At 67.8% G+C, this 56,116-nt stretch carries 55 protein-coding genes and 1 other RNA gene (2 of these 56 running past the window's edge); 7 read left to right on the forward strand and 49 right to left on the reverse strand.

Going from position 1 to position 56,116, the window contains the following annotated elements; all coding sequences use genetic code 11:
* The 15 genes from ACYJP6_RS13260 to ACYJP6_RS13330 form a co-directional block, all read right to left on the reverse strand.
* On the reverse strand, positions 1-77 hold the beginning of the coding sequence (locus tag ACYJP6_RS13260) for an acyl-CoA dehydrogenase family protein (protein ID WP_459475475.1). 1,105 nt of this gene lie to the left of the window's left edge; 77 of the gene's 1,182 nt are visible here — the first part of the coding sequence; it begins with the start codon at positions 75-77; its stop codon lies beyond the left edge, outside the window.
* Complete coding sequence (locus ACYJP6_RS13265) at positions 78-1,403, reverse strand: LLM class flavin-dependent oxidoreductase (protein WP_459475476.1); 1,326 nt, start codon at positions 1,401-1,403, stop codon at positions 78-80.
* Positions 1,400-2,347, reverse strand: a complete 948-nt coding sequence (locus tag ACYJP6_RS13270) for an ABC transporter substrate-binding protein (RefSeq protein ID WP_459475477.1) — start codon at positions 2,345-2,347, stop codon at positions 1,400-1,402. The genes ACYJP6_RS13265 and ACYJP6_RS13270 overlap by 4 nt, the downstream gene beginning before the upstream one ends.
* 70 nt (positions 2,348-2,417) lie before the next feature.
* Positions 2,418-3,506, reverse strand: a complete 1,089-nt coding sequence (locus ACYJP6_RS13275; RefSeq protein ID WP_459475478.1) for an LLM class flavin-dependent oxidoreductase — start codon at positions 3,504-3,506, stop codon at positions 2,418-2,420.
* 354 nt (positions 3,507-3,860) lie between these two features.
* The gene (locus tag ACYJP6_RS13280) at positions 3,861-4,217 is read right to left on the reverse strand and encodes a hypothetical protein (RefSeq protein WP_459475479.1); all 357 of its coding nucleotides are present in this window, start codon (positions 4,215-4,217) and stop codon (positions 3,861-3,863) included.
* 427 nt (positions 4,218-4,644) lie between these two features.
* Positions 4,645-5,511: an ABC transporter permease gene (locus ACYJP6_RS13285; RefSeq protein WP_459475480.1), complete on the reverse strand. Its 867-nt coding sequence runs from the start codon at positions 5,509-5,511 to the stop codon at positions 4,645-4,647.
* A 15-nt stretch (positions 5,512-5,526) separates the two neighbouring features.
* Complete coding sequence (locus ACYJP6_RS13290; RefSeq protein WP_459475481.1) at positions 5,527-6,408, reverse strand: ABC transporter ATP-binding protein; 882 nt, start codon at positions 6,406-6,408, stop codon at positions 5,527-5,529.
* Positions 6,409-6,422: 14 nt separating this feature from the next.
* On the reverse strand, positions 6,423-7,304 hold the full coding sequence (locus ACYJP6_RS13295; protein WP_459475482.1) for a TauD/TfdA dioxygenase family protein: 882 nt from the start codon (positions 7,302-7,304) through the stop codon (positions 6,423-6,425).
* A 26-nt stretch (positions 7,305-7,330) separates the two neighbouring features.
* Positions 7,331-8,344 carry an ABC transporter substrate-binding protein gene (locus ACYJP6_RS13300; protein ID WP_459475483.1) on the reverse strand — a complete coding sequence of 338 codons (1,014 nt, stop codon included), beginning with the start codon at positions 8,342-8,344 and terminating at the stop codon, positions 7,331-7,333.
* 167 nt (positions 8,345-8,511) lie between these two features.
* Positions 8,512-9,195 (reverse strand): TerC family protein, encoded by a 684-nt coding sequence (locus tag ACYJP6_RS13305; protein ID WP_459475484.1) that lies wholly within the window; start codon positions 9,193-9,195, stop codon positions 8,512-8,514.
* A gap of 154 nt (positions 9,196-9,349) precedes the next feature.
* Complete coding sequence (locus ACYJP6_RS13310) at positions 9,350-10,087, reverse strand: transporter substrate-binding domain-containing protein (protein ID WP_459475485.1); 738 nt, start codon at positions 10,085-10,087, stop codon at positions 9,350-9,352.
* Between the two features lie 119 nt (positions 10,088-10,206).
* Positions 10,207-10,923 carry an ABC transporter ATP-binding protein gene (locus ACYJP6_RS13315; RefSeq protein WP_459475486.1) on the reverse strand — a complete coding sequence of 239 codons (717 nt, stop codon included), beginning with the start codon at positions 10,921-10,923 and terminating at the stop codon, positions 10,207-10,209.
* Entirely contained in the window at positions 10,923-11,729 is an 807-nt protein-coding gene (locus ACYJP6_RS13320) for an ABC transporter permease (RefSeq protein WP_459475821.1), read from the reverse strand. Before ACYJP6_RS13320 ends, ACYJP6_RS13315 begins: the two co-directional genes overlap by 1 nt.
* An 8-nt stretch (positions 11,730-11,737) precedes the next feature.
* Positions 11,738-12,736 (reverse strand): aliphatic sulfonate ABC transporter substrate-binding protein, encoded by a 999-nt coding sequence (locus tag ACYJP6_RS13325; protein WP_459475487.1) that lies wholly within the window; start codon positions 12,734-12,736, stop codon positions 11,738-11,740.
* A 17-nt stretch (positions 12,737-12,753) separates the two neighbouring features.
* Positions 12,754-13,737: an aliphatic sulfonate ABC transporter substrate-binding protein gene (locus tag ACYJP6_RS13330; RefSeq protein ID WP_459475488.1), complete on the reverse strand. Its 984-nt coding sequence runs from the start codon at positions 13,735-13,737 to the stop codon at positions 12,754-12,756.
* 257 nt (positions 13,738-13,994) lie between these two features.
* Here ACYJP6_RS13330 and ACYJP6_RS13335 point away from each other — a divergent pair, with 257 nt between their 5' ends.
* Positions 13,995-15,362: an LLM class flavin-dependent oxidoreductase gene (locus tag ACYJP6_RS13335; protein ID WP_459475489.1), complete on the forward strand. Its 1,368-nt coding sequence runs from the start codon at positions 13,995-13,997 to the stop codon at positions 15,360-15,362.
* A gap of 17 nt (positions 15,363-15,379) precedes the next feature.
* Complete coding sequence (locus ACYJP6_RS13340; RefSeq protein WP_459475490.1) at positions 15,380-16,165, forward strand: MetQ/NlpA family ABC transporter substrate-binding protein; 786 nt, start codon at positions 15,380-15,382, stop codon at positions 16,163-16,165.
* Between the two features lie 24 nt (positions 16,166-16,189).
* Here the strand turns inward: ACYJP6_RS13340 and ACYJP6_RS13345 are convergent, their stop codons facing one another.
* The 16 genes from ACYJP6_RS13345 to ACYJP6_RS13420 all read right to left on the reverse strand — a co-directional run bounded on the left by ACYJP6_RS13345 (position 16,190) and on the right by ACYJP6_RS13420 (position 32,588).
* The gene (locus ACYJP6_RS13345) at positions 16,190-16,792 is read right to left on the reverse strand and encodes a class I SAM-dependent methyltransferase (protein ID WP_459475491.1); all 603 of its coding nucleotides are present in this window, start codon (positions 16,790-16,792) and stop codon (positions 16,190-16,192) included.
* A 91-nt stretch (positions 16,793-16,883) separates the two neighbouring features.
* Complete coding sequence (locus tag ACYJP6_RS13350; protein ID WP_459475492.1) at positions 16,884-18,506, reverse strand: methyl-accepting chemotaxis protein; 1,623 nt, start codon at positions 18,504-18,506, stop codon at positions 16,884-16,886.
* A 158-nt stretch (positions 18,507-18,664) separates the two neighbouring features.
* Positions 18,665-19,411, reverse strand: a complete 747-nt coding sequence (locus ACYJP6_RS13355; protein ID WP_459475493.1) for an ABC transporter ATP-binding protein — start codon at positions 19,409-19,411, stop codon at positions 18,665-18,667.
* Positions 19,412-19,413: 2 nt separating this feature from the next.
* The gene (locus ACYJP6_RS13360) at positions 19,414-20,736 is read right to left on the reverse strand and encodes an ABC transporter substrate-binding protein (protein ID WP_459475494.1); all 1,323 of its coding nucleotides are present in this window, start codon (positions 20,734-20,736) and stop codon (positions 19,414-19,416) included.
* A gap of 59 nt (positions 20,737-20,795) precedes the next feature.
* Complete coding sequence (locus tag ACYJP6_RS13365; RefSeq protein WP_459475495.1) at positions 20,796-21,842, reverse strand: branched-chain amino acid ABC transporter permease; 1,047 nt, start codon at positions 21,840-21,842, stop codon at positions 20,796-20,798.
* A gap of 10 nt (positions 21,843-21,852) precedes the next feature.
* Positions 21,853-22,734: a branched-chain amino acid ABC transporter permease gene (locus ACYJP6_RS13370; RefSeq protein WP_459475496.1), complete on the reverse strand. Its 882-nt coding sequence runs from the start codon at positions 22,732-22,734 to the stop codon at positions 21,853-21,855.
* A gap of 28 nt (positions 22,735-22,762) precedes the next feature.
* The gene (locus ACYJP6_RS13375) at positions 22,763-23,545 is read right to left on the reverse strand and encodes an ABC transporter ATP-binding protein (RefSeq protein WP_459475497.1); all 783 of its coding nucleotides are present in this window, start codon (positions 23,543-23,545) and stop codon (positions 22,763-22,765) included.
* 21 nt (positions 23,546-23,566) lie between these two features.
* Entirely contained in the window at positions 23,567-24,658 is a 1,092-nt protein-coding gene (gene sfnG / locus ACYJP6_RS13380; protein ID WP_058793960.1) for a dimethylsulfone monooxygenase SfnG, read from the reverse strand.
* 224 nt (positions 24,659-24,882) lie between these two features.
* Complete coding sequence (locus ACYJP6_RS13385; protein WP_459475498.1) at positions 24,883-26,067, reverse strand: ABC transporter substrate-binding protein; 1,185 nt, start codon at positions 26,065-26,067, stop codon at positions 24,883-24,885.
* Positions 26,064-27,053, reverse strand: a complete 990-nt coding sequence (locus ACYJP6_RS13390; protein ID WP_459475499.1) for a CobW family GTP-binding protein — start codon at positions 27,051-27,053, stop codon at positions 26,064-26,066. Before ACYJP6_RS13390 ends, ACYJP6_RS13385 begins: the two co-directional genes overlap by 4 nt.
* Positions 27,050-27,349: a hypothetical protein gene (locus tag ACYJP6_RS13395; RefSeq protein WP_459475500.1), complete on the reverse strand. Its 300-nt coding sequence runs from the start codon at positions 27,347-27,349 to the stop codon at positions 27,050-27,052. The genes ACYJP6_RS13390 and ACYJP6_RS13395 overlap by 4 nt, the downstream gene beginning before the upstream one ends.
* Before the next feature lie 9 nt (positions 27,350-27,358).
* Positions 27,359-28,108, reverse strand: coding sequence for an SDR family NAD(P)-dependent oxidoreductase (locus ACYJP6_RS13400; RefSeq protein WP_459475501.1), 750 nt, complete (start codon positions 28,106-28,108; stop codon positions 27,359-27,361).
* A 10-nt stretch (positions 28,109-28,118) separates the two neighbouring features.
* Positions 28,119-28,889 carry an SDR family NAD(P)-dependent oxidoreductase gene (locus ACYJP6_RS13405; RefSeq protein ID WP_459475502.1) on the reverse strand — a complete coding sequence of 257 codons (771 nt, stop codon included), beginning with the start codon at positions 28,887-28,889 and terminating at the stop codon, positions 28,119-28,121.
* Positions 28,890-28,900: 11 nt separating this feature from the next.
* Entirely contained in the window at positions 28,901-30,256 is a 1,356-nt protein-coding gene (locus ACYJP6_RS13410; protein WP_459475503.1) for an MFS transporter, read from the reverse strand.
* A gap of 25 nt (positions 30,257-30,281) precedes the next feature.
* Positions 30,282-31,163: a polysaccharide deacetylase family protein gene (locus tag ACYJP6_RS13415; protein WP_459475504.1), complete on the reverse strand. Its 882-nt coding sequence runs from the start codon at positions 31,161-31,163 to the stop codon at positions 30,282-30,284.
* A 69-nt stretch (positions 31,164-31,232) separates the two neighbouring features.
* Positions 31,233-32,588, reverse strand: a complete 1,356-nt coding sequence (locus tag ACYJP6_RS13420; RefSeq protein ID WP_459475505.1) for an amidase family protein — start codon at positions 32,586-32,588, stop codon at positions 31,233-31,235.
* 284 nt (positions 32,589-32,872) lie between these two features.
* On the opposite strand from ACYJP6_RS13420, the gene ACYJP6_RS13425 reads away from it, so the two are divergent.
* Positions 32,873-33,886, forward strand: a complete 1,014-nt coding sequence (locus tag ACYJP6_RS13425; RefSeq protein ID WP_459475507.1) for a GntR family transcriptional regulator — start codon at positions 32,873-32,875, stop codon at positions 33,884-33,886.
* On the opposite strand, the gene ACYJP6_RS13430 is transcribed toward ACYJP6_RS13425, so the two are convergent.
* From ACYJP6_RS13430 to ACYJP6_RS13460, 7 genes are all read right to left on the reverse strand, one after another.
* Positions 33,883-34,536, reverse strand: coding sequence for a methionine ABC transporter permease (locus tag ACYJP6_RS13430; RefSeq protein ID WP_145011181.1), 654 nt, complete (start codon positions 34,534-34,536; stop codon positions 33,883-33,885). The genes ACYJP6_RS13425 and ACYJP6_RS13430 overlap by 4 nt on opposite strands.
* Positions 34,529-35,623: a methionine ABC transporter ATP-binding protein gene (locus ACYJP6_RS13435; RefSeq protein ID WP_459475509.1), complete on the reverse strand. Its 1,095-nt coding sequence runs from the start codon at positions 35,621-35,623 to the stop codon at positions 34,529-34,531. Before ACYJP6_RS13435 ends, ACYJP6_RS13430 begins: the two co-directional genes overlap by 8 nt.
* Entirely contained in the window at positions 35,620-36,462 is an 843-nt protein-coding gene (locus ACYJP6_RS13440) for a MetQ/NlpA family ABC transporter substrate-binding protein (protein WP_459475510.1), read from the reverse strand. The genes ACYJP6_RS13435 and ACYJP6_RS13440 overlap by 4 nt, the downstream gene beginning before the upstream one ends.
* A 62-nt stretch (positions 36,463-36,524) precedes the next feature.
* Positions 36,525-37,553, reverse strand: a complete 1,029-nt coding sequence (locus ACYJP6_RS13445; protein WP_459475511.1) for an ABC transporter substrate-binding protein — start codon at positions 37,551-37,553, stop codon at positions 36,525-36,527.
* Between the two features lie 241 nt (positions 37,554-37,794).
* Complete coding sequence (locus ACYJP6_RS13450; RefSeq protein WP_459475822.1) at positions 37,795-38,760, reverse strand: ABC transporter substrate-binding protein; 966 nt, start codon at positions 38,758-38,760, stop codon at positions 37,795-37,797.
* Positions 38,761-38,765: 5 nt separating this feature from the next.
* Positions 38,766-39,719, reverse strand: coding sequence for an ABC transporter substrate-binding protein (locus ACYJP6_RS13455; RefSeq protein ID WP_459475512.1), 954 nt, complete (start codon positions 39,717-39,719; stop codon positions 38,766-38,768).
* Entirely contained in the window at positions 39,716-40,495 is a 780-nt protein-coding gene (locus tag ACYJP6_RS13460) for a class II aldolase/adducin family protein (protein WP_459475513.1), read from the reverse strand. The genes ACYJP6_RS13455 and ACYJP6_RS13460 overlap by 4 nt, the downstream gene beginning before the upstream one ends.
* Positions 40,496-40,748: 253 nt before the next feature.
* Between ACYJP6_RS13460 and ACYJP6_RS13465 the strand changes: the two genes are divergently transcribed.
* Positions 40,749-41,351 carry a cysteine dioxygenase family protein gene (locus tag ACYJP6_RS13465; RefSeq protein ID WP_459475514.1) on the forward strand — a complete coding sequence of 201 codons (603 nt, stop codon included), beginning with the start codon at positions 40,749-40,751 and terminating at the stop codon, positions 41,349-41,351.
* Positions 41,348-42,916, forward strand: coding sequence for a rhodanese-related sulfurtransferase (locus ACYJP6_RS13470; RefSeq protein ID WP_459475515.1), 1,569 nt, complete (start codon positions 41,348-41,350; stop codon positions 42,914-42,916). Before ACYJP6_RS13465 ends, ACYJP6_RS13470 begins: the two co-directional genes overlap by 4 nt.
* Here the strand turns inward: ACYJP6_RS13470 and ACYJP6_RS13475 are convergent.
* A complete protein-coding gene (locus ACYJP6_RS13475; protein ID WP_459475517.1) occupies positions 42,913-43,560 on the reverse strand; it encodes an alpha/beta family hydrolase in 648 nt (215 codons plus the stop codon). The two genes, ACYJP6_RS13470 and ACYJP6_RS13475, sit on opposite strands and share 4 nt — an antisense overlap.
* 112 nt (positions 43,561-43,672) lie before the next feature.
* Between ACYJP6_RS13475 and hemN the strand changes: the two genes are divergently transcribed.
* Positions 43,673-45,055 (forward strand): oxygen-independent coproporphyrinogen III oxidase, encoded by a 1,383-nt coding sequence (gene hemN / locus ACYJP6_RS13480; RefSeq protein ID WP_459475518.1) that lies wholly within the window; start codon positions 43,673-43,675, stop codon positions 45,053-45,055.
* A gap of 63 nt (positions 45,056-45,118) precedes the next feature.
* On the forward strand, positions 45,119-45,850 hold the full coding sequence (gene fnr / locus ACYJP6_RS13485) for a fumarate/nitrate reduction transcriptional regulator Fnr (RefSeq protein WP_459475519.1): 732 nt from the start codon (positions 45,119-45,121) through the stop codon (positions 45,848-45,850).
* 38 nt (positions 45,851-45,888) lie between these two features.
* Here the strand turns inward: fnr and ACYJP6_RS13490 are convergent, their stop codons facing one another.
* The 10 genes from ACYJP6_RS13490 to ACYJP6_RS13535 all read right to left on the reverse strand — a co-directional run.
* Complete coding sequence (locus tag ACYJP6_RS13490; RefSeq protein ID WP_459475520.1) at positions 45,889-48,306, reverse strand: TonB-dependent siderophore receptor; 2,418 nt, start codon at positions 48,304-48,306, stop codon at positions 45,889-45,891.
* An 80-nt stretch (positions 48,307-48,386) separates the two neighbouring features.
* Entirely contained in the window at positions 48,387-49,319 is a 933-nt protein-coding gene (locus ACYJP6_RS13495) for a DUF4880 domain-containing protein (protein WP_459475521.1), read from the reverse strand.
* On the reverse strand, positions 49,316-49,825 hold the full coding sequence (locus ACYJP6_RS13500) for a sigma-70 family RNA polymerase sigma factor (protein ID WP_459475522.1): 510 nt from the start codon (positions 49,823-49,825) through the stop codon (positions 49,316-49,318). The genes ACYJP6_RS13495 and ACYJP6_RS13500 overlap by 4 nt, the downstream gene beginning before the upstream one ends.
* Before the next feature lie 104 nt (positions 49,826-49,929).
* Complete coding sequence (gene recR / locus ACYJP6_RS13505) at positions 49,930-50,529, reverse strand: recombination mediator RecR (protein ID WP_459475523.1); 600 nt, start codon at positions 50,527-50,529, stop codon at positions 49,930-49,932.
* A 62-nt stretch (positions 50,530-50,591) separates the two neighbouring features.
* On the reverse strand, positions 50,592-50,918 hold the full coding sequence (locus tag ACYJP6_RS13510; RefSeq protein WP_007162246.1) for a YbaB/EbfC family nucleoid-associated protein: 327 nt from the start codon (positions 50,916-50,918) through the stop codon (positions 50,592-50,594).
* 33 nt (positions 50,919-50,951) lie between these two features.
* On the reverse strand, positions 50,952-52,943 hold the full coding sequence (gene dnaX / locus ACYJP6_RS13515; RefSeq protein ID WP_459475524.1) for a DNA polymerase III subunit gamma/tau: 1,992 nt from the start codon (positions 52,941-52,943) through the stop codon (positions 50,952-50,954).
* Positions 52,944-53,119: 176 nt separating this feature from the next.
* A complete protein-coding gene (locus tag ACYJP6_RS13520; protein ID WP_459475525.1) occupies positions 53,120-53,401 on the reverse strand; it encodes a hypothetical protein in 282 nt (93 codons plus the stop codon).
* Between the two features lie 181 nt (positions 53,402-53,582).
* Positions 53,583-53,679: signal recognition particle sRNA small type (gene ffs / locus ACYJP6_RS13525), an RNA gene on the reverse strand.
* A 100-nt stretch (positions 53,680-53,779) separates the two neighbouring features.
* The gene (locus ACYJP6_RS13530; RefSeq protein WP_459475526.1) at positions 53,780-55,546 is read right to left on the reverse strand and encodes an ABC transporter ATP-binding protein; all 1,767 of its coding nucleotides are present in this window, start codon (positions 55,544-55,546) and stop codon (positions 53,780-53,782) included.
* Positions 55,543-56,116 carry the 3' portion of a glycoside hydrolase family 1 protein gene (locus ACYJP6_RS13535; protein WP_459475527.1) on the reverse strand. It continues 548 nt past the right edge of the window, so the window shows 574 of its 1,122 coding nt (coding positions 549-1,122); its start codon lies beyond the right edge, outside the window; its stop codon occupies positions 55,543-55,545. Before ACYJP6_RS13535 ends, ACYJP6_RS13530 begins: the two co-directional genes overlap by 4 nt.

Below are 56,116 nucleotides of genomic sequence, written 5' to 3' on the forward strand. Positions count from 1 at the left end.
ACCACCCGAGCGGCGAATTCCGCGCCGATCTCACGGGCCAGCGCCAGCCAGCCCTCGGCATCCTTGGATGTGCTCATCTAGTCCTCCAGCGGGCCCAGGCCCAGGTGGTCTCTCAGGGTCTCGCCCTGGTACTGGCGTCGGAACAGGCCGCGGCGCTGCAGGTGCGGCACCACGCTCTCGCTGAATTCGACGAAGGAACCCGGCAGGTAGCCGGGGGAAATGACGAAGCCATCGCAACCACCGGCTTCGAACAACTCGGCCAGCTGCTCGGCGATCTGGGCGCCGGTGCCGACCAGTTGCGGCACCCGCACACTGGCGGCATAGCTGCGGCCCAGTTCCGCCAAGGTGGTCTGGCGGCCAAAGGCCAAGAGTTTCTCGGCGGCAGCCGGTGGCAGCTCGCCGACCTCGGTCACCACGCCCAAGGGGGTATCCAGGGTGAAGCGCGACAGGTCGATATTGAGCTGGGAGCAGAGGGTGATCAGCCCCACCTCGGGCTGCGCCAGGGCGTTGTGCCTTTCCTGCTTGGCACGGGCCTCGGCTTCGCTGCCGCCGATGAAGGGCATCACCGAGGTGAGGATCTTGCAGCCGTCCGGCGAGCGCCCCTGTTCCAGTACCTGGCGGCGTACGTCGTCGCGAAAGGCGCGCATGGCGCCCAGGTTCGGCTGGATGGTGAAGATGGCCTCGGCCCAGCGTGCGCCGAAGCGGCGGCCACGGCCACTGGAGCCGGCCTGGATCAGCACCGGCCGCCCCTGGGGGCTGCGCGGGATATTGAGCGGACCCTCCACCCGGAACCAGTCGCCACGGTGATCCAGGGCGCACACCTGGGCCGGATCGGCCAGCACGCCTGCCTCGCGATCCAGGCGCAGGGCCTGCGGTCCCCAGCTGCGCCAGAGCTTGACCGCCACCTCGACGAATTCGTCGGCACGGTCGTAGCGCAGGTCGTGCTCCAGGTGACGCTCCTTGCCGAACAGCCGACCTTCGCTGTCGTTCATCGAGGTGACGATGTTCCAGGCCGCCCGCCCGCGGGACAGGTGGTCAAGAGTAGCGAAGGCCCGCGCCACATGGGCCGGCTCGTAGTAGGTGGTGGAGCGGGTGCAGCCCAGGCCCAGGTGGCGGGTATGGGCCACCAGGTAGGAGAGCAGCGGCAAGGGGTCGAGCCGGGTGGCATCCTGGGCACCCAGACGCAGCGCGGTCTCTCGCGAGCCGCCGAGCTGGTCGCCCACCGCCAGGCGGTCGGCGAAGAACAGGAAGTCGAACAGCCCCTCCTCCAACGCCTTAGCCGCGCGCACATAGTAGTCGGGGTCGAGGAAGTCGCCCTGGGTCTCGGGGTGGCGCCAGACGGCGTGGCTATGGACCACCGGGCCGGCCAGCAGGAAGCCGGCGAGGTGCAGTTGACGGCTCATCGGCTGGCCTCCCGGGGCGTCTGCAGATAGCGGTTGAAGCTTTGGTCATAGAGCGGCTTGACGTCGTAGGGCTGCTGCAACACCCCGGCCTTGACCAGGAAATCGGCGGTCTTCTGGCCGTCGGCGAGGGTCTGGGCGCTGATCGGCTCGACCCAGGTGGCGTCGCGGCGGAACCAGCTTTCGGCGATGGCCGGATCGGAGTTGTTGCGCTTGGCCCAGGCCTGGGCATAGACGTCGACGTGATCGCGCGCCCAGCTGCGGGCCCGTTGCAGGCGGGCGACGAAATCACCGATGGCGGCGCGGTTTTCGTCCAGGTGGCCGGTGTTGGCCACCACGTAGACCGGGGCCGGCATCAAGTGCTTGGCAGTGACCAGCACCCGTCCGCCCTGGCGCTCCACCATGCTGACGTAGGGTTCCCAGGTGGCGGTGGCGTCCAGGGTGCCCTGGCTCACGGCGGCGACCGCCTCGGTGGGCATCAGGTAGCTGTAGTGCGGGGCATCGCTGGGCAGGCCGGCCTGTTCCAGCGCCGAATAGACCAGTTGTTGGCTCCAGGAGCCCTTCCAGATGGCCACCCGCTTGCCGGCGAGGTCGGCCACCGTCTTGATCGGCGAATCCCTGCCGACCACGATGGCGGTGCCGTCCGGACGATTGCGGGTCACCGCCACCACCTTGACCGGTCCGCCGCGGGCCGCCAGGGCGATCACCGGGGTGTCGCCGACGATGCCCAGGTCGATGGAGCCGACGTTGAGCGCCTCCACCACCGGCCCGCCGGCGTTGAATCTCTTCCACTCGATCTGGTACGGCAGGTCTTTCAGCTCACCGGCCTGCTCCAGCAGGGTGCTGCTGTAGTAGAACTGGTCACCGATGGTGAGGGTGACCGCCTGGGCCAGGCTGGTGAGGGTGCCGGCCAAGAGGCCGGCGGCGACTAGCAATCCCTTGTTCACGAAGGCGTCTCCTCGAGGGTATCGGGAGCGCTCCGTGGGTACGGTCGCGCGGTGGGTTGGTCAGAAAGTGTCAGCCGGTGCGACGAGCGCCGGCCAGGCGCGCGGCGACCTTCTCTCGGGTCAGGGGAATCAGCTCGCGGCCGTATTCGACGGCGTCGTTGAGCGGATCGAAGCCGCGGATCAGGAAGCTGTCGACGCCCAGGTCGTAGTAGTCCAGCAGGGCATCGGCCACCTGTTCGGCGGTGCCCACCAGGGCAGTGGAGTTGTGCCCGCCGCCGACCAGGGCGGCGATGCCGGTCCAAAGGCGTCGGTCCACGCGATCACCGAGGGCCACGGTGTCGCGCAGCCGCTGGGCGCCCACTGCTTCTGGCTTGGCCGGATGCACCGCGCCCTGGGCGTCGAGGCGCGCCTTGGCCTGCTGGCGGATGGCCTCGGCCTTGTCCCAGGCCTCGCCCTCGGTGTCGCCGAGGATCACCCGGAAGGAGACATTGAATTTCGGTGAGCGACCGTGGCGTGCGGCTTCGGCGCGGACCGCTGCTATGGTCTCGCGGGTCTGGGCCAGGGATTCGCCCCACAGCGCGAAGACATCGGCGTGCTTGCCCGCCACCCGCAGCGCCGCCGGCGAAGAGCCGCCGAAATAGACCGGCAGGCTCGGCTGCTGCAGCGGCTTGATGGCGGAAAAACCGCCTGCTACCCGGTAATGCTCACCCTGATGATCGAAGGGCTGGGCGCTGGTCCACTCCTGGCGCACCACATCGAGGAATTCCTCGGTGCGAGCGTAGCGCTGGTCGTGGTCGAGCCAGTCGCCGTCCTTGCGCTGCTCCAGGTCGCTGCCACCGCTGATGATGTGCACCGCCAGGCGGCCGTCGAGCAGATGGTCGAGGGTCGCCAGCTTGCGCGCCGCCAGCGTCGGGGCGACGAAACCAGGCCGGTGGGCCAGCAGGAATTTGAGCTTCTGCGTCGCCTGCCCCGCCAGCGCGGTAACCAGGAAGCCATCGGGCTGATCGGACCAGTAGCCGACCAGAATACGGTCGAAACCGGCCTGCTCGTGGGCTTGGGCGAAGCGGGAGACGTAGCCCTTGTCGAAGATGGGACCGGAGGGGGCGATGATCTCCGAAGTGAGGCGATGGCCGATCATGCCGAGGAATTGAACGCTCATGGATGGATCCCGTGCCGAGGTGAAGGGATGCCTTCAGGGAAGGCGTTGGCTGGGGTTCACCTTAGGCAGGCAGGGTATTAGAGGGAAATTCTTTATGCGCATATCCTAATTCGAGTTTTATTTACTACGCGCATTTAAAACTGGATTTTCAAATTCGGACGATGGCGTAGAAGCGGCCGCCTCGGCGGACCACCATGGCCGCGATGAGGATGGCGCCTGGGCATGCCTCTATCGCGGCCATGGGCCGCTCCTACAGATACTAGGCAAGCCTGGAGCGGCGGTCGCGTTGGCGGACCACCATGGCCTCCATCCACCGGGGCCCCTGGCTGAGCGGTCGGCTCGAGCCTGGAGTTTTCAAAGCCAGATCGTAGCGGCCAAGCCCAAGGCACCCAGGATGAAACCGATAAAGGCCCCGCGACCCGGCAGCTCTCGGAACAGTAGCCAAATCAGAGCCGGCTCGCAGATCAACAGGACCAGAACGGATACCACTGCGACCAGCCAGATGTTACCGGTAGCCAGGTATCCCAGGGCATAGGCCAGCAACAGGCAGAGCCCCGAAAAGCAGGCGAAGAGCGCCAGTAGCAAAACATCGCGCCAGTCGAAGCTGGCAGTGGACGCCAGGCGCGCCGCAGCCAGCTCACCGTAGATGATGCAAGCCTCGCCAACGATCATCAGCGCTATGGCGGAAATTCCCAGGAGTTCTTTGGACATGGACGACCTTCCTATCGAACCGAGCAGACCGGCGCTGTGCCAGAGCATGCACAGCGTCCAACATGGATGCTGAGGGCATCGCGGTCAGCGGAGTCAAAGGCTCGGTGCGGAAGGCGTACATGAGCGGAACCTCTTCAAGGAAGGTGCCTTGTCGATGCTAGGACAAGGCGCCACCAAGGGATAGCGGTTTGAGCCCTGGCTAGCACGGGGTATCGGGCTTCGATGCCATCACCTCCTCGCTTTTGCAGCGAAATTGATGTCTTCCCGTATTACCGCAATCAGGCGATCCGTCGGGATGGATGTCTCCGTAGGAGCGGCCCATGGCCGCGATAGAACTATGCCCATTTCTCATCATCATCGCGGCCATGGCGGTCCGCAGATGCGGCCGCTACTACGAAATCAGAGGCAGCCCAACAGAACCAAGCCCCTACCGCTGCATCCCCCACTTCTTCACCGTCAGCCGTTCCAGGGTGGCGAACACTAGGCCTTCCACCAGCAGGCCGATGATGATCACCGCGGCGAGGCCGGCGAAGACGCGGTCGGTGTAGAGTTCGTTGCGGTTCTGGAAGATGTACCAGCCGAGGCCGCCCTTGCCGCTGGAGGCGCCGAACACCAGCTCGGCGGCGATCAGGGTGCGCCAGGCGAAGGCCCAGCCGATCTTCAGGCCCGAGACGATGGCCGGCAGCGCCGCCGGGATGAGGATCAGGCCGACGTATCTGAGCCCCCTGAGGCCATAGTTGCGCCCACCCATGCGCAGGGTGTCGGAGACACCGAGAAAGCCCGAATAGGTGTTCAGCGCCATGGGCCAGAGCACCGAGTGCACCAGCACGAAGACCAGGCTGTTCTCGCCCAGGCCGAACCAGAGCAGTGCCAGCGGCAGCAGGGCGATGGCCGGCAGCGGGTTGAACATGGAGGTCAGGGTATCGAGCAGGTCGCGGCCGAACTGGGTGGAGACGGCCAGGGCGCTCAGCGCCAGGGCCAGGACCACGCCCAGCAGGTAGCCCTTGAGCAGGGTGCCGAGGGAGATGGCCACCTTGGTCGGCAATTCGCCAGTGACCAGGCCATCCCAGAAGGCGGCGGCGGTCTGCAGGAAGCTGGGCAGCAGCAGGTCGTTGCCCTGCCAGCGGGCGGCCACTTCCCAGGCCAGCATGAGGATCGCCAGGATCACCAGCTTCCGCACCCAGGCCTGGCTCCACAGGCGGGTGGCCAGGGGCAGTTCGACCGCCAGCGGCAGGTCGTTCAGGGGCGCGAGCTCGCGCTGGTATTCGGCCCGCACCGGGGGCTGTCGTGTCATGGGTCTACCTCAGGACTAATAGGAAATGCGGCCCTGGACGATGGCCTGCTGCAGGCGCAGGCGTTCGTCGGCCACCTCGGGCGGCAGGGTTTGGACGTCATCCGGGAATAGCAGGTTGTGGATGCGCAGCGCGGTGCTCTGGAAGTCGGCGCCGCCGAAATCCTCGAGGCCGAACTGATGGCAATTGAGTTCGGCACGCACCCGCCCCGGATGCGGCGACAGCAGCAGGATGCGATTGCCCACCACCAGCGCCTCCTCGATGGAGTGGGTCACGAACAGCAGGGTGAAGCGCACCTCGTCCCAGAGCGTGAGCAGTTCTTCCTGCATCTTGCGCCGGGTCAGGGCGTCCAGGGCGGCGAAGGGCTCGTCCATAAGCAGTACCTTGGGCTGCATGGCCAGGGCGCGGGCGATGGCCACCCGTTGCTTCATGCCGCCGGAGAGGTGGTGCGGATAGGCATCGACGAAGCGCGCCAGGCCGACCTTGTCCAGATAGTGCAGCGCCCGCTCGCGGGCTTCGCCGCGACTGGCCTGGCGGCTGGCGAGCAGCGGGAACATGGTGTTTTCCAGCACCGTCTTCCACGGCGGCAGCTGATCGAACTCCTGGAACACCACGATGCGATCCGGTCCGGGCCCCTTGACTGGCTTGCCCTCCAGGCGGATCTCGCCCTGCAGCGGCGGCAGGAAGCCCGCCACCGACTTGAGCAGACTTGACTTGCCACAACCGGAGGGGCCGAGCAGGACGAAACGGTCGGCGCCGTAGACCTCGAAGGACACCTGGTGGGTAGCCCGCACCCGGCGGTCGCGGGTGCGGTATTCGAGGTCGAGGTCCTGCACCTGCAGCAGCGGCTGGGTCTGCGCCAGGGTCAGGTGCGGACGGGAAGCGAGAGAAGCGTTCATGGTCGTCTCCTCCCTCAAAAGGGCGCATCGCCCTGGATGGTGGTGCGATACAGCTTGCGTCTCAGGTGGTTCGGGCAGCCGGCGGCCAGGTGCAGCAGCGAGCGGTTGTCCCAGAACACCAGGTCGTGGGGCTGCCACTGGTGACGGTAGAGGTGCTCGGGCTTGACACTGTGGGCATGCAGCTCGGCCAGCAGGTCGCGGGACTCGTCCTCCGGCAGGCCGACGATATGGGTGGTGAAGCCCTCGCTGACGAACAGCGCCTTGCGGCCATTCTCCGGATGGGTGCGCACCACCGGATGCACCACCGCCTTGACCTCGGCCAGCTGCGCGGCAGTCAGGGTCGGCCGCCAGTTGCCCTCGAACTTGGGCTTGGCATAGGTGGCGGTGTAGGAGTGCTCGGCCTGCAGGCCTTCGAGCTGGCGCTTGAGCGCCTCCGGCAGGGTGTCGTAGGCCAGGTGCATGTTGGCGAAGATCGTATCGCCGCCCTCCTCCGGCAACTCCTGGGCATGCAGCATGGACCCCAGGCTCGGCAATTCCTTGTAGGAGAGATCCGAGTGCCAGAACTTGCCGGCATCGCCCAGGCCGATCGGCTGACCGTCCTCGACGATGTTGGAGACGATGAGGATCTCCGGGTGGCCGGCCAGGTGGAATTGCTTGAGGACATGGATCTGCAACTCGCCGAAGCGGCGACTGAAGGCGATCTGCTCCTCGGGGGTAATGCGCTGGTCGCGAAACACCACCACATGGTGGTCCAGGTGGGCGCGATGGACGCGGGCGAAGTCGTCGGCATTGAGCGGCCGGGCCAGATCGATGCCGAGGATCTCGGCACCCAGGTTGCCGAAGGGACGGATCTCGAAAGTCTGGCCGGCGGCCGGACGGGGGGATGCGAGAGTCATTGGAGTTTTCTCCTTGGTGGTCCAGCTCAGCTGCCGGAATGCTCGTGGGCTTCGGGGAAGAAGTAGTCCTGCCAGGAGGCAGCCTGGTGTTTCAGCACGCCCAGCTCATGCAGCTTCTGGGCGTAGACGAAGGTGCGCTGGGGCTCGACGGTGAAGTCGATCTCCGGGTCCTCGACGATGCGCTGCACCAGGGCCAGCGGCAGCTTGGAATGCTCGACGCGGATATAGGCCTCCGCGGCTGCGGCCTTGTTGGCGCGGATGAAGGCGGCGGCTTCCACCAGGGCGTCATAGAAGGCGCGGTAGGTCTTGGGATTCTCGTCGTGGAATTTCTCGGTGGTATAGAGCACGTTGAAGGTGCCCGGCCCACCGAGGACGTCGTAGCTGCTGAGGATGCGATGCACCCGGGGATTCTCCAGCGCCTGGTACTGGAACGGCGGACTGGAGAAGTGAGTGGTGATTTCCGAACCGCCGGCCATCAGAGCGGCACTGGCATCGGGATGCGGCAGGCTCACGCTGATGGCATCGAATTTCTTGAACTGGGCAGCGCCGAACACCTTGGCCGTCTCGATCTGCAGGGTGCGCGACTGAAAGCCCACGCCCGCCGCCGGTACGGCGATGCGATCCTGGTCGGTCAGATCCTTGATCGACTTGACCTCGGCGCGATTGCTCAGCAGGTAGTTGGGCATGGCGCCCAGGGCGGCGATGGCCTTGACGTTCTGCCGGCCACGGGTACGGTCCCAGACGGTCAGCATCGGCGGCACGCCGGCCGAAACCACGTCCAGCGAACCGGCCAGCAGCGCCTCGTTCATGGCAGTGGCGCCGGAGATGCTGTTCCAGTCCACCTGGATATCCAGCCCGGCGGCCTTGCCGTGCTTCTCGATCAGTTGCTGATCGCGCACCACGTCGAGGATCAGGTAGCCGATGCCGAATTGCTGGGCGATGCCGATCCTGCCTTCGGCGGCAGCACTACCCGCGAGGCCCAAACCCAGCGCCCCGATCAGTGCGGCGATCCCGCTCAATCCCTTCCCTACCCTGCTCATCCACCACGCTCCGTGCCGATCGGCTATCCGAAAGCGTTATAGGCTAATGAGTTGTTATAACCTTTGGTAAAGACGGAATTTGTCTAACCATATGCAGCGCCGGCAGGTAGAGAGCGTCGCCCCGCTTGGCGCTGCTCGCACCCTGCTGCCGCTCGGGCTCAGCAACTTCAGGCAGTAGCCGTCCGCCGCGCCAGCACCTGGCCCACCGCCAGGACGAACAGGACACCGAATACGCCCGCGACATAGGGCGCCCAGGGCCAGTCGGCGGTGCCGAGCCAGCCTTGCAGCAGTTCGTCGCTGGCGATGAGCTTGCCGGCGATCCAGCCCAGCAGCCCCGCGCCGGCCACGACCAGCCAGCGAAACCTTTCCATGAGCTTCAGGATGAGTTGGCTGCCAAAGATGATGATGGGAATGCTGATGAGCACCCCGGTGATGGCCAGGCCCAGATGCCCCTGGGCCGCACCCGCCACGGCGATGACGTTGTCGAGGCTCATCACCACATCGGCCACCATGATGATCCAGATCGCCTGGCCCAGGGTGGTACCGGCCTTGACGTCCGCCTCGTCTTCCTCGGGCATCAGCAGCTTGATGCCGATCCACAGCAGTAATACGCCACCGACCACCTTGAGCAGCGGCCAGCCCAGTACGTAGCTGGCGACGAACAGCAGCAGGATGCGCAGGATCACGGCGCCGGCGACACCGCCGAGGATGGCCTTGCGCCGTTGCGCCTCGGGCAGGCGCCGGCAGGCCAGGGCAATGACCACGGCGTTATCGCCGCCGAGCAGGATATCGATGATGACGATCTGCAGGAGACCGGCGAGAAAGGCGGGATCGGACAGGGTGGCGAGCAAGGGAAACCTCGAAGCGAAAACGATGGACTGCCCTTTGGCAGCAGGACGCGCCGATGATTTCATCCCGCGCTCGCCAAAGGGCGGATAGCGGCGACCTCGTCCTGGCAGTGCGCGACAAAGGCACGTCGGACCGCCCTGCCGGTGCCCTCTCGCCTCAGGAGGGAATCGCGGGCGTGCCGAGACGGACGTCGCCCTGGACGCTGGCGGCCAGCTCCCGGGCGACGAAGCCGTTGCGCAGCTGCTCGTCGAGAAAGGCTTGCACGAAGGCCGCCGCTGCATCTTTGCCCTTGGGCACGGCCATGGCCTGGCGGATCTCGGTGAAGCTGTCCTCCAGCACCCGATAGCCAGGATGGGCCGCGGCGTAGGTCTCCAGTGGCTGACGCACGCCGGCTACGGCGTCCAGCCCCTGCTCGACGAACCAGTAGATGGCGGTCGCAGAGGTACTCGCCCGCACCAGTTCCGCCTGGGTCAGGGTGCGGCTCAGGTAGAGGTCGTAGGCGGCGCCCTGCCCGACGGCGATCCGCCGTCCGGCGTGATCCAGTTCGGCGACCTGGCGCGCCGGATCCTCCTCGCGCAGCAGATAGGTACCCTCGATGATGACATAGGGTTCGCTGAAGGCGATCTGCGCCGCCCGTACCGGTTCGATGGCGAGGAACGCCAGGTCCCAGGCGCACTGCTCCAGGGCGGCGAAGACCTTGCCGGCGGCATCGTAGGTAATCAGCTGCAGGGGTACGCCCAGGCGCTCGGCCAGCGCGCGGGCCAGGGCCACGGAGACGCCCGCCGGCTCGCCATCCGCACCACGCTGGGCGAGGACCGGATTGCCATAGTTGATGGCCGCGCGCAGGTTGCCCTGCGGAGCCAGTTCGGCCATTACCGCTGCGGATGGGGTCATAGGAGCTCCTCGAGGTCGTCGACGGGATGGGGCGGTGCTGACGCACCGCCACCTCCCGATACTGCCCGCTCCGGCCGGATTCCGCACGCCTCCTTTCGGCCTTATTGGCGCCGTTGGGCTCAGGCGCGCAGCCGCTGCAGCTCTTCGTAGGCCTCGGCCGCCTGGGCCAGCAAGGCGGGCGCCCGCCGCTCGCGGGGATGGGCTGCGGCGACGGTGAAACGCCGTTGGACCCGCGAGGGTTCGCCGCCCAGCACCAGCACCCGGTCGCCCAGGTAGAAGGCCTCGTCCAGATCGTGGGTCACCAGCAGCACGCCGATGTGATACCGGGCCACCAGGCGCAGCACCAGGTCCTGCAATTGCCAGCGGGTGAAGGCGTCCACCGCGCTGAAGGGCTCGTCGAGCAACAGCAGCCGTGGGCGACCATAGAGGCCGCGGGCGATGGCGACGCGCTGGGCCATGCCGCCGGAGAGTTGCTTGGGCAGCAAGGCGCCCTGCCCCTCCAGCCCGACGTCGCGCAGCAATTGCGCGATCCAGGCGCGATCGGCCCGAGCACCATCAGCGAAGCCGACGTTGGCGGCTACGTCCAGCCAGGGCATCAGCCGCGGTTCTTGGAACACCACGCCGACGCCATGGCTGGCCGCATCCAGGGTCATGCGGCCACTGAAGTCGTCGTCCAGTCCGGCGGCGATGCGCAGCAGGGTGCTCTTGCCGCAGCCACTGGCGCCGAGCAGGCTGACCACCTCGCCGGCCCCCAGTGCCAGGTCGACCCCCTCCAGCACCCGGCGCCCGCCGAACGCCTTGGCGATACCTTGCAGGGATAACAGCGCCTCGCTCATCACTGGCCTCCCGCATAGGTATCGCGCCACGCCAGCGCGCGGCGCTCCAGGCGCAGCAGCAGCTCGTCACTGAGCTTGCCGAGCACCGCCAGCACCAGGATGGCAGCGATGACGATGTCCGGTCGCGAGGTCTCGCGGCCATCGCTGAGCAGATAGCCAAGGCCGGCGGTGGCGGCGATCAATTCGGCGGCCACCAGGAACATCCAGCTCATGCTCAAGGCACCGCGTAGTCCGGTGAATAGACTGGGCAAGGCCGCGGGCAGCAGGATGCGGCGGATCAGCGCCGGTCGCGACAGCCGATAGAGTCGCCCCACCTCCACCAGGCGACGATCCACGTCGCGGATGCCGCTGACCAGCGCCAGATACAGCGGAAAGAAAGCGCCCAGGGCGATCAGCACGACCTTGGGTGTTTCGTCGATGCCCAACCAGAGCAACAGCAAGGGCACCCAGGCCAGGCTGGGAATGGCGCGTAGCGCCTGGAACAGCGGATCGAGATAGGCCTCGGCGCGGCGCGACAGCCCGACCCAGGCGCCGATCAGGAGCGCCAGACCCGCGCCCAGGGCGAAGCCACTGGCGACTCGCGCCAGGCTGGCCGCCAGGTGGCGCCACAACTCGCCTTCCCCCAGCAGCCAGAGGGCCCGTAGCACCTCGCTGGGCGGCGGCATCTGGTAGGCCGGCAACCAGCCCAGGCGCACCACGGCTTCGAGCACCACGACCAGCCCGAGCGGCAGCACGGCGCCACGCCAGCGGCCACCGCCGCTACGCGCGGGCCGACGGGTCTGGCCGAGCGGCGCGGCCTGGGTCAGTTCCTCACTCACGGCGCGGCCACCTGGGCCACGGCTGGCTCAGCCTTGATCACCGCCTGGGCCAAGGCCGGCTGCACCAGGGCATCGACCGCCGCGACGGCGTCCACGCCGGGACGGACCAACCCCTCCTCACCCAGCAGCGGCGCGGCGCCCTTGAGCGCGGCGACGAACTGCGGCCCCGGCAGCGGCTGGCTGAAATCGGTCCGCTCGAGCTGACGCTGAGCCACTTCCAACGGCAGGCCGGAGGCCTTGGCCAGCAATGCGGCGGTCTCCTGCGGATGGGCCAGGGTCCAGTGCCGGGCGTCCTCATAGGCGCTCAAGACTGCCTTGACCAGTTCCGGCTGGGCCTTGGCGAAGGCCTCGGTAGTGCTCAGCACGCCATAGCTGTTGAAGTCGAGATTGCGATAGAGCAGCCGGGAGCCCGCCTGCAATTCGCTGGCGGCCATGTGCGGATCGAGCCCGGCCCAGGCGTCCACCTGACCACGCTCCAGGGCGACGCGACCCTCTGGGTGCTGCAGGTGGACGATCTCCACGTCACCCTTCTTCAGGCCCGCCTCGCGCAGGCTACGCAAGAGGAACAGATAGGGATCGGTGCCCTTGGTGGCGGCGATCTTCTTGCCCCTGAGGTCGGCCAGCGACTTGAGCGGCGAGTCCTTGGGCACCACCAGCGCCGTCCACTCCGGGCGACTGGCGAGATACAGCGTCTCGATGGGTGCGCCATTGGCACGACTGAGCAAGGCGGCGAGCCCAGCGGTGGAAGCGAAGTCGGTACTGCCGCTGTTGAGGTACTCCAGGGAACGGTTGCTGCCCTGGCTGAACACCCAGCGCACGGCGATGCCCTGGTCGGCCAGGCGTTTTTCCAGCAGCCCCTGCTCCTTGAGCACCAGGCTGGTGGGCGCGTAATAGGCGTAGTCCAGGCGGACTTCCTTGGGCGGCGCGGCCTGGGCCAGCAGGGCGCTACCCAGCAGGGCGAGGCTCGCGGCCCAGCGCAGGGTGGTCTTGTGCATGGTGAACTCCTTGTCGTCTAGCGTGCGGTCACGGGGGTGGCGGGGGTCCAGAGGTCCACGGCGCCGGTGTCCACGGCCGTGGGCAGCAGCTTGGCGCGGTAGAAGGCGTCGGCGATGCGCTGCTGCTCGCCGAGGGCGGCGCGACTCACCGGCTGGACGTCGTAGCTGCGGCGGCTGTTGGCCAGCTCGACGGTGGCCTGGTCCAGGCGGCCCCACTGGGGACCGAGGAGGCGCGCCGCCTCGGCCGGGTGCTGCTTCACCCATTGGCCGGTCCGTTGCAATTCGGCGAATACCAGGGCCAGCACCTCGGGATGGGCCTGGGCGTAGGGGGTGGCGGCCAGGTAGTAGCGTTGGTAACTGGCCAGGCCCTCGCCCGAGGCGAGGATGCGTACCTGCTGCTGGCGCTGGGCACTGGCGACGAAGGGCTCCCAGGTCACCCAGGCGTCCACCTTGCCGTTCTCCAGGGCGGCGCGGCCGTCGGCGGGGGTGAGATAGGCTGGCTGGATATCGGCGAAGGTCAGCCCGGCTTTCTGCAACGCGGCGATCAGCAGGTAGTGGCTGCCCGCCGCCTTGGTCACGGCCACCCGCTTGCCCTTGAGATCGCCCAGCGACTTCAGCGGCGAACCCTCGGGCACCACGATGGCCTGGGCCTGGGGCGACGGCGTTTCCCGGGCGAAGTAGGTGAGCTTGGCGCCCGCCGCCTGGGCGAACACCGGCACGGTGTCGGCCACGTCGGCGGAGAGATCGACGTTGCCGACGTTGAGCGATTCCAGCAGCGGCAGGCCGCTGGAGAATTCGTGCCAGCTCAGGGTGATGCCCTTGGCGGCCAGATCCCGCTCCAGGGTGCCCTGCTCCTTGAGCAGCACCAGCAGGGTGGACGACTTCTGGTAGCCGATCCGCAAGGCGGTATCGGCCTGGACGGCGCCGGCGAGTCCCAGCAGACCCAGGGCGAACAGGCCCTGCCGCAGGCAGGAGCCGAGGGAGAACCGAATGGCGGGCATGGATTCCTCGAAGCGTGGCGAACTGATATCCGACCACGATAAGGAATATGCACAGGCTCTCTTAATATCGATTTGGAATTTGGTTAGAGATCGCCGACGAGAAGGCTGCCCTAACGTTATTACCAAAGGCTATTTAAGACCTGCTGGTGATTGAGGCTAAGGTATAACGACCGGACCACCGGATCTCCATTCGCCTTGAACCCCGAGGATCCCATGGCTGTGCTCCGGACTCCGTCACCCGCTCGGGCGCCCGCCCCATGAGCGCCCCCGCCAAGCAATTGCTGCTCAACGCCTTCAACATGAACACCGTGGGCCATATCAACCATGGTCTCTGGACCCATCCGCGTGACACCTCCACCGCCTACCATAGCCTCGGCTACTGGACCGAGCTGGCCCAACTGCTGGAACGCGGGCTGTTCGACGGCCTGTTCATTGCCGACATCCTCGGCGTCTACGACGTCTATGGCGGCAATGTCGACCTCACCCTGCGCGAATCCATCCAGCTGCCGGTCAACGATCCCTTCCTGCTGGTCTCGGCCATGGCCGCTGCCACCCGGCATCTCGGCTTCGGCCTGACCGCCAACCTCACCTACGAGCCGCCCTACCCCTTCGCCCGGCGCCTGTCCACCCTGGACCACCTGAGCAAGGGCCGCGTCGGCTGGAACATCGTCACCGGCTATCTCGACAGCGCCGCCCGGGCCATGGGCCTGGACCGCCAGATCGCCCACGACCGCCGCTACGACCAAGCGGACGAATACCTGGAAGTGCTCTACAAACTGCTCGAAGGCAGCTGGGCCGACGATGCCGTGGTCAGCGACCGTGCAGGCCGTATCTATGCCCGCCCCGAGCGGGTACGCAAGGTCGTGCACCATGGCGAATTCTTCGACGTCGAGGGCTACCACCTCTGCGAACCCTCGCGCCAGCGCACCCCGGTGCTGTTCCAGGCCGGCTCCTCGGATCGCGGCCTGGCCTTCGCCGGACGCCATGCGGAGTGCGTGTTCATCTCCGGACAGGACCCGGCCGCCACCCGCGCCCAGGTCGAGCGGGTGCGCGGCGCAGCGGTGGCCGCCGGGCGTGACGCGGCGGACGTCAAGCTGTTCATGGGCATCACCGTGATCGTCGCCCCCACCGCCGCCGAGGCCCGCGACAAGCACGCCGAGTACCTCCGCTATGCCAGCCCCGAGGCCGGCGTCGCCCACCACGCCGCCTCGGTCGGCATAGATCTCGCCGCCTATGGCCTGGATGAACCCATTCGCCCGCAGCGCACCGAGGCCATCGAATCGGCGCTCAAGCGCCTGGTGGCCAAGGACGCCGGCTGGACCCGGCGCAAGCTGCTGGAGCAGCACGCCCTGGGCGGCCGCTACACCGCCATCGTCGGCGATCCCCAGCAGGTGGCCGATGCCCTGCTCGGCTGGATCGACGAGACCGGCCTGGACGGTTTCAACCTGGCCCGCACCGTCACCCCCGAGTGCTACGCCGACTTCATCGACCTGGTGATCCCGGAGCTGCAGAGCCGGGGTCGCTACAAGACCGCCTACGCCGAAGGCAGCTTCAGGCAGAAGCTGTTCGGCCGCGGCGACCGCCTCGATTCCCGCCACTTCGGCACCCGTTTCCGCCAGGACTGACCCTTCAAGGACGCCCTATGACCCGCCTCAAGCCCCTGCTCTTCGCCCTCGGCCTGTTCAGCACCGCCGTCTTCGCCGCTCCACTCAAGATCGGCACCACCGCCGCCTTCGCCCCGCCCCTGGAAGTGGCGGTGCAGGAGGCCAAGGCCGCCGGCGTGGACGTGGAGATCGTCGAATTCAGCGACTGGATCGCCCCCAACACCAGCCTCGCCAACCGCGACATCGACGCTAACTACTACCAGCACATCCCCTTCCTGGAGAACGCCAAGCGCACCGCGGGCTACGACCTGGTGGCGGTGGCGCCGGGGATCATCAACAACGTCGGCCTCTACTCGAAGAAGTACCGGACGCTGGCCGAGGTCCCCAAGGGCGCCCGGGTGGCCATCGCCAACGACGCCATCAATGGCGGTCGCGGCCTGCTGCTGCTGGAGAAGGCGGGCTTCATCACCCTCAAGCCAGGCGTCGGCTACCACGCGACGCTGGCCGACATCACCAGCAATCCGCGGGACATCCAGATCGTCGAACTGGAAGCCGTGCAGCTGGCCCGTTCGCTGGACGACGTCGATGTGGCCCAGGGCTATCCGCACTACCTGCGCCTGGCCAAGACCATCGATCCCAACCAGGCGCTGCTCTTCGATGGCCTCGACCATCCCGAGTACGTCATCCAGTTCGTCGCCCGGCCGGACAACAAGGACGATCCACGCTTGGCCAAGCTGATCGACCTCTACCAGCACTCGCCCAAGGTTCGCGCCGCCCTCGATCAGGCCTACGGCAAGCTCTACCAGCCGGGCTGGAAGGACTGATCGGCGCCTCGTTCTCTTGGACCGTCAGAGCTTCTCCATGACGAAGACACAGCGTCCACGATTGCGGCCACCGTCGGGCAGGTCCATGAATTCGTCGATAAGGATGCGCACGCCCTGCCCCAGCAGCAGGGCGCGCAGCTCCTCGGGCGGATGGGAGTCATAGAAGAACGGCTGGTCGAACATGGTATCGACGAAGGCATCCGCCGCCGAGCCGCCCGCGGTCAGCATCAGCCGTCCCCCTTGCGGCAGCCCGGCGATCACCCGCGCCAGGAGCGTCGCGTGCCAGCGGCGTTCCAGATGGAACAGCGAATCCCACAGCAGTGCGCCCTGGTAGGGTTCGGCGCAGGCGTAGGTTTCCAGTCGCGCCTCGATCCAGCGCTGCTTGGGAAATTCCCGCCGTGCATGGGCCAGCATGGCGGCCGCCTGATCGACGCCGAGGACGCGATGCCCTCGGGCGATGATGGCGGCGGCCATCGGCGTCCCCGTGCCGCACCCCAGGTCGAGCAGGGTGGCGCCGGGTTCGAGCTTTTCCAGGAGCACGTCCAGGTAGCGACGCTCGTCGTCCCTAAGGCTGACGCGGGCCTGGCGAAAGGTGTCGGCGATGGCGTTGTAGGAGGTCTTGTTCACGGCGAAGTCCTGTTGCTGCCCTGGAAGCTCAGCCCAGGGTAGCAACGGGAGCGGGAGCCTGGAGCAGGCGGAACAGGACTCCCGTCACGCCTCAGAAATGAAAGCGCTGCAGCATCCGCTGCAGTTCGCCCGAGGTGCCGCTCAACTCATCGATGGCGCTGCCGACCTGGGACGAGGCGTCCGAATTACGCACCGACAGGTCACGGATGTTCACCAGGTTGCGGTCGATTTCCCGGGCGACCTGGGCCTGTTCTTCGGCGGCGCTGGCGATCACCAGGTTGCGCTCGTGGATGGCGAGGATCGCCTGGTTGATGTCGTCCAGCGCCTGGCCACTGGCCTCGGCGCTGGTGAGGCTCTCGCCCACCTGACGCGTACCGCTCTGCATGGCATCCACCGCCTGGCGGGTACCGTGCTGGATCCGCGAGACCATCTGCTCGATCTCGGCGGTGGAGCTCTGGGTCCGGCCGGCCAGGGCGCGCACCTCGTCGGCGACCACCGCGAAACCGCGACCGGCATCGCCGGCGCGCGCTGCCTCGATGGCGGCGTTGAGCGCCAGTAGGTTGGTCTGCTCGGCGATGGCGCGGATCACGTCCAGCACCGTCCCAATCTTCTGGGATTCCTCGGCCAATTGGCCGATGTCGCTCGAGGCTTGGTCCATTCCCTGCCCCAGCGTACGAATGGTAGCGAGGGTGTGCTGCACCTGCTGAGCCCCCTTCCGCACCAGCAGTTGCGACTGGTCGGACGCCTCCGAGGTGGAGACGGCATTGCCGGCCACCTCCTCCACGGCGGCGGTCATCTGGTTGACCGCGGTGGCGGCCTGCTGGATCTCGTCATATTGCTGGCCGACCTCGCCCAGGTTGCACTGGGTGATGCGGCCTACCTCGCCACAGGCGCCCCCGAGCTGGTCCGCGGTGGCGTTGATCAGCCCCAGCGCCTGGCGCAGGCTGGCCTGCATCCCGGCCAGGGCCTCGAGCAACTGCGAAGGCTCGTCGCGACCGCGTACCTGCAAGGTCTGGCGCAGATCGCCAGCGGCCATGGCCCGCGCCGCCGCGATGGCGGAACGCAGCGGCTGGACGATGCTGCGGGTCAGGCCCCAGGCCAGCAGAATCGTCAGCAGCAAGGCCACGCCCAGCAGCACCAGCGAGCCGACCCAAATGGCCTGGTAGCGAGCGGTCGCCTCCGCCGTATAGGCGTTGCTTTCTTCGACGTTGACCTTGAGCAGGGCATTGAACAGATCGCCGGTCTTGTTGGAAGCCTCCTGGATACCCGTGTTGAGCAAGGTCCGCATGGCCTCCAGATCGCCCTGGTCGGACAGCTTCCGGTACTGGCCGAGCAGGGTCCGGTAGTTGGCGATGGTGGCGTCCAGTTGCTCGAAGCTAGCGCGCCCCTGGTCGGTGACCACCTGGCGGTAATCCTGCATCGCCTTATCCAGCAGCCCAATCAATACCTCGAGCCGGGCCACGGTGGGCGTCAGCACCGCCGGCTCGCGGTTGAGCATCATGCGCAGGCTGATGACCCGGATGCCCAGCTGGTTGTCGCGGATCTGCGCCAGGGCGCGACTGCCTGCCAGGGACACGGATTCGGTATGCACCAGGGCGCCACGCAACGCCTGGGCGTTGAAGAGACCGAACAGCCCCAGGAGCAGCACCAGCGCGGCGATGACCGCGAAGCTCAGCCCAGCCCGTGTCCCTATGGTGTAGTTGTTCGGATTCATGGCAACTCTCAGCGACGGAAGAAAGGGTCTCCTTCCCATCTCGACCTGAGAGGAACGGACTTGAGGACGCCAGGCTCTGGAATCGCTCATTCTGGGCGGTTATCGCCCAGAATGACGGAGGTAGCAGCATGGGCAGGTCAAGCAGCTCGCAACGGCCATCAACCTACCCCCAGGTAGGCCGCCTGCACCGCCTCCCGCGACAGGCTCTCGCCCGGTACGCCGGCCTCCACCACCTGCCCGCTCTCCAGCACATAGGCCTGGTGTGCATAGTCCAGGGCGATGGCGCTGTTTTGCTCGGCCATGAGCACGCTCAGGCCTTCTTCGCGATTCAAGCGGGCGACGCTGTCGAAGATCTCTTCCACGATCAGCGGCGCTAGGCCCATGGAGGGCTCGTCCAGCAGCAGCAGGCGCGGCCGCGCCATGAGCGCGCGACCCAGGGCGATCATCTGCTGCTCGCCGCCGGAGGTGAGGCCGGCCAGTTGCTTGCGCTTGGCGGCCAGACGCGGGAACCAGGCGTAGATCCGTTCCAGCTCGGCCCGCTGCGCGCCCCGTCCCAGGCGCCGGACGAAGCCGCCGCTGAGCAGGTTTTCCTCCACGCTGAGCCGGCCGAAGCAATGGCGGCCCTCCAGCACCTGGACCAGCCCGGCGCGTACCCGGGCATCGGGTGATTGACCGGCCAGATCCTGGCCATCGTAGCGGATGGCGCCACGGACCAACTCGCCGCGCCCGGCGCCGAGCAGGCCGGAGATGGCCTTGAGGGTGGTGCTCTTGCCCGCGCCATTGGCGCCCAACAGGGCCACCAGCTGCCCCTGCCGGACCTCGAGGCTGACCCCGCTGACCGCGAGGATGGCACCGTCGTAGCGCACTTCGATGGCGTCGACCGCCAGCAAGGGCGTGGTGGTCATGCTCAACTCTCCTTGCTGCAGTCACGCGGGGTGATGCCCTTCTCCTTGGCGTACTGCTGCGCCGAGGCCTCGATGATCGGCCGCAGGAAGGCGCGGTCGGCCTGCACCCAGCCGCTCACCAGCTGCCACTTTTCGCCATCCCACTGCTGCATGCGGATGGCGCCGCCGCCTTCGTGGTCGGCGCAGGAGAGCTTGAGCGGCTGCACCAGACCCTTGGCGCCCAGCGCCTGCAGGCGGGCGTCGTCCAGATTCAGGTGCTCGAAGCCCCAGCGCACCTGCTCGCCGGTGAGGGGTTTGTCACCGTACTTGGCCTGGGCCACCCGCAACGCCTCGACATTGAGAATGCCGTTGACCACCCCGAGGTTGTAGTAGACGGTGCCGAAGCGCTTGGGATCGGCCAGGTCGCTCTGCCCCTTGGCCACCACGTCGCGCTCGATGCCCTGCAGCACCGGGAAGTCGATGCCCGAGGGATGGGTGGTGATGGCGAGGAAACCCTTGGCCGCCGCGCCGGCCGGGCGGACGTCCTCCTCGGAGTTGCTCCAGATGTTGCCGATGATGTGGTCAACCGGATAACCGACCTTTTGCGCCGTCTTGATCGCCACCGGGTTCATCACGCCCCAGCCGCGCAGGATCACCCAGTCCGGCTTGATCCGGCGGATGTTGAGCCACTGGGATTGCTGCTCGTTGCCCGGGTGCGGTACTTCCAGCAGGGTCAGCTGGAAGCCGTAGCGATCCGCCAGCTTCTGCAGGACCTCGTTGGTCTCCTTGCCGTAGGGCGAGCCGTGGTAGAGGGTGACGATCTTCTTGCCCTTGAGGCTATCGACCCCACCGCCCTGCTGGCCTATCCAGGCAAGGATGGCCGAGACCTCCGAATAGGGATTGAGCTGCAGCGGGAAGACATAGGGGAAGACGCTGCCGTCGGTGGAGTCGGTGCGCCCGTGGTTGATGGTGATCAGCGGCAGGCGGTCGGCGGTCGACCGCTCCAGGGTGGCGTAGGCGATCCCCACCGACAACGGATTGGTGGCCGCCGCGGGCGCGCCGTCACGACCGTTCTTCAGGCGCTCGTAGCACTCCACGCCCTTCTCGACGATGTATTCGGTCTCGCATTCGCTCCACACCAGCTTGACGCCGTTCACCCCGCCGTTGGCGTTGACGTATTTCATGTAGTCGATGAAGCCACCGAAGAAGCCGGTGCCGCCCGCCGCATAGGGACCGACCCGATAGCTCTGCAGCGGGAAGTATTGCTCGCCCGCGGCCTGGGCCGGGCCGAAGCTGGTGAGGCCCAGGGCCAGGACGAGGCTGCCGAGCAGATGACGTTTGAACATGGGGACTTTCCTTGTAGGGCTGGAGCGCCGGCGGGCCCTCCCGCCGGCAGGGAATGAAGTCAACGGCGCTGCAGGCGTTGCCAGGCGCGGGTGGCGAGACGGGCCAGGCCCTCGGGTTCCTTGATCAACACCAGGATGATCAGGGCGCCGAAGACCATCTTCTGCAGGTTCTCCAGCTGGCCCGCGGCGATGAGGTCGCCCGGTAGCCAGCCGGCCAGGTTGGAGAGCAGCAGCGGGAACAGCACGATGAAGGCCGCGCCATAGAGGCTGCCGGCCAGGCTGCCCAGGCCGCCGAGGATGACAATGAAGAGGATCTGGAAGGAGCGACTCAGATCGAAGCCGTTAGGCTCCACGCTGCCCAGGTAGGTGAAGGCCCAGAGCGCGCCGGCGATGCCCAGGTAGAAGCCGCTGAAGGCGAAGGCCAAGAGCTTGGCGCGCACCACCGACAGGCCCATCACCGCCGCGGCCGTCTCGCGGTCGCGCACCGCCATCCAGGTGCGGCCCAGCTCGCCGTGCACCAGGCGCGCGGCGAAGGCGAACAGCGCCAGCACCACCACCAGGGTGGCCAGATAGCGACCCAGCGGCCCACCGAAATCCTGGCCCAAGAGCACCAGCGGTGGGGCGCTGATGACTCCCGAGGCGTTGCCATGGGAGAACCAGTCGAAACGGGTCAACGCCCAGAGGATGAAGAATTGCGCCGCCAGGCTGGAGACGATCAGGTAGAAGCCGCGAATCCTCAGGCTGGGCAAGCCGAACAGCAAGGAGACCAGGGCCGCCAGCAGGCCACCGCCGAACAGGCACAGCGGCAGAGGCCAGCCCAGGCGTACCTGCAGGTTGTAGGTGGTGAAGGCGCCCACCGCCATGAAGGCGGCCGAGCCCAGCGACAACTGCCCGGCGTAGCCGGTGAGCAGATTCAGCCCCAATCCGGCCAGCGCCAGCACCAGGAAGGGAATCAGCAGGGCGTTGAACAGATAGTCGTTGCCGACCCAGGGCAGCACGCCGAAGGCCAAGGCCAGCATGGCAGCCCATACCAGGCGCGCCGGCCGAACCATGGGCGCACGGGGAGAGAGCGGACGCGCGGCGAGCGCGTCGACGGTGGTGGTCATGGTGAATCCTCTAGACGCGCTCGACCGTGGGTTCGCCGAACAGGCCGACCGGTCGAATCAGCAGGAAGACCAGGGCGAAGGCATAGGGAAACCAGTTCTCGATGCCGCTACCGATGAAGGGACCGAGATAGACCTCGGCGAGCTTTTCACTGGCGCCGATCAGCAGGCCGCCGACGATGGCGCCGGTGATCGAGGAGAAGCCGCCGATGATCAGCACCGGCAGCGCCTTGAGCACGATCAGGGACAGCGAGAACTGCACGCCCAGCCGCGCGCCCCAGAGCAGCCCGGCCACCAGGCCGACGCAGCCCGCCACCGCCCACACCAGTGCCCAGATGCGCGGCAGCCGAATACCTACCGCCTGGGCCGCCAGGGGATCGTCGGCCACAGCGCGCAGCGAGATGCCCAGCCGGGTGCGTTCGAAGAGCAGCGACAGGCCCAGTACCAGCAGCGCCGCCACCGCCGCGGCGAACAGATCGAAGGACGACAGCAGCAGGTCGCCCACTTCCAGCGGACTGTCCTCGATGCCCAGATCCAGGCCATGCACCTGGGCGCCCCACAGCGCCTGGGCCGCGCCCTCGATGAAATAGGCCAGCCCCAAGGTGGCCATGAACAGCACCAGCGGCGAGCGATTCACCAGCGGGCGCAGCACCGCGCGCTCCACCGCCACGGCCAGCAGGATCATGACGCCCAGCGTGACCAGCAATGCCAACCAACCGGGCAGGCCGCGCTCCACCAGGCTGACATAGGTCAGGGCGGCGAACAGCAGCATGGCGCCCTGGGCGAAGTTGAACACGCCCGACGCCCGGTAGATGAGCACGAAGCCCAGCGCCACCAGGGCATACATCACCCCGGCGAGCAGGCCGCCGAGCAAGACTTCCAAGAAAAACGCCATGGTCTTCTCCCTGTGGCGTAGGTATTCCCTAGTGACGAGTGCCCAGGTAGGCAGCTATTACGGCTGGGTCATTACGCACCGTGGTGGGATTGCCGTCGGCGATCAGGCGGCCGTAGTCCAGCACCACCACGTGATCCGCCAGCTGCATCACCACCTGGATGTCGTGCTCGATCAGCACCACGGTGACGCCCTGCTCGCGGTTGATGGCCTGGATGTAGCCGCTCAGTTCCTGCTTCTCGCCGGCGTTCATCCCGGCCATGGGCTCGTCGAGCAGCAGCAGCCGTGGCTCGGCGGCCAGCGCCCGGGCCAGCTCCACCCGCTTCTGCAGGCCATAGGGCAAGCTGCCCACGGGGGTCTCGCGCCAGGGGCCGAGGTGCAGGAAATCCAGCGCCCATTCGGCCACCGCCCGCTGCGCCCGCTCCTCCGCCGACGCCCGGCCGAAGGCGAATACCTGTTCCGGCCAGGAGGCCCGCCGATGGCGGCCGCGCCCGGTGAGCACGTTGTCCAGCACGCTCATGCCCTTGAACAGCGCCAGGTTCTGGAAAGTCCGGGCGACGCCGGCATGGGCCGCGGCCTGGGGCCGGCGCAAGGCCTTGGCACTACCGGCCAGCCGCACCCTGCCCTGCTGCGGCCGGTAGAGTCCGTTGATCACATTGAGCAGCGAACTCTTGCCGGCGCCATTGGGCCCGATGAGGGCGCAGATCTCGCCCTCGCGGACCTGGAAGCCGACCCCGGTGAAGGCCGTCACCCCACCGAAGGCCAGCGCCAGGTCGCTGACCTCCAGCAATACCGGTGCCGCTGAGGTCGCCATGGCCAGGCTCGCCCCCATCTTCTAGGCCGCCGCCTGGGCCGCAGCGCGGGCTTCCAGCTCGCGCACCAGCGGCAGCACCCGCTTACCGAAGTACTCCACCTCCTCCTGGAAGTGCAGGAAACCGGCGAGCACCAGGTCCACGCCCTCCGCCTTGAGCGCCACGATGCGCTCGGCGATCTGCTCGGGGGTGCCGATCAGGTTGGGTTTGAAGCCATCGTTGTACTGCACCAGGTCCTCGAAACTGGAATTGGCCCAGTTGCCCTTGCCTTCCGGGCTGGCGGCACCGGCCTGGCGCGCGGCATCGCCGAAGGCCTTGACCGCCTCGGGGTTGGCCTGGGCGACGATGTCCTGCAGCACCTCGCGTGCCTCGGCCTCGGTGTCGCGGGCGATGATGAAGGCGTTGACCCCGATCTTGACCTCGCGCCCCTCGGCCGCCGCCTTGGCGCGCAGGTCTTGCACCTGGGCGCGGATGTCCTCGCGGGTGCCGCCGTTGGTGAAGTACCAGTCCGATACCCGCGCCGCCATGTCCCGCGCCGCCCGCGAACTGCCGCCCTGGAAGATCTCCGGGTGCGGCTGCTGCAGCGGCTTGGGCTTCAGGGTGTAGTCGCGGAAGCGATAGAAGTCACCGGCGAAGGTGAAGTTGTCCTGGGTCCAGATGCCCTTGAGAGCGCGGATGAATTCCTCGGAACGGCGATAGCGCTCGTCGTGCTCCAGCCAGGGCTCGCCGATGCCGTGGAATTCGCCCTTGAACCAGCCGGACACCAGGTTGATGGCGATGCGGCCATTGGTGAGCTGGTCGATGGTCGCCAGCTGCTTGGCGGCCAGTGCCGGATTCCAGGGGCCCGGCAGGATGGCGGCGATCACCTTAAGTCGCTCGGTGGCCGCCAGCAGCGCATGGCTGAAGGCCACGGACTCGTGCTGGTACTCGGCGCCGTAGCCGGCGGTGAAGCGGATCTGCGTCAGGGCGTAGTCGAAGCCGGCCTGCTCAGCGAGTTGCGCCAGCTTGCGGTTGTAGTCGATGCCCCAGTGGGTGCGCTGCTCGATGTTGCTGACGACCAGGCCGCCGCTGACGTTGGGGACCCAATAGGCGAATTTGACGGGATTCTGCGACATGCAAAGGTGCTCCGGGTTGGGCTCGCCGTATCGGCCGAGCGAAACTGTTACCCCGAGTCCCAATCAAGAACCGAACCAAGTCTGGAATTCGCTAAAAATCAATCAGTTGAAGAAAAAGAAAGACGATTTCAGCTGTGCCCTCAGCCACAGCTGTCCAACCGCTGTTGCCTGGGCAACAGCTCGCCAAGGCATCTGCGACGGGCTTCTCGCCCGGCGAAACGGACTCAGGCCGCCGTGGTACGCAGGAATTCGCTCCAGCGCCTTACCAGGTAGTTGTGCTCGTCCATCACCGAATTCCAGACGCCGATATGCCCCATCCGCTGGGCGTAGGAGCCGCCCTCGCGGCGCTGCCCCACCTCGATCAGCGGCAGGCCGTCGCTGCCTGGCAACTGTTCCCGGGCCGGCAGGCCGCCGTACCAGAAGTCCCACTCGGCGACGCTCAGGTGGTCGCGCGCCCGCACCGGATTGGCGATGTAGAACCCCTGGCGGGCCATGACCGCGCCAGGCCAACCGGCCAGCCACCAGTTGAGGTAGGCATAGGCGGCATCCCGCACCCGCCCTTCGGCGCAGCGCGACAACGACAGGCCACCGAACCAGGCGCGATAGCCTTCCCGCGGTACCGCCACCCGGTAGTCAACGCCGGCCCGGTGCAGGGCCATGAGCATGGGCGACCAGAGACTCTGGATGTCCACCCCGGCGGCCAGGGTCAGCTCGCCGGCGCTACGGTCATCGGACCAGAAGGCGGCGAAGTGCCGATGGCGCTGGCGCTCCACCAGCAGCTCGGCCAGCCGATCGATCTCGTCCAGGCGCAGGTTGCCGATGTCGTCGAAACGCGCGAGACCAGCGGCTTGGATCGCCAGGGCGGCGTCCAGGGCACCGATGGCCGCGTCGCTCTGCAGGGCGCTGTGGCCGCACCAGCCTTCGTCGATCAGCCAGGCCCAGCTTTCCTCCTCGCCGACCAGGCCGGGCGGCAGGCTCTTCGGGCGGTAGGCGAAGCTGTCGGCGTTGTGGGTCAGCGGCAGCATGCTGATGCGCTCGCTGGGCTGGCCGCCCAGGCTGCCGTCGTGCTGCACATAGAGGCGGTCACACGGCCGGCAACCCGGTGCCAGGCGATCCGTGGCATGCAGCCGGCCACGCTTGGGCAGGTCGTTGATTTCCTCCCAGAGCGCGATGCGGCGGATGTCGATGGGCTGGATGGCCCGCGCCGGCCAGACGAAGTCGACGTTGTGGAACCACTGGTCGTAGAGGTCGTAGCTGCCCGGCTCCAGCACGGCGATGCGCTGCGCGGTCTGGACGTCGTGGATCTGGTAGACCAGGCGGATGCCCAGCTCAGCCTCCGCCCGCTGGCGGATGGGTTCGAGCAGGGTTACCGAGGTACCCAGGACCCTGAGGGTCAGCGGCGTGCTCATGCCGCCCGCCCCAGGCCACCCATGAAGGCGGCGAAGGAACGCCGGAGCAGCGCGGTGTCCAGGTCGCGGACGATGAACACCAGCCGCGAGCGGCGTGCGCCCGCCGGCCAGGCCGGCAGGTGCACCGGCGGATGCAGGCTGTGCTGCACGCCATGGATGACGATGGGTTGGCTGGCGTCGATCACGTCGAGGATACCCTTGACTCGGAGGATGCGTTGCCCGTGGCATCTTAGCAGCATCGACAGCCACACCCCGAAGGCCATCCAGTCCAGCGGCCGGTCGAACTCCAGGCAGCAGACCTCGGCGCTGCCGTGGCGGCCTTCGGCGACAGCGGCGAACAGCCGCCAGCGGCTAACCTCAACGGCGGGATCGGCAGCGCGCAGGCCCTCGCCCAGCAGCAGGTCATCGCCACTGGCCACGCTCGCCGCCAGGGCGCGGGTGGCGGTGGGATTGAGTTGCACCAGGTGGCGGTCGAGTCCTTCCAGCACGGCGGGGGTGACGCGGTCGGCCTTGCTCAGCAACAGCCGGTCGGCTGCGGTGACCTGGTTGAGCCATTCCGGATGCAGCCCTTCCTGCAAGGCGGCATGCTCGGCGTCCACCACCGTCACCAGCAAGCCCAGATGGAAGCGTCCGCGCAACTGGGGATCGAGATTGAGGGTGGCCAGGATCGGCCCCGGATCGGCCAGGCCGGTGGTTTCCAGCAAGACCCGGCGAAAGGGCGGGATCTCGCCGCGGCTGCGGCGCCCGTGTAGCGTCAGCAACGCCGCCTTGAGATCGCCGCGCACCGAGCAGCAGACGCACCCACTGGGCAGTAGCACGGTATCCGGGGCCACTTCCTCCACCAGCAGGTGGTCGATGCCCACCTCGCCGAATTCGTTGATCAGCAGCGCCGTCTCGCCCAGCGCCTCCTCGGCCAGCAACCGCCGCAGCAGGGTGGTCTTGCCGCTGCCGAGAAAGCCGGTGATGACGTTGACCGCCAGGCTCATGGCGCTACCTCGAGCGGACCCAGTACCCGCGGGTCCAGCGGATCGAGCGGCCGCCCCAAAACCGTCTCGGCCTGGCGCCAGAGGTCGTCCAGGCCTTCGGCCAGGGCCTGGCGGCCGGTCGGTCCCTGGATCAGGTAGGAGGCCCCCTGGACATCGCTGACCGCGAGGCGGAACGGCGCCACCACCCGATTGATGGCGGCGATCCGGCGCAGGCGCTCACGCCGTCGGGGCAGGTCGTCGCCCAGCGGGTCGCTCCAGTGGAGATCCGGCCCAAGCAGGCCGCACAGTCCGCACATGGCTACCTCCTAGGGCATGACGTCGCCGGAATTGGGGCCGAGGGTCTGGCCGACGAAAAGATTGCCCCCCGGATCGCTGGCCAGCAGCAGCGCCGCCGGCGCCACCTCCTCTGCCCGGCCGAAGCGGCCCAGCGGCAATTCGCGGGCCTTGGCCGTCTTCCAGGCGGCGCTGATGCCCTCCACCAGCGGGGTCTCGATGGGACCGGGGGCGATGGCGTTGACCAGCACGTTGTCGCGCCCCACTTCCAGCGCCAGGGACTTGGTGAAGCCGATCACCCCGGCCTTGGCTGCGGCATAGTGGCAGAGTTCGGCGCCGCCCTTGATGCCGAGCTGGGAAGCGACGTTGATGATGCGTCCCCAGCGCTGCGCCTGCATGAACGGCAAGGCGCGCTGGCTGGCGAGAAAGACGCTGGTGAGGTCGACGCGCAGCATGTCGTTCCACTGCGTCAGGGTCAGGTCGACGCAGGGGGCCTGGGTCAGCATCCCAGCGTTGTTGACCAGGATGTCGATGCCGCCATGGGCCGCCACGCAGAAGTCCACCCCGGCCCAGGCGCCTTCCGGCTGGCCGACGTCGGCGACGGTCTCGGTCACTACGGCCCCCAGGGCGCGACATTCCGCGGCGACTCGCGCCAGCCGCGTGGCGTCGCGGTCGGCCAGCACCAAGCGGGCTCCCGCCCCGGCATAGGCCCGGGCGATGGCGGCACCGATGCCACTGGCGGCACCGGTCACCAGGGCGCGACGGTCTTGCAGATCGAACATGAGCTGCTCCTCAGTCGGGCCAACGGACGGTCAGGCCGCCATCGACGATCAGACTCTGGCCGGTGATGTAGCTGGCTTCGGGACTGGTCAGGAAACGCACCAGCGCCGCTACCTCTTCGGGCTTGCCGACCCGTCCCAGGGGAATGCTGCGGGCGGCCTTGGCCAGCCCCTCCGGTCCCAGGGAGTTCTTGGCGTCCAGCGATTGCGGTGTCTCGATCAGCCCGGGGATCACCGCATTGCAGCGGATACCGCGCGGCGCCAGTTCGACGGCCAGCGAGCGGCACAGCCCCGGTACCCCGGCCTTGGCCGCGGCGTAGTGGGCATGGTCCTGCCAGCCGTAGACGCCTCCGGCGATGGACGAAATGGCCACCAGGGCGCCACCCTCCCCCAGGTGCCGCGCGGCAGCGCGAAAGGTACGCATCACCCCGGTAAGGTCGACGTCGAGCATCTCCTGCCAGCGCGCGTCGCTCATTTCCAGCAGCGGCGCGGCGCGCAGCAGACCGGCATTGGCCACGGCATAGTCGAGGCGGCCGAAGTGCGCCAGGGCGGCGTCGGCCAGGGCGTCCACCGAGGCGCTGTCGCTGACGTCCAGGGGTTCGAGCAGACAGTCGCCACCCGCGGCGGCTACCAGCCGGCGGGTCTCCTCGGGATCATGGGGATCGGCGGGATAGTAGCCGCCGACCACCCGCACACCCTGTTGCGCATAAGCCACGGCCAGGGCCTGGCCGATGCCGCTGGCGGCACCGGTGATCAGGGCGACGGGAGATTGGTGAGAGATCATGGCGGCTCCGGTCATTTTAGGCTGGTGGGTTCGACGTGGCGGGCGGCCCACATCACCAGGCCGGACAGAAAGCACGGCAAGGCACCGAACCAGAGCGCGGCGCTGTGCCACTGGCCACCGCTGCCGAGCACACTGGTGATGCCGAGGCCGGCGAGGATGGCGCCGATCGGCCCCATGGCGTGGACGATGGCGCCGCCGGTGGCGCGGATGCTGGTGGGAAAGCTTTCGCCCATGAAGAACAGCAGCGCCGAATAGGGCCCGGTGAGAAAGAACAGGCCGAGGCTGTAGAGGGCCACCACCGGCACCAGCTGGCTCGGCGCCTGTAGCATGGCGAAGAAAGCCAGACCGCCGCACATCCAACCCAGGGCGACGGTGTTGCGCCGGCCGATGCGATCACCTAGCCAGCCATGGAACAGGTAGCCGATGAAGCCGACGGCATTGGACAGCACCAGGATCCACAGCGAGTTCTCGAAGCTGAGCCTATGCACGCTGACGATCACCGAGGTCCCCAGCACGCTGAACACCTGGATCGCCGACCAGTTGAGCAGCAGTGCCAGGCTCAGCACCAGGGTCGGGCGCAGCGCCTGGCCCTTGAAGGCCATGGCCACGCCGGCCTTGGCATGTTCTTCGTAATCCACCCCGTACTGGCGCGCCAGTCCCCGGGCCTCCTGCTCTTCGCCGGCCTGGCGCAGCCGCTGGATGCGGGCATGTACCTGGAACTGCGGACTCTCCTTGAGCTTGCGCGCCAGCACGGCGATGACGAAAGCCGGCACGGCGGCGAACACGAAGCAGCCCTGCCAGCCGATGTGCGGCAGCAGCAAGGCGGTGAGCCCCGCGGCGATCAGCGCGCCAATGGGCCAGCCGCTCTGCACCAGGCTGTAGACGAAGCCCCGCCGGCGTACCAGCCGCGGATCGTCGGAGGCGGCATAGACCTCGGTCAGGTAGGTGGCGTTAACCCCCTCCTCCGCATAGCCCAGGCCGGCCACCGAGCGCACCAGCACCAGTGGTACCTTGCCCATACCGGCGCAGAGCGCGGTGAGCGCCGAACACAGGGCGGTACCGCCGATGGTGACGATGATGCCGCCGCGGCGGCCGATGCGATCCACCAGCGGACCAATGGCGAAGGCGATCAGGGCCCCGCCCAGCGCCACCCAGGTGGCGAGTTGCGCCTGCTCGGCCTCGCTCCAGTTGAAATGGCCACCCATCACCGGCAACAGGGTGCCGAACAGGATGAAGTCGTAGACGGCGAACACCCAGGCGAAGAAGGCGATCCAGGTGGCGTAGCGGACATCGCCGGAAGACAGCGGCTGCGGCTTCCAGGCAGCGGTGGTTTCCGTGTGGAGCGAACTGGCGGCAGGGAGGGTCATGGTCCTGTACCTTCGGTGTGGGCGCTTAGCGCTGGCGCGGCTGGCGCCGCAGGAAGTCGTCGGCGATCTCGTCCATGGTGGCGAAGCGCACCCCGGCGTGACCGCGGATATGCTCGATCAGGCGCTCGAGCATCAGCAGGACCTGCGGCCGCCCCGAGACGTCGGGGTGAATGGTGATGGGGAAGACGGCGTAGTCCATTTCGCGGTAGACCCAGTCGAACTGGTCGCGCCACATCTCCTCCAGATGGCGGGGATTGACGAATCCGTGGCTGTTGGGCGCCTTCTTGATGAACATCATCGGCGGCAGGTCGTCGAGGTACCAGTTGGCCGGGATTTCCACCAGGTCGGTCTCCTGGCCACGCACCAGCGGCTTCATCCAGCTTTCCGGCTGCTGGCTGTAGTCGATCTTGGTCCAGTTGTCCCCGACCCTCACGTAATAGGGACTGAAGTCGTTGTGCATCAGGCTGTGGTCGTACTTGATGCCCTTCTTCAACAGCAGTTCGTTGGTGACCCGGCTGAACTCCCACCAGGGCGCCACGTAGCCGGTGGGGCGCTTGCCGGCCAGGGTGGTGATCAGCTCGATGGAACGATCCAGCACCGCCTCCTCCTGCTCGGGAGTCATGGCGATGGGATTCTCGTGGCTGTAGCCATGGATGCCGATCTCGTGACCGGCCGCGGCCACCGCCTGCATCTGCTCGGGGAAGGTCTCTACCGAGTGGCCGGGGATGAACCAGGTGGTCTTGATTCCGTAGCGCTCGAACAGCTTGAGCAGCCGCGGTGCGCCCACTTCGCCGGCGAACAGACCGCGCGAGATGTCGTCGGGCGAATCCTCGCCGCCGTAGGACCCGAGCCAGCCCGCCACCGCGTCGACGTCGACGCCGATGGAGACGAAGATTTCTTTGGCCATCGTTACAACCTCCAGTACCCGGAAGGACAGACGGCGGTGGCGGGGCCGGGCCCCCGCCACCGCGGAACGTCAGGCGTCGAGCAGGGCTTCCACCACGCTGGCGGTATCGAGCAGGCGTTCGTCCGTCACGGCCGGAGCCACCAGCAGCAGGCCGGTGGGCAAGCCCTGGTCATCTCGGCCGCTGGGCAGGGACACCCCGGGCGCACCGAGCAGGCTGCCGGCCATGGTCAGGCGCAGCAGTTCCAGGTTGGTGGCGGCGAAGAGCTCAGCGTCGGCTGCTAGCGGCGCCAGTGGCGGCGCCACCCGGCTCACGGTGGGCACCAGCAGCACGGCATCGGCGAATTCCACGGCGAAGCGCGCGCGCAACTCATCCCGGCGTTGCCGCAGACCCACCGCCCGCTCGGGCGGCAGCCCGCGGCTCCGCTCCAGGCGGTGGCGCACCCGCGGGTCCAGCCGCATGGCCAGGGGACTGTCGAGCAGCGCGCGATGTAGCTCAAAGGCTTCCTGGGCGCCTGGCCAGCCCTCTTCGGCGAGAACATCCAGGGCCTCGGCGAAGACCGTACGGGTGCGGCGCTCCACCGTCACCCCGGCGTTGGCCAAGCGCTCGGCGGCGGCCAGCAGATTGGCCCGCACGGCCGGCTCCACCCGAGCGTCTTCCAGCACGCTCAGGTCCAGCACCAGGCGCACGGCGCTCGCCGCCGGCAAGGCGCGCTCGGCGCCGCCCACCAGCAACCGATCCAGCAGCCGTACATCGCGCAGGCTGCGCGCCAGCGGGCCAGGGACGTCATAGGAAGCGGCCAGCGGAAAGATGCCGGCGGCCGGATAGCGGCCCAGGCTGGGGCGATAGCCGACCAGGCCGTTGAGCGCGGCTGGCAGGCGCACCGAGCCGGCGGTGTCGGTGCCCAGCGCCAGAGGCACGATGCCCGCGGCGACGGCCACCGCCGAGCCCGACGAGGAGCCCCCGGGAATGCGCACCTCGCCGCGCACGCACGGATTGGCGGGCGTGCCGAAGTGAGGATTGAGGCCCACGCCCGAATAGGCGAACTCGCTGAGATTGAGCTTGCCCAGGCTGACCAGGCCGGCCTGGCCCAGGCGCTGCACCAGCTCGGCATCGCGCTCGGCCGGCGGCGCGAAACGCCGCAGCTCGGCGCCACAGGTGGTGACCTCACCCTGCAGATCGAACAGGTCCTTCCAGGCCAGGGGTACCCCGTCCAGCGGCGACCGAGGGGTGCCGAACCGCCAGCGCTCCCGCGCAGCCAGGGCCTCGGCGCGACCCCGTTCCGCCGTCAGGGTGATGAATACCGCCGCAGACGCCTGGGCGCGCGCCAGGCACGCCTCGAACACCGTCAAGGGATCGAGGGTACCGGCGGCATAGGCCTCCCCGAGACCAACCGCATCCAGTGCCAGGGCTTGGGATGGTGCCACGACCCCTCCTTAAACGTATATTTTATAAATAGATACGTTTAACAGAGCAGGCTTTGTGCCAGTTTTGCAGCGATAGCTGAAAAGCGCGCGCGGCTTGGCACTTCCAGGCACCCCGCGCAGCCAAAAGCCCTGAAAGTAAAAATGTACTTAAATTAAATAGATCCATTTTTGTGCAAAGAAGTAACGCCCGCCCCGTTACCGTGCGCGGGGCCTGCCAGCCCGGTAACGCGCGAAAGCCCGCTGGCCTGTGCCACAATTCTCATCTCCCCCTCGGAAGGCCCCTGATGTCGGCAGAAGTCCCCGCCCCCACCGATGACAGCCGTACCGCCGCGCGCTACGTGATGATCCGCAGCACCCTGCGCGAAGCCATCCTGGCGGGGCGGGCGGCGCCGGGGCTGGTGCTGGTGGAAGCGCCCCTGGCCCAGCTGTTCGGTACCAGCCGGGTGCCGGTACGCCAGGCGTTGACGCTGCTGCAGGATGAGGGCCTGATCCGCCGCTTCGAAGGCCGTGGCTATCTGATCGATCCGGCCGGTACCGCGGGCGAACCCCAGCGCCAACCGCTGACCCGGCAATTGCTGGGGCTGGACGATGACGAGGCGCTGATCGACACCCGTTCCCTGGGTGAGCGGGTCGGCGACGAGATCGCCGCCTGCGTCAGCCATGCCATGCTCTTCGGCCATTTCCGCCTGGACGAGCAGCAAGCCGCCGACCACCTGGGGGTCAGCCGCAGTGTGGTGCGCGAAGCCCTGATGCGCCTGCGCGATCGCGGCCTGGTGGAAAAGGAGCCCTATGGCCAGTGGCTGGCCGGCCCCCTCACCGCCCAGGCCATCCGCGACGACTACGAGATCCGCGCGCTGCTGGAACCCGAGGCGCTGCTGCAGACCGCACCCGGGCTGCCGCGCGCGGAGCTGCTGGCCATGCTCGAACGCCTGGAGGCGCTGGCCGGCCAGCCGGCGCCCTCCTCCTGGGCCGCCGTGGAGCGGATCGAGGCGGACCTGCATGGCCGCTGCCTGTCAGGTCTGCGCAACCGCAAGCTGGCCCAGCTGATCACCCACAGCCAGAGCCCGCTGAACGTGTCGCGCATCTTCCACCAGTCGCTCGGTACGCCGCTGGACGAGGCGGTACTGGTGGAGCACCGCCTGGTGCTGGAGTCCCTGCTGGTGGGCAGCCCCGAGTCGGCCGCCAGCCAGTTGCGCAATCACCTGCTGCGCGGGCGCGACCGCACCCTGCAACGGCTCAAGGTGCTGTCGGTGCTCGCCGACCCGGAACTGCCGCCCTATCTCACACGCCTGAGCTAACGCGCCCGCAGGTGCCGCACGTAGCGGTCGCCGATGAACTGGATACCGCACACCAGCACCACCAGGATGGCGATCACCACGGCCATCACCTGGGTGTCGTAGCGTTGGTAGCCGTAGCGGATCGCTAGGTCGCCGAGGCCACCGGCGCCTATGGCGCCAGCCATGGCCGAGGCGCCGATCATGGCCACCAGGGTCACGGTGAAGCCGCCGATGATCCCCGGCAGGGCCTCGGGCAGCAGCACGTTGAAGACGATGTGGCGGCGCTCGCAACCCAGTGCCTGGGCCGCTTCTATCACCCCGCCGCCGACTTCGCGCAGGCTGACCTCGGCGATGCGGGCGAAGAAGGGCGTGGCGCTGAGGGTGATGGGCACCACCGCCGCCCAGACGCCGATGGTGGTGCCGGTGATCAGCCGCGTCAGCGGGATCAGCGCCACCAGCAGGATGATGAAGGGCGTGGCGCGGAAGGCGTTGATCACCGTGCCCAGCACCCGGTTGAGGGTGGGCGCGGCGAAGATGGCGCCGCGCCCGGTGGTGACCAGCACCACCGCCAGGGCGATGCCGGCGAACCAGACGATGGCCGCCGATACGCTGACCATGGTCAGCGTATCGAGAAAGGCCTTCCACAGCGCCTTGAGCATGAACTCAGACATAACCCAGCACCTCCGCCCGGGCGAACAGCCCGTCCTGGTCCAGGAAGGTGGCCAGGCGCCGCTCGGGCGCACTGGTGGCCACCAGCAAGCGGCCCAGGGCATGGCCCTGGATCCGGTCGATGCCGCCGTGCAGCAGCTCCACCGGCGCGCCGAGGGCCTGGCCCAGCGCCTGGAAGTCGGGCTCCACGCCCTGGCCGTCGTAGTGGAGTTCCAACACCGCCCGGGCCCCCGGCTGGCGGCTGCTGCCGAGCTGCCGGGCGAGGTCCGCCGGCAACTGGGCGGCCAGCGGGGCCAGCAGCGCCTGGGTGGCTTCGGCCCGGGGCGCACCGAACAGCTGCCACACCGGCCCCTGCTCGACGATGCGCCCGTGCTCCAGCACCACCACCCGGTCGCAGATCTGGCGGATCACCGCCATTTCGTGGGTGATGAGCACGATGGTCAGACCCAGGCGGCGATTGATGTCCTGCAGCAGCGCCAGGATCGACTGGGTGGTCTCGGGATCCAGCGCCGAGGTGGCCTCGTCGCACAGCAGGATCTCGGGTTTGAGCATCAGGGCGCGGGCGATGCCCACTCGTTGCTTCTGGCCCCCGGAAAGGCGCGAGGGGTAGACCTGCTCCTTGCCTTGCAGGCCCACCAGCTCCAGCAGTTCCCGGGCACGCGCCTCGATCTCGTCACGGCGAAACCCGGCCGCCTTGAGCGGCAGGGCCAGGTTCTCCAGTACCGTCTGGGAAGCCAGCAGGTTGAAGTGCTGGAAGATCATGCCGATGCGGCGGCGCAGCGCGACGAGCTGACTGCCGCCCAGGGTGCCGATGTCGACGCCGTCGATCAGCACCTGGCCGGCGCTGACGTCCTCCAGGCGATTGAGGGTGCGGATCAGGCTGGACTTGCCGGCGCCGCTCCGGCCGATGATGCCGAAGATCTCGCCGCGGGCGATGGACAGGTCGATGTCCGCCAGGGCGGTGACGGGCACCGCGCCGCCGGTATAGACCTTCTGCACCCCGCTCAGGCGCAGGTGCTCCCGGGCTGCGACGGCCTGGGGTTCGGCCGGCGTTTGCGGCTCCAGTGTTTTCCGCACGGCATTGCTCATCGTGCGGCCTCCTGGCGGTTCAGCCAGGCCAGGCTGTAGAGTTGCGGATTGCCATAGGCCTTGGCGATGGCCTCGCGCACCCGCGGATCGTTCTGGAATACCTGGATGAAGGTGAGGATCGCCGGATCCTTGGCCTTGGCCGGCTGGGTCACGAACCGGAGGGCATAGAGGTGACCATTGGCCTCGTCGTCGCTGAACAACAGAGCGCTGCCCGGATCCGTGGTGCCGGCGGCGAGGATGTGCGAGGGATAGCTCTGCGCCAGGGTCACGTCGTCCAGCACCCGCGCCAGTTGCGGACCGGGCAACTCGATGAATTTCAGGTGCTTGGGATTGGCGATGATGTCCTGCAGGCTGGCCTTGGGCCCGGCGTCGGGCTTGAGCTGGATCAGGCCGGCACGAGCATAGAGCTGCAGTCCGCGCCCCTGGTTGACCGGATCGTCGGCCACCGCCACGGTGGCGCCGTCCGGCACCTCGGCGAAGCTCTTCACCCGCTTGGAATAGAGCCCGACCTTGTTCTCCACGCCATAGGCGATGGGCACCAGGCCATAGCCGTTCTGGGCGTTGGCGTTCTCTAGAAAGGGCTGGTGCTGGAAGTAATTGACGTCGATGTCGCCGTGGGCGAGCGCCAGGTTCGGGGTGTTCCAGTCACTGAAGGCGACGATCTCCACCTCCACGCCCTGTTCCCGGGCGACTTCGGCGGCGCGCTCCAGGGCGGCGTTCTGCGGACTGTCGTTGATGCCCAGGCGAATCTTCTGGGGTTCGGCAGCCTGGGCGGACAGCACCAGGGCACCGCTCGCCAGGAGCAGGGCCAGGCGCTGGAAAATCGGGGGAATAGCCATGGGGAGACCTCGAGGTGTCGAGGGCTCGTCCGGTGGTCCGGTGGAACCCGTAGGGAAAAGGATCAGCTGCCCTTCTGGTCGGGCGTGTCGACGAAGAAGTAGTCCTGCCAGGAGCTGGGCTGGTTGCGGATGGCACCGATGCGGTACATGAATTCCGCCAGCTTCAGGGTGTTCTGCGGCGCGGTGTCGAAGTTGACCTCGGGGCTCTCGATGATCTTCTGGATCAGCGCCGGATCGAGCCTGGAGTTCTCCACCTTCACGTAGGTACGGGCGGCGGCGGCCTTGTCCCGTGCGATGATCTGCCCGGCCTCGGTCAGCGCCTCACGGAAGGCCTTGTAGGTCTTGGGATTGTCCTGGCGGAATTTCTCGGTGACGAACACCAGGGTCGGCGAGTTGGCGCCACCCAGCACGTCATAGGAACTCAGCACCCTGTGTGCCTTGCCGCTGGCCAGCTCCTGGTCCTGGAACGGCGGGTTGGCGAAGTGGCTGTTGATCTCGGTGCCCCCGGAGATCACCGCGGCGGTGGCATCCGGATGCGGCACCGCGACGGTCAGGGGATCCAGGCGATTCCAGTTCTTCTCGCCGAAGGCCTGGGCGGCGGCGTATTGCAGGAAACGCGACTGCACCGAGACATTGACTGCCGGCACGGCGATGCGGTCCTTGGCGGTGAAGTCGGCCAGGGTCTTCACCGCCGGATTGTTGGTCACCAGGTAGTAGGGGAAGGCGCCGAGGCCGGCCACCGCCTTTACGTTCTGCCGGCCGTGGGTGCGATCCCAAAGGGTCAACAGCGGGCCGAGCCCGGCCGAGCCGACATCCACCGCACCGGAGAGCACCGCCTCGTTCACCGCCGCGCCCCCGGAGAGCTTGGTCCAGCTGACCTTGATGTCGACGCCCTCCTCCTTGCCGTGCTTCTCGATCAGCCCCTGGTCACGTGCCACGTGCAGCAGCAGGTAGACGACGCCGAACTGCTCGGAAATGCGCAGGGTGCCCTCGGCCTGGGCGGCCTGGGGCGCGGCGACCAGCCCGGTGAGCAGGCTGGCGGCGAGCCCCAGGGCGAGGGGACGGCGGGTGAAGGGAAGACGTAGGGGCATCGTGGAGCGCTCATCCATGGATTTGGCTTATAGCCTACTGAGGGTGTTGGGATTTTTTGAAATAAGTAAGGGTTATATGGATAGGTCGAGTGTCGGTGTGGCTTTTCCCTCACCCCAGCCCTCTCCCAAAGGGAGAGGGGGCACCCCGCCGTCCACCCTACTCCGGGCTCTCACCCATCACCGTAGGTTGGCGCTGAGCACAGCGAAGCCCAACACCGCGCGCTATCCCTCTGGCACACCCCTACTCCCGCACCGCCTGCCGCGACGCGTCCGGCTTGGCCACCCGGAAACCCTGGGCGAAGGTCGCCTGGGCATCCAGCCGCTGCGGGATCAGGCCGCTGCGGTGGTAGAAGTCGGCCGCCGCCTGCTGGTCGGTCACCACCTGGGCATCGATGGGCTCCCAATGCAGCTTGCGCCGCTCGAACTGCAATCGCGCCACCGCCTCAGGAAAGCCAATGATCTGCGCCAGCGTCTTGGCATAGCTGTCCAGATGCGTATAGCCCCAGCGCTGCGCGGCGGCGAGGCGGTCGAGATAGTCCTGCAGCGCCGCGCGCCGGGCCGGATCGGCCAGGGCCGTGTCGGTGGCGGCGAGGAAGCTGTTGCCGGCCCACAGGCCGCGGCCATTGACCAGCACCCGGGCGCCGTCCACCTGCTCGGCCTGGGCGGTATAGGGCTCCCAGGTCGCCCAGGCGTCGACCGAGCCGTTGGCCAGGGCCATCTTGGCGTCCACCGGGCCAAGGAAGCGAAAACTCACGTCCTGGGCGGTCAAGCCCACCGAATCCAGCGCCTTGAGAGCAATGTAATGACCGATGGAGCCGCGGCCGGTGGCGATGCGCTTGCCCTTGAGATCGGCCGCCGAGCGCAGCGGCGAGTTCTGGGGCACGATCACCGCCGTGCCATAGGGATCGGATTTGTCCACGGCGATGGCCTTCACCGGTGCCCCGGCCGCCAGGGCGAACAGCAAGGGGCCGTCGCCGATGATGCCGGCGTCCACCGCGCCGGCATTGAGCGCCTCGGCCAGGGGCGCGGCGGCGGGAAACTCCGCCCATTGGATGCGATAGCCTGGCAGGTCGCGCAGGCCGTCGGCGGCTTCCAGCTGGGCGCGCATGTTGCCCTTCTGGTCGGCGATGCGCAGGGTGAGGGTCTCCGCGGCCAGGGCCGCGCTGGCGGCGAGCAGCAGCGGTAGCGCCAGCAGGGTACGGCGGATGAGGGTCATGGCGTGGGTTCCTGGGTGAAGACGCTGGCATCGGCCAGGGCGGCGACATCGACCGGCTTGGGCAGCACCTGGAGCTGGCTGAACAGATCGGCCACCTTCTGTACCGCGGCGACATCAGTCGGTTGTACGGGGCGCAGGCCATGGGAGGTCCGCGCCGAGATGGCCGCCGCGGCGCCTTCCGGCAGGCGGGTCAGCTCGGCATAGATGCGGGCGTAATCCTGCGGATGGGCCACCGCCCAGGCCCGTGCCTGGGCCAGGCGACCGGCGAAATCGGCGATGGCGGCACGCTTGGCCGGATCTTCCAGGGAGGCCGAGGTGGCGGTCAGAAAGCCCAGGGCGGTGGTCAGCCCCTCACCGTCGCGCAGCAGCCGGGCACCGTGCTGCTCGGCGATGCCGAGATAGGGATCGAAGGTGGCCCAGGCCTCGATCTGCCCGGCATTGAAGGCGGCGCTGGCATCGGTAGGCAGCACGAACTTGACCGTGACGTCTTCGCGCTTGAGCCCTGCCTCTTCCAGGGCGGCATAGAGCAGATGCTGGGAGATGCTGCCCTTGGCCGAGGACACCACCACGGTATGCCCCTTGAGATCCCGCACCGAGCGGATCGGCGAATCCTTCTGTACCAGCAGGCCGTTGGCCTGGGGAAAGCCGACATTGGTGGCGATGAGCTTGAGCGGCACGCCCCCGGAGGCGGCCATCAGCACCGGCAGGTCACCGGCATAGGAGGTATCCACCGCGCCGACGCGCTGGGCCTCGAACAGTGGCGCGGCGCCCTGGAAGTTGGCCCAGCGATACTGGTAAGACGCCCCGTCGAGGCTCCCGGCGGCCTCCATCATGGCGCGCAGGCCGCGGGCCTGGTCGCCCAGCACCAGGGTCACCCCGGAGAGATCCGGCGCCGCCTGGGCCTGCCCCAGCAGGAAGGCCAGGCCCAGGGTGGCGAGCAGTCGCTTCATTGCGCGTACTCCCGACCTTCGTGTCGCTCCAGCTGACGCACCGCGGCTTCCCAATGACGGACATGGGCACCGCGCGCCAGGTTGCCGGGGATGAGATCGCTGACCTTCTGCGCGACGGCGTCGGGCGCTATCACCAGCTCGGCCCCGCCACTCTGGGCCGCCAACTGCGCGGAGCAGGAGCGCTCCAGGTAATAGAGGTGCCAGAAGGCTTCCTCCAGGCTCTGGCCAGCGGTGAGCAGTCCGTGATTGCAGAGGATCATAGCCTGGTGCGGACCGAGGTCGGCCACCAGCCGGCTTTGCTCGTCCAGATCCAGGGCCACGCCCTCATAGCCGTGATAGGCCAGGCGGCCGAAGAACCTCATGGCATGCTGGGAAATCATCAGCAGCCCGCCGCGCTGGGCGGAGACCCCGATGCCGGCAGCCGTGTGGGTGTGCAGCACCGCATGGGTCTCGGGCTGGGCCCGGTGGATGGCGCTATGGATCACGTAGCCGGCCGGATTGATGCCGAAGCCCGTGGGGTCGAGGACGATCTCGCCGTCGATATCCACCTTCACCAGCGAGGACGCGGTGATCTCGTCGAAGGTCTGGCCGAAGGGGTTGATCAGGAAGTGCGCCTCCGGCCCCGGCACCCGCAGGGAAAAGTGGGTGTAGATATGGTCGGTCCAGCGTTCGCGGGCGGCCAGCCGGTAGGCGGCGGCGAGCTTGACCCGCGCCTCCCATTCGGCGGCGGACACCCGGGCGCGAACGCTGGCGGGCGAGAGGACGAAGGCGGTCATGCAAGGGCTCCGAAAGCAGGAAAAGGGGCCAGGGCGAGGGGCCTTGCCCTGGTCTGCTTAGAACCTAACCCTGCTTGGACGCCATCGATAAATATCGATTACGCATAACCTAATATGCCCACATCAAATATATAAGTTTTTCCAATATGCATTTTTAGGTTTTCAGCACAGAACCAATGGATCTAAGGAAGAAGGCCACCGCCCTGCTTTAATGACCCGCAACACCCACCCGCCATCCTTCGCGGAGCCCGCCATGACCCCTAGGCTCGACCGCCTGCGCCTCTTCCTGCACGACCTCGCCACCCTGGTCGATGAGCAGCCCGCCGAAGCCGAGCTGTTGGCGCGCGGCGCCGCCCTGCTCGGCGAGCTGGTCCGCCACGACGACTGGCTACCCGAGGAGTGTGCCCAGCCCCGACCGGAGCGCTACAGCCAGTACCTGCTGCATGCCGATGCCCGCCAGCGCTTCTCCGTGGTGAGCTTCGTCTGGGGTCCGGGCCAGGCCACCCCGGTGCACGATCATCGCACCTGGGGCCTGATCGGCATGCTGCGCGGCGCCGAGACCGCTCAAGGCTTCGCCCGCGCGCCCGACGGCCGCCTGCTGCCAGAAGGCGCGCCCGTACGCCTGGAGCCGGGCCAGGTGGAAGCGGTATCGCCGCGGGTAGGCGACATCCACCAGGTCAGCAACGCCTACGCCGACCGCACCTCCATCAGCATCCACGTCTATGGCGGCAACATCGGCGCCGTGCGCCGCGCCGTCTACGCCGACGATGGCCAGGAGAAGCCCTTCATCTCCGGCTACACCAACCGCCAGCTGCCCAACCTGTGGGACCTGTCCCAGGAGACCGCCACGCCATGACCGCCTTCCGCAGCCCCGAAGATATCCGCCAGGCCCTGCTCGCCGGCGCGGAAGTCGCCCTGCTCGATGTCCGCGAAGAAGACCCCTTCGCCGCCGGCCATCCCCTCTGGGCCGCCAACCTGCCGCTGTCGCGCCTGGAACTGGAGGCCTGGTCGCGCCTGCCCCGCCGCGACGTCGCCATCACCCTCTATGACAATGGCGAAGGCCTGGCCGAACGCGCCGCCGAGCGTCTGCAGGCCCTGGGCTATACCGATGTGGCCCTGCTCGCAGGCGGACTGGCGGGTTGGCAGGCGAGCGGCGGCGAGCTGTTTATCGACGTCAACGTACCGAGCAAGGCCTTCGGCGAGCTGGTGGAAGCTAGGCGCCATACGCCTTCGCTACCGGCCGAAAAGGTCAAGGCGCTGCTGGATCAGGACGCCGACGTGGTGATCCTCGACGCCCGCCGCTTCGAGGAATACCAGACCATGAGCATCCCCCGTGGCGTCAGTGTGCCGGGCGCCGAACTGGTACTGCGCGTCGCCGAGCTGGCACCCGATCCGCGGACGCGGGTCATCGTCAACTGCGCCGGTCGTACCCGCAGCCTGATCGGCGCCCAGTCGCTGATCAACGCCGGCATCCCCAATCCGGTGGCCGCCCTGAGAAACGGCACCATCGGCTGGACCCTGGCCGGGCAGCAATTGGAACATGGCCAGGCACGCCGCTTCGGCGACGTCAGCCCGGCGACCCGGGCGACCGCTGCCACCCGTGCCCGCCAAGTGGCCGACCGCGCCGGTGTCGTCCGCCTGCCCTTCACCGAGCTGGACGCCTGGCGGGCCAATGCCCAGCGGACCCACTATCTGATCGATGTGCGCACCCCCGAGGAATTCGCCGCCGGCCACCTCCCCGGCGCCCGCTCCACCCCGGGTGGCCAGCTGGTACAGGAGACCGACCACAGCGCCCCGGTACGCGGGGCGCGCCTGGCCCTGGTGGACGACGATGGCGTGCGCGCCAACATGAGCGCCTCCTGGCTCGCGCAGATGGGCTGGGAGGTCGCGGTGGTGGATGACATCCCGCCCGCAGCCCTGAGCGCCACCGGTCCCTGGCAGGCACCCGCTCCCACCCCTGGGCAGGTGGAGCGCATCTCCGTCACCCGCCTGCAGGAACTGCTGGCCGAACCGGGCACCCTGGTGCTGGACGTCACCGGCAGCGCCAACTACGTGCAGCGCCATATCCCCGGTGCGGCCTGGGTGCTGCGCGCCGATCTACCCGCCGCCCTGCCACCGGCTGAGCGCTATGTCTTCACCTGTGGCAGCGGCCAATTGGCCGCCTTCGCCGCCGTCGATGTCCAGGCCAGCACCGATAGCCCCGTCCTGCTGCTGGAGGGCGGCACCGCGGCCTGGCTGGCTGCCGGCTTGCCAGTGGAAAGCGGCGAGACGCGCCTGCTGTCGAGCCGCCGTGACCGCTATCGCCGTCCCTACGAGGGTACTGACGCCCCGCGCGAGGCCATGCAGGCCTACCTGGATTGGGAATTTGGCCTGGTCGAGCAGTTGCGGCGCGATGGCACTAGCGGCTTCCGGGTGATCTAGCCGCCGGTCCGCACGAAGGCGGCGATCCAGGCCGCCGTGTCCGCCAACACCTGGGCCTGACTCAGGCCGCTGCTCTTGAGCGGCTTGAGGTCATGGTCCGCGGTGGCGATCCATTGCACCTCGATGGCCGGCGCCAGCGCATAACCGGCCACCTCCGCGCGGTTGCCCAGGGCATCCCGCTCGCCCTGGACGATCAACGTCGGCGTGGCCAGGGTCGCCAGGTGCTCGGTACGCAGCCGCTCGGGCTTGCCGGCCGGATGGAAGGGATAGCCCAGGCAGACCAGCCCGGCCGCCCCCACCTCGTCGGCCAGCAGACTGGCCATCCGCCCGCCCATGGACTTGCCCGCCAGCCACAGCGGCCCGCTTTCCGCCGCACGCCAGGTGGCGACCACGGCCCGCCAGTGCTCCAGCAATACCGGCGCCGGATTCGGCGGAAGCCGCTTGCCCTCGGCGCGGGCCCGGGCCATGTAGGGAAACTCGAACCTCAGGGTGCGAACGTCGCGCCGCGCCAGCTCCTCGGCCAGCTGCTGCAGGAAGGGGCTGTCCATCCCTGCCCCGGCGCCATGGGCCAGCAGCAGGGTGGCCAGGGGCGTGCCATCCGGGCGACATTCGCGAAAGCTCCCGAGATACAACTCGCCTGCCATGGGCTACTCCTCGTCAAAGCCGCGGAGCTTAACCCGGCGTTCATTGATCTGGATCAATAAAGCTCGGACCGTGCCCCTCACACTGGTCACCTCGAAACCATTGGAGCCCGGCATGACAGCCGCCCTCGCCTGGGACGCCGACCTCATCGCCCGCTACGATCGCGCCGGCCCCCGCTACACCTCCTACCCCACCGCCGTGCAATTCCACGACGGCATCGGCCCCTTCGACCTGCTCGGTGCCCTGCGCCTGAGCCGCCAGGCCGGACGCCCGCTGTCGCTCTACCTGCATGTGCCCTTCTGCGCCAACATCTGCTACTACTGCGCCTGCAACAAGGTCATCACCAAGGACCGCAGCCGCAGCGTCGCCTACCTTGAGGCCCTGCGCCAGGAGATGGCCCTCACCAGCCGGCACCTGGACGGCGGTCAGCGGGTGGAACAGCTGCACCTGGGCGGCGGCACCCCGACCTTTCTCAATCCGCTGCAACTGCGCGAATTGATGGCCGACCTGCGCCGCCACTTCACCCTGGCCGACGACGACCGCGGCGACTATTCCATCGAGATCGATCCGCGCGAGGCCGACTGGAGCACCATGGGGCTGCTGCGCGAACTGGGCTTCAACCGGGTCAGCTTCGGCGTCCAGGACCTGGATCTGCAGGTACAACTGGCGGTCAACCGTCTGCAACCCTTCGACGACACCCGCACCCTGGTCGAGGCCGCCCGCGCCCTCGACTACCGCTCCATCAACCTGGATCTCATCTACGGCCTGCCGCGGCAGACCCCGGCCAGCTTCGCCCATACCCTGGAGCGGGTACTGGAACTGCAGCCCCATCGGCTGTCGGTGTTCAACTACGCCCACCTGCCGCAACGCTTCCCGCCGCAGCGGCGCATAGAAGCCAGCGAGCTACCCACCCCCGCGGCCAAGCTGGAGATGCTGCAGCGCACCGTGGAGCTACTGAGTGCCGCCGGCTATCGCTACATCGGCATGGATCACTTCGCCCTGCCCGACGACGACCTGGCCATCGCCCAGGAAGACGGTACCCTGCAGCGCAACTTCCAGGGCTACACCACCCACGGCCACTGCGACCTGCTGGGCCTGGGCGTGTCCGCCATCAGCCAGGTCGGCGAGGTGCTTTGCCAGAACAGCCCGGACCTCGCCCACTACCAGGAGCGCCTGGCCCAGGGTGAACTGGTCATCGCCCGCGGCCTGCGCCGCTCGCAGGACGACCGCATCCGCGGCGCGGTGATCGCCCAACTGATCTGCCATTTCCAACTGGATTTCGCCGCCATCGAACGCAGTTGCGAGCTGGACTTCCGCCAGTATTTCGCCGACGCCTGGCCGCAACTCAGGGCCATGGCCGCTGACGGTCTGATCCGCCTCGATGAGCGGGGCATCCAGGTACTGCCGCCAGGGCGGCTGCTAATCCGCGCCCTGTGCATGCTGTTCGACCGCTACCTGCCGGGCGGCGACCCCCAGCGCTTTTCCCGGGTGATATGACCCATGCCTGCCACGACTGCTAAAGTTAGACTTTTGGAACCAGACGAGAAGCGACCCGACCCCATGACCGAGCCCCTCAAGCTGCGCACCGCCCAGGCCCATTGCAAGGATTGCAGCCTCGCCTCGCTGTGCCTGCCGCTGTCGCTCGATCTGAAAGACCTCGATGCCCTCGACCAGATCGTCAAGCGCGGGCGGCCGCTGGCCAAGGGGGATTATCTGTTCCGCCAGGGCGATACCTTCGGCTCGGTCTATGCGGTGCGCTCCGGCGCCCTGCGCACCAGCAGCCTGAGCGATGCCGGCGAGGAACAGATCACCGGCTTCCACCTGCCCAGCGAACTGGTCGGGCTATCGGGCATGGACAGCGAGCGCTACCCGGTGTCAGCCCGGGCACTGGAAACCACCACCGTCTGCGAGATCCCCTTCGAGCGCCTGGACGAACTCTCCGAGCAGTTGCCGCAACTGCGCCGGCAGCTGCTGCGGGTGATGAGCCGGGAGATCCGCGACGACCAGCAGATGATGGTGCTGCTGTCGAAGAAGAGTGCCGACGAGCGCATCGCCACCTTCCTGGTCAATCTGTCGGCGCGCTTCCATGCCCGCGGCTTTTCCGCCCAGCAATTCCGCTTGAGCATGTCGCGCAACGAGATCGGCAACTTTCTCGGCCTGGCGGTGGAAACGGTATCGCGGGTGTTCACCCGCTTCCAGCAGAGCGGTGTGTTGGCGGCCGAAGGCAAGGAGGTGCGCATCCTCGATTCCGCCCGCCTCTGCGCCCTAGCCGGCGGCCAGCTGGAAGGCTGAGACCAGGGGTCCTGCCTGAGCGGCAGGACCCCGAGCACCTAAAAGGTGTAGCTGACCGTCGCGGTCACGTTGCGCTCCTCGCCGAAGTAGCAGAAATCCAGGCTGTAGCAGGACGCCACATAGTCCTTGCCCATGAGGTTGTTGGCATTGACCCGCGCCGTGAGCCCCGGCAATCCCAGCCGGGTGAAGTCGTAGGCGAGCATGGCGTCCACCAGGGTGTAGGCCGGTACTTTCCGGGTATTGGCCTTGTCCGCCCAACTGGTCCCCACGTAGCGCGCCCCGGCGCCGACGCTGAAGCCCGCCAGCGGCCCCGCCAGGTCGTACTGCCCCCACAGCGAGGCCTGGTGCCGCGGCGCCTGGTTCGGCGTATTGCCCTGGGTGCCGTCCAGCGCCTGGGTGTACTCGATGTCGGTGAAGGTGTAGCTGCCCAGCAGCTTGAGCCGCTCTGCCAGTTGCAGATGGCCCTCCAGCTCCAGGCCACGGGAGCGGATCTCGCCCACCGAGGAATAGAAGTCCTCTTGGGGCAACTTGGTCGCCACGTTTTCCTGGGTGATATGGAACAGCGAGGCGGTGTAGAAGCTGGCGCCGCCCGGCGGCTGGTACTTCAGGCCCAGCTCCCACTGCTTGCCCTCGGTGGGCTCCAGCGGATTACCCGCGGCGTCGTTGTAGGCGTTGGGATTGAAGGAGGTCGAATAGCTCAGGTAAGGCGCCAGGCCGTTGTCGAACAGATAGAGCAGCCCGGCGCGACCGCTGGCCTGGCTACGGTGCTCGCTGCTGCCGGTACCCTGGGTACGATCCTCGATGCCGATCTTCACCCAGTCCTGGCGCAACCCCAGGGAGAGGCGCCAGCGATCCAGCTCGATGAGATCCTGCAGGTAGACGCCGGTCTGCTCCAGCTCGCGCCGATACTCGCTGCCCGGGTACAGGGTCACCTGGCCGCCATAGTTAGGCTCGAAGGCATCCAGCGGATCGGCCGTGCCACTGGGCCAGTCCACGTGCGTCCAGCGGCGCTGGTAGTCGACGCCGGCGAGCAGGGTGTGGCGGGTCCCGGCCCAGTCGAAGTCCGCCTGTACCAGGTTGTCCAGGGTATAGGCGTGCAGGTTCTCGCGGCCGCCGGAGTAGTAGCGATTGAGCAGGTTGCTGTCCCCGACGTAACCATAGCCATAGACCTGCTCCAGCTCGACCCGCGACTTGGCGTAGCGGAAATTCTGCCGGGCGCTCCAGACGTCGTTGAATCTGTGTTCGAGCCGGTAGCCGACCATCTGCTGGGTCCGCTCGAATTTGTCGTGGTCCGGCTCGCCGTCGAAGAAATGATTGCTGATATAGCGACCATTGCGGCGGTAGAGACTACCCTCGGCGGGCACCCCGCTGTGATAGCCGCCATCCGGATCCTTTTGCAGATAGGCCTGCAGGGTCAGGGTGGTGGCGTCGCTCAGGTCCAGGGCCAGGCTCGGCGCCAGGGCATAGCGCTCTTCCTCCACGTGATCGAATTGGGTATCGCTGTGCTGGGCCAGCCCCACCAGGCGATAGGCGATGCGCCCCTCCTCGTCCAGCGGCCCAGCGAAATCGAAGCCCGCGCCGCGCTGGCCAAGATTGCCCAGCGTCGCCTGCACCTGGTGATAGGGCTGGTACAGCGGCTGCTTGCTGGTCAGGGCCACCAGGCCGCCTGGCAGGCTGCGACCATAGAGCACCGAGGCCGGCCCCTTCACCACGTCGATGCGCTCGAGGAAGTAGGGATCCACCTGCAGCGAACTGAAGGTGCCGCTGTCACCCATGGTCTTGAGGCCATCGAGGAAGACATTGTCGACGCTGTTGTCGGCGAAGCCGCGCATCACCACATAGTCGTAGCGATTGGACGCCCCGACCTGGCCGGTGAAGATGCCCGGGGTATACCTCATGGCCTGCTGGACGGTCTTGGCACCCTGGTCGTCGATCTGCTCGCGGGTGACCACCGAGACCGCCTGGGAGGTTTCCAGCAACGACTTGCTGGTCTTGGTCGCCACATCGCTATGGGTCGCCAGGTAGCCGTCCGTCTCGCCCAGGGCATTGCCCAGGCTGAAGCCGGTGACCGTGGTGTCGCTCAAGGAGGTCACCCCCGCCGCGGCCGCGGCTTCCAGCCGATAGCTGCCGTCCGCCTGGCGCGCCGCCTGCCAGCCGCTGCCCTGGAGGATTTCCCGGAAGCCCTCGGCCGGCGAATAGCGCCCCTGCAACCCGGGGCTGCGGCGGCCTTCCAGGCCTTGGGCCGGTGCCGACAGCAGCACCTGGCTCTGGGCGGCGAAGGTGCTGAGGACCGTCGCCAGGCTGCCCGGGGCGATACGGTACTCCTGGGCCAGGGGAGCGGCCTGAAGGACCCCGAGGGGCGCGGCCAGGCCAGTCATCCCGAGCGGTAGCGCCAGGGCGAAGGCGCGCGCCGCACGGCGAAGAGGATGGAGGGTGAAGCGGGAAGAACGCTGCATGGGTGCCTCGATAGTGGGGATCCTTGTCCCCCCTAAGCCCCGCGAGTTCGCGAAAGGGGAACCGCCCGCCCAGCTTTTTTTCAGGCCGGTACGATCTGCACCCACCAGGGCAGGCGCCGCTCCACCCGCACCGGCAGGCTGTCGGCCAGGGCTACCAGGGCGCGATCGGTATCATCCAAGGGATAGCTGCCCACCACCCGCAGGTCGGCGACCGTGGCGGCGCAGCTCAGCAGGCCGGGACGATAGCGCCCCAACTCCGCCACCAGCGCCGCCAACGGCCAGTCATCCACCACCAGCCGCCCCTGCCGCCACAGCTTACGGCCGGGATCGGCGCGCCCCAGGGGGAGCACCGCGCCGGGGGTCAGCAAAACCCGTGCGCCCTCGGCCAGGGTCTGGGAACGCGCCTGACGCGGAAAGAGTTGGAAGGCCCCGGCATAGGCCGCCACCTCCACACCCTCCTCGCGACTACGGATACCACAGCAGCCCGCCCCCAGCCGTACCCTGCCGGCCACGGTCTCCAGGGTCAGTGGCGCGGCCCCGCGCTGGCCTTCGAAAAGCGCCTCGCCCCGCAGCAGGCGCCAGCCATCCGGGGCCTCCTCATGGGCCAGCTGGCTATCGGTGTTGAGCCAGACCCGCACCCCGGCAGCCAGGTCGAAGGCGCGGATCTCGCCGACCGCCGTGCTCAGGTCGGCGCCCTGCCCCAGCCGCCAGTCATCGCCTCGATTCCAGCCCAGCGCCAGGCCGCCGAGCACCAGGCCGAGCACCTTGAGTGCCCGGCGCCGCTCCAGGGTCTCGCGCCGGGCGAGGGCTATCCGCCCCGACACGGGCAGCCCGGAGAAACGCGCGCTGATTTCCTCCACCCGGGCCCAGGCCACGCCGTGCCGCGGATCCGCCTGCAGCCAGCGCTCCCAGGCCCTCCGGGTCGCAGGGTCGACCTCTCCGGCGGCCAGCTCGGCGAACCAGTGGGCAGCCTCTTCCAGGGGCACCGCGGGATCACGCCCCAGGGCCGTCAAGACACCAGCTCCAGGCAATGCAACATGGCCTGGGCCATGTACTTCTTGACCATCCGCTCCGACACGCCCAGGCGCTCGGCGATGACGGCATAGGTAAGACCTTCCAGTTGCGCCAGCAGGAAGGCCTGCCGTACCCGGCTCGGCAGGCGGTCGAGCAAGGCATCGAGTTCGGTGAGGGTTTCCAGGATCAGCGCCTGGGCCTCCGGCGAGGGCTGCACCTCTTCCGGACGGGCGGCGAGCGCCTCGAGATAGGCTCGCTCCAACGCCTGGCGCCGCCAGTGATTGGCCAGCAGCCCCTGGGCGACGGTCGCCAGGAAGGCGCGCGGCTCACGCAGAGGTTGCAGCTCGCCCTCCCGGGCCAGGAGGCGCAGGAAGGTGTCCTGGGCAAGATCGGCCGCCTGCCCAAGGCAACCCAACCGCCGGTGGAGGCGCTCGCGCAACCAACCATGGTGGTCGAGATAAAGGGTCCGGATATGTCCGTGCCGGTCGGACTCGAGCGTCTGCATCACCATCCTCGGAAGCAGCTGACTTCCGATAATGATAATGCTTCTCGATCACGAGATACAGGCTTGTCGGTGCTCCAGAGCCTTTGCCTGGAGACCGGGTCGCGCTAGAGACTAATCGGCTTGCGCCCGGCGAAGGCGTGGGTCAGGGTGCCACCATCGACCAGATCCAGTTCGCCACCCAGGGGCACGCCATGGGCGATCCGCGAGATGATCAGCCCCTTGGGTGCCAGCAACTGGGCGATGTAGTAGGCGGTCGCCTCGCCTTCCACCGTGGGGTTGGTGGCGATGATCATTTCGGTGAAGCCACCTTCGCTGACACGCCGCTCCAGCTCGGGCACGCCGATGGCGTCCGGGCCCAGGCCGTCGATGGGCGACAGGTGTCCCTTGAGCACGAAGTAGCGCCCACGGTAGCCGGTCTGCTCCACGGCGAAGACGTCCATGGGGCCTTCCACCACGCAGAGGATGCTGTCATCGCGCCGGGTATCGGCGCAGAAACCGCAGATCTCGTCCTCGCTCAGGGTACGGCACTGGCGGCAGTAGCCTACCCCTTCCATGGCCGCGCTGAGGGCGCTGGCCAGGCGCAGGCCGCCCTGGCGCTCACGCTCGAGCAGTTGCAGGGCCATACGCTGGGCGGACTTCTGGCCGACGCCGGGCAAGACCCGGAGCGCATCGATCAATTGGCGAATCAGGGGACTGAAGCTCATGGACTACCGTATGGGAGAGCGAAAGAAAACGGGTGCTTGGGGGCACCCGTAGCAAGCCTCTTCTAGAAGGGCATCTTGAAGCCGGGCGGCAGTTGCATGCCGGAGGTCATGCCGGACATCTTGTCCTGGCTGTTCTGCTCGATCTTGCGCACGGCATCGTTCACCGCGGCGGCGATCAGGTCTTCGAGAATTTCCTTGTCTTCCTGCATCAGGCTGTCGTCCAGGCTGACGCGCTTGACGTCGTGCCGGCCAGTCATGACGACGCTGACCAGGCCGGCGCCGGATTGACCGGTCACTTCGGCGTTCGCCAGCTCTTCCTGCATCTTCTGCATCTTTTCCTGCATCTGCTGGGCCTGCTTCATCAGGCCGGCCATGCCACCTTTCATCATGTCTGCTACCTCGAACTATGAGTTGGAAGCCGGTCAGGCTTGGGTGTCGACCGGCTCGATGGTACCCGCGCGCACCGTGGCGGCGAACTGTTGAATCATCTGGCGGATCAGCGGATCGTCCTGGATGGACTGTTCCGCCTGCCGCTGACGCTCCGCCCGGCGCCGGGCGGCGGCCTGGGCAGGCGTCTCCTGCTCGGGGGTCTGGATGGTCACCTCGAGCGTAATGGTACGTCCCTGCTGCTGGTTCAGCGCATCGTTGAGGCGCCGCTGCTGGTTGGCGTTGAACAGCGCACTCTGCGCCGGATCCAGGTGCAGGTGCCAGCGATCGCCTTCCACCGCTACCAGGGTGCAGTTGGCGGCGATGCTGGCGGTCAGGCCGCCCAGCTTCAGCTCGGGAAACAGCGCCTGCCAGTCGGCGGCCAGACCGGTCGCCGGCTGTACCGCAGGCGCCGGGACTACGGCGACCTCGTCGGCGGCGGGTTCACCGAGACTGTCGAGGTAGTCGTCCAGCCCCACCTCGTAGTAATCCTCGGCCGGCGGCGGCTCTTCGTCACCGTCCAGATCGTCACCGGAGGTGTCCGCCGGCAGCTCGGCGATCATCGTCGCCGCGGGCGTAGCCTCCACGCGCGGCGTGGGCAGCGCGCTCGGCGCCGCCTGGACGGCAGCCGGGCTGGGCCGCTCGACCGGAGCCGGAGCCGGAGCCGGAGTCGGCTTGACCGCCGCGGGGGCAGGCTCCTCCCAGGGAAGATCGACCGGCGCCTCTTCAGGGGTGGTATTAACTGGAGGCGACGGTGCGGGAATGGGTGCGGCCTCCGCCTTGGGCGCGGGCGCAGGTGCCGGCGCCACGGGAGCCGCCGCGGCCACCGGACGCGTGTCGGAGTCAGCCGTGGCCGGGCTGGCTCCCGTCGTCTTTAATGCCGGCCGCTCGGGAAGGGCCACACCTGCCGGCCGGAAGGCCAGCATGCGCAGCAACACCATCTCGAAGCCATGACGCGGATCCGGCGCCAGCGGCAGATCACGCCGCCCCACCAGGCCAAGCTGGTAGTAGTACTGGACGTCTTCCGCCGGCAGGGTCTGCGCCAGGGTCAGCACCCGCTCGCGATCACCCTGGCCATTGTCCACCGCATCGGGCAGCACCTGGGCGATGGCCACCCGGTGCAGCACATTGAGCAGTTCGGCCAGCACCCCGCTCCAGTCGGGTCCCTGTTCGGCCAGGTGGCGCACCGCGTCCAGCACGGCGCGGCCATCCCCTTCCAGCAGCGCCTGGAGGACGTCGTAGACCTGACCATGGTCGAGGGTACCGAGCATGGCGCGCACGTCGGCGGCCAGCACTTTACCCTCGCCGAAGGCGATCGCCTGGTCGGTCAGGCTCATGGCATCGCGCATGGAGCCGTCGGCCGCGCGACCCAGCAGCCAGAGGGCATCGTCCTCGAAGGGGATGCTTTCCGCCGCCAGGACCTGCTGCAGGTGCGCGACGACGCGCTCCGGCGGCATGTTCTTCAGGGCGAACTGCAGGCAGCGCGAGAGGATGGTGACCGGCAGCTTCTGCGGATCGGTGGTGGCGAGCAGGAACTTGACGTGGGGCGGCGGCTCTTCCAGCGTCTTGAGCAGGGCGTTGAAGCTGTGGGTAGAGAGCATGTGCACCTCGTCGATGAGGTACACCTTATAGCGGCCGCGGGACGGTGCGTACTGCACATTCTCCAGCAGCTCGCGAGTGTCTTCCACCTTGGTGCGGCTGGCGGCGTCCACCTCGATGAGGTCGACGAAACGGCCTTCGTCGATCTCGCGGCAGACCGAACAGGTACCGCAGGGCGTAGAGCTGATGCCGGTCTCGCAGTTCAGGCACTTGGCCAGGATCCGCGCGATGGTGGTCTTGCCCACCCCGCGGGTGCCGGTGAAAAGATAGGCGTGGTGCAGCCGCTCGTTGTCCAGCGCGTTGATCAGCGCCTTGAGCACATGGGTCTGGCCGACCATTTCGCGGAAGGACCGCGGGCGCCATTTGCGCGCAAGAACCTGGTAACTCATCGAGACCTGATCAGGAGAAGACTGGGGGAGCACATGCTAACGAAGAGGGGCGGCGAATGCATCCCGCGGTGTCACCCCGGGGCCACACCGCGGTTCTTTCGCCTACCCGCCTAGATGAGGGCGACCCGGGGTGGTTTCAAGCGATCAGGCCCCGCGCGGGGCGAGCCCGCGTGGCGTCAGGCACGCAGGCAGTGGTCTTCGCCGTCGGCCAGCACGACGCTGGAGACATAGGCCGCCAGGGCATCCAGCTGGGCGCGCAGCCCGGCCACGGTGGCGTTCATCTTGAAGGGGTTGTTCGCCTCTTCGTTGCTCAGGGTGAACCTGATCAACAGCAGCGGCTCGCTGGGATGGTAGATGTGGGCGATCAGCGTCGCTTCGCTTTCGCGTCGGCAATCGACGCGGTAGGGATGGAGGCCGTAGCTGAGGGCGCGTCCTGCGCTTTCGAGTCCGTTCTTCACGAGGGTTCCTTGGACCTGGGTCCAGCAGTGATGATGCAGGGCGCATGATGGCACGGAGCCATGCTCGCAAACAGTGCAGTTCGTCACTCTTTACTGCGCTAAGGAGTTCGCAGGCACGAAAGGAGCTGGGGAAGGGACGAACGGAAGAAGTGGGAAAAGCGGGGGGCAGAAATGGAGGTGGCCCCGCCAGCCACACCCCGGCACACGACATCACCGCTGCGGCTGCTCCCTTCCGGGCCTGACCGGGTTCACGGTTGATCGTTGCGGGGGGACCGACAGAGCCACCATAACGCCTCACCCTGAGGTGAGGTGCGCCATTCTACGCGGTTGAGGCGAAGTTGCAAGCCATACAAGGACTTAGCCGCCACGAGGGGCTCGCTACTGGGCGGCCTGCAATTCCCAGAGCGCGGCGAATCTGCCCTCTTCCTCGCGCAGCCGCTGCGGTGGACCGTCTTCGACGATGACCCCATGCTCCAGCACCAGGATGCGGTCGAAGCCGCTCAGGGTCGACAACCGGTGGGCCACCGCCAGCACGGTGCGCCCTTCCATCAACTCCAGCAGCGCCCGCTGGATGACCGTCTCGGAGTGGCTGTCCAGCGCCGAGGTCGCCTCGTCGAGGATGAGGATGGGCGCATCCTTGAGAAAGGCTCGGGCGATGCCGAGGCGCTGGCGCTGGCCACCGGACAGCAGCACCCCGCGCTCGCCGACCGGGGTGTCGTAGCCCTGGGGCAACTGGCGGATGAAGTCGTCGCAGTAGGCATGGCGAGCGGCCTCCTCCACCTCGGCGTCGCTGGCCTCGGGGCGGCCATAGCGGATGTTCTCGCGGATGCTGCGATTGAACAGCGCCGTTTCCTGGGGCACTACGGCAATGCGCTGGCGCAGGCTGTCCTGGCTGACCGAACGAATGTCCTCGCCGTCGATGCGGATCTGGCCCAGTTGCACATCGTCGAGGCGCTGCAGCAGGCCGATCAGGGTGGATTTTCCCGCCCCCGAGGGGCCGACCAACCCGACCTTCTGCCCGGCCGGCACCTGCAGACTCAAGCCCTGGAACACCTGGCGACCATCGGGATAACGATAGTGCACCCCCTCGAAGCGCAGGGCACCGCGCGCCTGCACCAGTGGCCGCTCGACGTCGCTCTGGGCGTGCGGCTGGATGAGGATGCGGAGGGTTTCGCCGATGGCGCCCAGTTGCTGGGTGGTGTCCACCAGCGCCAGGGCCAGATCCCGGGAGCCGTGCAGGATGCGAAACGTCAGGGCGCTAACCATGACCACGTCGCCCGCAGTGATGCCGCCGCGGGTCCAGAGGGCGATGGCCCAGGCCAGCATGCCACCGGCCATCAGCGACAGGCAGGTGTCGTGCAGCACCCGCGCCTTCTCCAGGTGCATCCAGCTGCGCCTTTGGGCGCGGGCTTCCACGCCCACCGCCTGGGCGAAGCGCTGCACCTCGCGCTCCCGTGCCGAAAAGGCCTTGATGGTCCAGACGTTCTGCACCAGGTCCACCAGCTCGCCGCTGACCCGGGCCGACTGGGCGGCGAAGCGCTGATGCCGCGCCCGCCCGCGGATGCCGAAGGTGGTGATCACCAGGGCCACGATCACCACGAAGGCGACCAGCGCTGCGGCCATGCGCAGATCCACGGTGCAGAGCACCACCACCGCGCCGATAAAGTCGACGCAGGGCGGCATGATCTTCCAGGCCAGGCCGCCATAGATGGCACCCGCGGCGGTCCCGGTGGCGGAGACCCGATTGCCCAGGGCCCCGGCGAAGTGCTGGGCGAAATAGTGCATCGGGTGCCCGGTGAGGTAGCGGAACAGGTCGACGCGCATGTCCGCGCAACTGGCCACTACCGTGCGGCAACCGAGCCAGCCGCCACAGCGCCAGAACAGGTTTTCCAGGACGATCAGCGAGATGAACAGCCAGAACGGACTCCATACCTGGGCGCGGTGTCCGGGATCGGCCATGGCATCGACCAGCAGCTTCATGCCGTACTGCACCGCCACCGCACAGGTCGCCGCCCCTATCACCAGCACCAGCAGGCCGCCGAAATGCCAGGGCCGCAGGCGGACATAGCGCCAGAGGAAGGCGCCGACCCGCTCCGGCAGAGGCCACTCGGCCCGTCGGCGCTCACGTCGAGTGGACGCCTTCATGCAGGACTCCTGCCTTCCAGGCTTTGGCGATGCCGCTGCAAGACCTCGGCGAGCGGCGCATAGAGGATGCGCCGCCCTGCCCCATCGGCCATGCCGAACAGCCCGGTGGGACAGAGACGGTCATCGTTCCAACCGGGATAGTCGAGCACCGGATAGAGACAGATGCCCTGCACCGGCACGCCCTGGCGCATGGCGCGCCCGACCTGATCGGCGACGTAGTGCAGCCAGCTCGCCCGCAGCGGCCCTTCCGCGCCGGTCTCGGCGATCAGCAGCGGGCGACCGTAACGCTGGTGGACTTCCGCCAGGATGCCCTGCAACGGTCGATAGGCCGGATCTTCCGGCGCCAGGGTGCCACCGCCGAGATACCACTGGTTGTCCGAGTAGTAATTCAGGCCGAGGATGTCCAGGTACTCGGGGCGACCGCCCAGGCCCGGCCACTGGCGGCCGCTGAGCAGGTCCCAGGCCTCGAACTGGGCCTGGCGGTGGGCCTCGGCCACCTCGCGTTGCTCGGGGCGGCGAGCCACCACGTTGATGAGCGGGTCGACCGCGACGAAGCGGGTACCGGGCAGC

This window comes from Pseudomonas sp. No.117 (assembly GCF_054558395.1).

Coding starts and splice junctions, on each gene's coding strand:
- ACYJP6_RS13265 (WP_459475476.1), bottom strand. CDS start 1,403: ATGAGCCGTCAACTGCACCTCGCCGGCTTCCTGCTGGCCGGCCCGGTG.
- ACYJP6_RS13275 (WP_459475478.1), bottom strand. CDS start 3,506: ATGAGCGTTCAATTCCTCGGCATGATCGGCCATCGCCTCACTTCGGAG.
- ACYJP6_RS13280 (WP_459475479.1), bottom strand. CDS start 4,217: ATGTCCAAAGAACTCCTGGGAATTTCCGCCATAGCGCTGATGATCGTT.
- ACYJP6_RS13285 (WP_459475480.1), bottom strand. CDS start 5,511: ATGACACGACAGCCCCCGGTGCGGGCCGAATACCAGCGCGAGCTCGCG.
- ACYJP6_RS13290 (WP_459475481.1), bottom strand. CDS start 6,408: ATGAACGCTTCTCTCGCTTCCCGTCCGCACCTGACCCTGGCGCAGACC.
- ACYJP6_RS13295 (WP_459475482.1), bottom strand. CDS start 7,304: ATGACTCTCGCATCCCCCCGTCCGGCCGCCGGCCAGACTTTCGAGATC.
- ACYJP6_RS13300 (WP_459475483.1), bottom strand. CDS start 8,344: ATGAGCAGGGTAGGGAAGGGATTGAGCGGGATCGCCGCACTGATCGGG.
- ACYJP6_RS13310 (WP_459475485.1), bottom strand. CDS start 10,087: ATGACCCCATCCGCAGCGGTAATGGCCGAACTGGCTCCGCAGGGCAAC.
- ACYJP6_RS13315 (WP_459475486.1), bottom strand. CDS start 10,923: ATGAGCGAGGCGCTGTTATCCCTGCAAGGTATCGCCAAGGCGTTCGGC.
- ACYJP6_RS13325 (WP_459475487.1), bottom strand. CDS start 12,736: ATGCACAAGACCACCCTGCGCTGGGCCGCGAGCCTCGCCCTGCTGGGT.
- ACYJP6_RS13330 (WP_459475488.1), bottom strand. CDS start 13,737: ATGCCCGCCATTCGGTTCTCCCTCGGCTCCTGCCTGCGGCAGGGCCTG.
- ACYJP6_RS13335 (WP_459475489.1), top strand. CDS start 13,995: ATGAGCGCCCCCGCCAAGCAATTGCTGCTCAACGCCTTCAACATGAAC.
- ACYJP6_RS13340 (WP_459475490.1), top strand. CDS start 15,380: ATGACCCGCCTCAAGCCCCTGCTCTTCGCCCTCGGCCTGTTCAGCACC.
- ACYJP6_RS13350 (WP_459475492.1), bottom strand. CDS start 18,506: ATGAATCCGAACAACTACACCATAGGGACACGGGCTGGGCTGAGCTTC.
- ACYJP6_RS13355 (WP_459475493.1), bottom strand. CDS start 19,411: ATGACCACCACGCCCTTGCTGGCGGTCGACGCCATCGAAGTGCGCTAC.
- ACYJP6_RS13360 (WP_459475494.1), bottom strand. CDS start 20,736: ATGTTCAAACGTCATCTGCTCGGCAGCCTCGTCCTGGCCCTGGGCCTC.
- ACYJP6_RS13365 (WP_459475495.1), bottom strand. CDS start 21,842: ATGACCACCACCGTCGACGCGCTCGCCGCGCGTCCGCTCTCTCCCCGT.
- ACYJP6_RS13370 (WP_459475496.1), bottom strand. CDS start 22,734: ATGGCGTTTTTCTTGGAAGTCTTGCTCGGCGGCCTGCTCGCCGGGGTG.
- ACYJP6_RS13375 (WP_459475497.1), bottom strand. CDS start 23,545: ATGGCGACCTCAGCGGCACCGGTATTGCTGGAGGTCAGCGACCTGGCG.
- sfnG (WP_058793960.1), bottom strand. CDS start 24,658: ATGTCGCAGAATCCCGTCAAATTCGCCTATTGGGTCCCCAACGTCAGC.
- ACYJP6_RS13385 (WP_459475498.1), bottom strand. CDS start 26,067: ATGAGCACGCCGCTGACCCTCAGGGTCCTGGGTACCTCGGTAACCCTG.
- ACYJP6_RS13390 (WP_459475499.1), bottom strand. CDS start 27,053: ATGAGCCTGGCGGTCAACGTCATCACCGGCTTTCTCGGCAGCGGCAAG.
- ACYJP6_RS13395 (WP_459475500.1), bottom strand. CDS start 27,349: ATGTGCGGACTGTGCGGCCTGCTTGGGCCGGATCTCCACTGGAGCGAC.
- ACYJP6_RS13400 (WP_459475501.1), bottom strand. CDS start 28,108: ATGTTCGATCTGCAAGACCGTCGCGCCCTGGTGACCGGTGCCGCCAGT.
- ACYJP6_RS13405 (WP_459475502.1), bottom strand. CDS start 28,889: ATGATCTCTCACCAATCTCCCGTCGCCCTGATCACCGGTGCCGCCAGC.
- ACYJP6_RS13410 (WP_459475503.1), bottom strand. CDS start 30,256: ATGACCCTCCCTGCCGCCAGTTCGCTCCACACGGAAACCACCGCTGCC.
- ACYJP6_RS13415 (WP_459475504.1), bottom strand. CDS start 31,163: ATGGCCAAAGAAATCTTCGTCTCCATCGGCGTCGACGTCGACGCGGTG.
- ACYJP6_RS13425 (WP_459475507.1), top strand. CDS start 32,873: ATGTCGGCAGAAGTCCCCGCCCCCACCGATGACAGCCGTACCGCCGCG.
- ACYJP6_RS13430 (WP_145011181.1), bottom strand. CDS start 34,536: ATGTCTGAGTTCATGCTCAAGGCGCTGTGGAAGGCCTTTCTCGATACG.
- ACYJP6_RS13435 (WP_459475509.1), bottom strand. CDS start 35,623: ATGAGCAATGCCGTGCGGAAAACACTGGAGCCGCAAACGCCGGCCGAA.
- ACYJP6_RS13440 (WP_459475510.1), bottom strand. CDS start 36,462: ATGGCTATTCCCCCGATTTTCCAGCGCCTGGCCCTGCTCCTGGCGAGC.
- ACYJP6_RS13445 (WP_459475511.1), bottom strand. CDS start 37,553: ATGCCCCTACGTCTTCCCTTCACCCGCCGTCCCCTCGCCCTGGGGCTC.
- ACYJP6_RS13455 (WP_459475512.1), bottom strand. CDS start 39,719: ATGAAGCGACTGCTCGCCACCCTGGGCCTGGCCTTCCTGCTGGGGCAG.
- ACYJP6_RS13460 (WP_459475513.1), bottom strand. CDS start 40,495: ATGACCGCCTTCGTCCTCTCGCCCGCCAGCGTTCGCGCCCGGGTGTCC.
- ACYJP6_RS13465 (WP_459475514.1), top strand. CDS start 40,749: ATGACCCCTAGGCTCGACCGCCTGCGCCTCTTCCTGCACGACCTCGCC.
- ACYJP6_RS13470 (WP_459475515.1), top strand. CDS start 41,348: ATGACCGCCTTCCGCAGCCCCGAAGATATCCGCCAGGCCCTGCTCGCC.
- ACYJP6_RS13475 (WP_459475517.1), bottom strand. CDS start 43,560: ATGGCAGGCGAGTTGTATCTCGGGAGCTTTCGCGAATGTCGCCCGGAT.
- hemN (WP_459475518.1), top strand. CDS start 43,673: ATGACAGCCGCCCTCGCCTGGGACGCCGACCTCATCGCCCGCTACGAT.
- fnr (WP_459475519.1), top strand. CDS start 45,119: ATGACCGAGCCCCTCAAGCTGCGCACCGCCCAGGCCCATTGCAAGGAT.
- ACYJP6_RS13490 (WP_459475520.1), bottom strand. CDS start 48,306: ATGCAGCGTTCTTCCCGCTTCACCCTCCATCCTCTTCGCCGTGCGGCG.
- ACYJP6_RS13500 (WP_459475522.1), bottom strand. CDS start 49,825: ATGCAGACGCTCGAGTCCGACCGGCACGGACATATCCGGACCCTTTAT.
- recR (WP_459475523.1), bottom strand. CDS start 50,529: ATGAGCTTCAGTCCCCTGATTCGCCAATTGATCGATGCGCTCCGGGTC.
- ACYJP6_RS13510 (WP_007162246.1), bottom strand. CDS start 50,918: ATGATGAAAGGTGGCATGGCCGGCCTGATGAAGCAGGCCCAGCAGATG.
- dnaX (WP_459475524.1), bottom strand. CDS start 52,943: ATGAGTTACCAGGTTCTTGCGCGCAAATGGCGCCCGCGGTCCTTCCGC.
- ACYJP6_RS13530 (WP_459475526.1), bottom strand. CDS start 55,546: ATGAAGGCGTCCACTCGACGTGAGCGCCGACGGGCCGAGTGGCCTCTG.